Origin of the sequence: Acidovorax sp. SUPP2539 (assembly GCF_030158975.1) — a bacterium.
Classification (GTDB): Bacteria; Pseudomonadota; Gammaproteobacteria; order Burkholderiales; family Burkholderiaceae_C; genus Paracidovorax.
Window position 1 is genome coordinate 1570296 of sequence record NZ_BQXJ01000001.1, and the last position, 57671, is coordinate 1627966.

The 57671-nt window shown below is 66.6% G+C and carries 39 protein-coding genes, 2 tRNA genes and 1 riboswitch (2 of these 42 cut by a window edge); of the genes, 10 read left to right on the plus strand and 31 right to left on the minus strand.

Going from position 1 to position 57671, the window contains the following annotated elements:
- Positions 1-415 carry the 3' end of a tripartite tricarboxylate transporter permease gene (locus AVTE2539_RS07240; protein WP_284403549.1) on the plus strand. It extends 1097 nt beyond the left edge of the window, so 415 of the gene's 1512 nt are visible here — the last part of the coding sequence; its start codon lies beyond the left edge, outside the window; it ends in the stop codon at positions 413-415.
- Here AVTE2539_RS07240 and AVTE2539_RS07245 read toward each other — a convergent pair.
- The 3 genes from AVTE2539_RS07245 to AVTE2539_RS07255 all read right to left on the minus strand — a co-directional run bounded on the left by AVTE2539_RS07245 (position 405) and on the right by AVTE2539_RS07255 (position 4176).
- Complete coding sequence (locus AVTE2539_RS07245) at positions 405-1595, minus strand: PepSY-associated TM helix domain-containing protein (protein ID WP_502868877.1); 1191 nt, start codon at positions 1593-1595, stop codon at positions 405-407. The genes AVTE2539_RS07240 and AVTE2539_RS07245 overlap by 11 nt on opposite strands.
- A gap of 34 nt (positions 1596-1629) precedes the next feature.
- Complete coding sequence (locus AVTE2539_RS07250; protein WP_284409266.1) at positions 1630-3840, minus strand: TonB-dependent receptor; 2211 nt, start codon at positions 3838-3840, stop codon at positions 1630-1632.
- A gap of 114 nt (positions 3841-3954) precedes the next feature.
- Positions 3955-4176 (minus strand): hypothetical protein, encoded by a 222-nt coding sequence (locus tag AVTE2539_RS07255; RefSeq protein WP_272563976.1) that lies wholly within the window; start codon positions 4174-4176, stop codon positions 3955-3957.
- A gap of 306 nt (positions 4177-4482) precedes the next feature.
- Between AVTE2539_RS07255 and AVTE2539_RS07260 the strand changes: the two genes are divergently transcribed.
- Positions 4483-6618: a D-(-)-3-hydroxybutyrate oligomer hydrolase gene (locus AVTE2539_RS07260; protein ID WP_284409269.1), complete on the plus strand. Its 2136-nt coding sequence runs from the start codon at positions 4483-4485 to the stop codon at positions 6616-6618.
- A 130-nt stretch (positions 6619-6748) separates the two neighbouring features.
- On the opposite strand, the gene cysC is transcribed toward AVTE2539_RS07260, so the two are convergent.
- Positions 6749-7321, minus strand: a complete 573-nt coding sequence (gene cysC, locus AVTE2539_RS07265; protein WP_284409271.1) for an adenylyl-sulfate kinase — start codon at positions 7319-7321, stop codon at positions 6749-6751.
- Positions 7322-7347: 26 nt separating this feature from the next.
- A complete protein-coding gene (gene hemH / locus AVTE2539_RS07270; RefSeq protein WP_284409273.1) occupies positions 7348-8430 on the minus strand; it encodes a ferrochelatase in 1083 nt (360 codons plus the stop codon).
- A 72-nt stretch (positions 8431-8502) separates the two neighbouring features.
- Here hemH and AVTE2539_RS07275 point away from each other — a divergent pair, with 72 nt between their 5' ends.
- A complete protein-coding gene (locus AVTE2539_RS07275) occupies positions 8503-9195 on the plus strand; it encodes an HAD family hydrolase (RefSeq protein WP_284409275.1) in 693 nt (230 codons plus the stop codon).
- Between the two features lie 274 nt (positions 9196-9469).
- Here AVTE2539_RS07275 and AVTE2539_RS07280 read toward each other — a convergent pair whose 3' ends face one another.
- Positions 9470-10414, minus strand: a complete 945-nt coding sequence (locus AVTE2539_RS07280; RefSeq protein ID WP_284409277.1) for a hypothetical protein — start codon at positions 10412-10414, stop codon at positions 9470-9472.
- Between the two features lie 182 nt (positions 10415-10596).
- Between AVTE2539_RS07280 and AVTE2539_RS07285 the strand changes: the two genes are divergently transcribed.
- Entirely contained in the window at positions 10597-12036 is a 1440-nt protein-coding gene (locus AVTE2539_RS07285) for an NHL repeat-containing protein (RefSeq protein WP_284409279.1), read from the plus strand.
- A gap of 5 nt (positions 12037-12041) precedes the next feature.
- Here AVTE2539_RS07285 and AVTE2539_RS07290 read toward each other — a convergent pair whose 3' ends face one another.
- Both AVTE2539_RS07290 and AVTE2539_RS07295 read right to left on the minus strand, forming a co-directional pair.
- Positions 12042-12851 (minus strand): alpha/beta fold hydrolase, encoded by an 810-nt coding sequence (locus AVTE2539_RS07290; protein WP_284409280.1) that lies wholly within the window; start codon positions 12849-12851, stop codon positions 12042-12044.
- Positions 12851-14161, minus strand: a complete 1311-nt coding sequence (locus tag AVTE2539_RS07295) for an O-acetylhomoserine aminocarboxypropyltransferase (protein ID WP_284409282.1) — start codon at positions 14159-14161, stop codon at positions 12851-12853. The genes AVTE2539_RS07290 and AVTE2539_RS07295 overlap by 1 nt, the downstream gene beginning before the upstream one ends.
- A 98-nt stretch (positions 14162-14259) precedes the next feature.
- Here AVTE2539_RS07295 and AVTE2539_RS07300 point away from each other — a divergent pair, with 98 nt between their 5' ends.
- The gene (locus AVTE2539_RS07300) at positions 14260-14715 is read left to right on the plus strand and encodes a CBS domain-containing protein (RefSeq protein ID WP_272563967.1); all 456 of its coding nucleotides are present in this window, start codon (positions 14260-14262) and stop codon (positions 14713-14715) included.
- A gap of 130 nt (positions 14716-14845) precedes the next feature.
- Entirely contained in the window at positions 14846-15943 is a 1098-nt protein-coding gene (gene aroC / locus AVTE2539_RS07305) for a chorismate synthase (protein ID WP_284409284.1), read from the plus strand.
- A 27-nt stretch (positions 15944-15970) separates the two neighbouring features.
- On the opposite strand, the gene AVTE2539_RS07310 is transcribed toward aroC, so the two are convergent.
- The 4 genes from AVTE2539_RS07310 to AVTE2539_RS07325 form a co-directional block, all read right to left on the minus strand.
- On the minus strand, positions 15971-18334 hold the full coding sequence (locus AVTE2539_RS07310) for a hypothetical protein (protein WP_284409286.1): 2364 nt from the start codon (positions 18332-18334) through the stop codon (positions 15971-15973).
- Positions 18335-18545: 211 nt separating this feature from the next.
- A complete protein-coding gene (gene nrdR / locus AVTE2539_RS07315; RefSeq protein WP_272563964.1) occupies positions 18546-18995 on the minus strand; it encodes a transcriptional regulator NrdR in 450 nt (149 codons plus the stop codon).
- Between the two features lie 122 nt (positions 18996-19117).
- Positions 19118-20362, minus strand: a complete 1245-nt coding sequence (gene glyA / locus AVTE2539_RS07320; RefSeq protein WP_272563963.1) for a serine hydroxymethyltransferase — start codon at positions 20360-20362, stop codon at positions 19118-19120.
- 34 nt (positions 20363-20396) lie between these two features.
- Positions 20397-20546: riboswitch (ZMP/ZTP riboswitch) on the minus strand.
- A gap of 68 nt (positions 20547-20614) precedes the next feature.
- The gene (locus AVTE2539_RS07325; protein WP_284409288.1) at positions 20615-21484 is read right to left on the minus strand and encodes a lytic transglycosylase domain-containing protein; all 870 of its coding nucleotides are present in this window, start codon (positions 21482-21484) and stop codon (positions 20615-20617) included.
- 755 nt (positions 21485-22239) lie between these two features.
- Between AVTE2539_RS07325 and AVTE2539_RS07330 the strand changes: the two genes are divergently transcribed.
- Positions 22240-25953 carry a DUF748 domain-containing protein gene (locus AVTE2539_RS07330; RefSeq protein ID WP_502868891.1) on the plus strand — a complete coding sequence of 1238 codons (3714 nt, stop codon included), beginning with the start codon at positions 22240-22242 and terminating at the stop codon, positions 25951-25953.
- 263 nt (positions 25954-26216) lie between these two features.
- The gene (locus AVTE2539_RS07335) at positions 26217-28943 is read left to right on the plus strand and encodes a DUF349 domain-containing protein (RefSeq protein WP_284409292.1); all 2727 of its coding nucleotides are present in this window, start codon (positions 26217-26219) and stop codon (positions 28941-28943) included.
- A 223-nt stretch (positions 28944-29166) separates the two neighbouring features.
- Here AVTE2539_RS07335 and AVTE2539_RS07340 read toward each other — a convergent pair.
- A tRNA-Leu gene (locus tag AVTE2539_RS07340) sits at positions 29167-29251 on the minus strand.
- A 165-nt stretch (positions 29252-29416) separates the two neighbouring features.
- Positions 29417-29501, minus strand: a tRNA-Leu gene (locus tag AVTE2539_RS07345).
- A 19-nt stretch (positions 29502-29520) separates the two neighbouring features.
- On the opposite strand from AVTE2539_RS07345, the gene rnr reads away from it, so the two are divergent.
- Positions 29521-31818, plus strand: coding sequence for a ribonuclease R (gene rnr, locus AVTE2539_RS07350; RefSeq protein ID WP_284401796.1), 2298 nt, complete (start codon positions 29521-29523; stop codon positions 31816-31818).
- A gap of 46 nt (positions 31819-31864) precedes the next feature.
- Complete coding sequence (locus tag AVTE2539_RS07355) at positions 31865-32620, plus strand: SDR family oxidoreductase (protein WP_272563958.1); 756 nt, start codon at positions 31865-31867, stop codon at positions 32618-32620.
- Between the two features lie 48 nt (positions 32621-32668).
- Here AVTE2539_RS07355 and AVTE2539_RS07360 read toward each other — a convergent pair whose 3' ends face one another.
- From AVTE2539_RS07360 to AVTE2539_RS07440, 17 genes are all read right to left on the minus strand, one after another.
- Positions 32669-32884, minus strand: a complete 216-nt coding sequence (locus AVTE2539_RS07360) for a hypothetical protein (protein ID WP_284401799.1) — start codon at positions 32882-32884, stop codon at positions 32669-32671.
- A 126-nt stretch (positions 32885-33010) separates the two neighbouring features.
- Positions 33011-34462: a glycogen synthase GlgA gene (glgA, locus tag AVTE2539_RS07365; RefSeq protein ID WP_349817200.1), complete on the minus strand. Its 1452-nt coding sequence runs from the start codon at positions 34460-34462 to the stop codon at positions 33011-33013.
- Entirely contained in the window at positions 34459-39438 is a 4980-nt protein-coding gene (locus AVTE2539_RS07370) for a malto-oligosyltrehalose synthase (protein WP_284409294.1), read from the minus strand. Before AVTE2539_RS07370 ends, glgA begins: the two co-directional genes overlap by 4 nt.
- On the minus strand, positions 39435-41252 hold the full coding sequence (gene treZ / locus AVTE2539_RS07375; protein ID WP_284409296.1) for a malto-oligosyltrehalose trehalohydrolase: 1818 nt from the start codon (positions 41250-41252) through the stop codon (positions 39435-39437). Before treZ ends, AVTE2539_RS07370 begins: the two co-directional genes overlap by 4 nt.
- Positions 41249-43399 (minus strand): glycogen debranching protein GlgX, encoded by a 2151-nt coding sequence (gene glgX / locus AVTE2539_RS07380; RefSeq protein WP_284409298.1) that lies wholly within the window; start codon positions 43397-43399, stop codon positions 41249-41251. The genes treZ and glgX overlap by 4 nt, the downstream gene beginning before the upstream one ends.
- A gap of 11 nt (positions 43400-43410) precedes the next feature.
- Positions 43411-44715, minus strand: coding sequence for a glucose-1-phosphate adenylyltransferase (gene glgC, locus AVTE2539_RS07385; RefSeq protein WP_284401806.1), 1305 nt, complete (start codon positions 44713-44715; stop codon positions 43411-43413).
- A gap of 540 nt (positions 44716-45255) precedes the next feature.
- Positions 45256-45789 carry a MarR family winged helix-turn-helix transcriptional regulator gene (locus AVTE2539_RS07390; protein ID WP_284409300.1) on the minus strand — a complete coding sequence of 178 codons (534 nt, stop codon included), beginning with the start codon at positions 45787-45789 and terminating at the stop codon, positions 45256-45258.
- A 306-nt stretch (positions 45790-46095) separates the two neighbouring features.
- Complete coding sequence (locus tag AVTE2539_RS07395; protein ID WP_284409302.1) at positions 46096-46482, minus strand: response regulator; 387 nt, start codon at positions 46480-46482, stop codon at positions 46096-46098.
- A 70-nt stretch (positions 46483-46552) separates the two neighbouring features.
- Positions 46553-48775 (minus strand): ATP-binding protein, encoded by a 2223-nt coding sequence (locus AVTE2539_RS07400; RefSeq protein WP_284409304.1) that lies wholly within the window; start codon positions 48773-48775, stop codon positions 46553-46555.
- Positions 48772-49431 carry a biliverdin-producing heme oxygenase gene (locus tag AVTE2539_RS07405; RefSeq protein ID WP_284409306.1) on the minus strand — a complete coding sequence of 220 codons (660 nt, stop codon included), beginning with the start codon at positions 49429-49431 and terminating at the stop codon, positions 48772-48774. Before AVTE2539_RS07405 ends, AVTE2539_RS07400 begins: the two co-directional genes overlap by 4 nt.
- 221 nt (positions 49432-49652) lie before the next feature.
- The gene (locus AVTE2539_RS07410; RefSeq protein WP_284409308.1) at positions 49653-52325 is read right to left on the minus strand and encodes an ATP-binding protein; all 2673 of its coding nucleotides are present in this window, start codon (positions 52323-52325) and stop codon (positions 49653-49655) included.
- 8 nt (positions 52326-52333) lie between these two features.
- A complete protein-coding gene (locus tag AVTE2539_RS07415) occupies positions 52334-54313 on the minus strand; it encodes a hybrid sensor histidine kinase/response regulator (RefSeq protein WP_284409478.1) in 1980 nt (659 codons plus the stop codon).
- A 4-nt stretch (positions 54314-54317) separates the two neighbouring features.
- A complete protein-coding gene (locus AVTE2539_RS07420) occupies positions 54318-55307 on the minus strand; it encodes an ATP-binding protein (protein WP_284409310.1) in 990 nt (329 codons plus the stop codon).
- A 20-nt stretch (positions 55308-55327) separates the two neighbouring features.
- On the minus strand, positions 55328-56383 hold the full coding sequence (locus tag AVTE2539_RS07425) for an ATP-binding SpoIIE family protein phosphatase (RefSeq protein ID WP_284409312.1): 1056 nt from the start codon (positions 56381-56383) through the stop codon (positions 55328-55330).
- Positions 56374-56778 (minus strand): anti-sigma regulatory factor, encoded by a 405-nt coding sequence (locus AVTE2539_RS07430; RefSeq protein ID WP_272563946.1) that lies wholly within the window; start codon positions 56776-56778, stop codon positions 56374-56376. The genes AVTE2539_RS07425 and AVTE2539_RS07430 overlap by 10 nt, the downstream gene beginning before the upstream one ends.
- Positions 56768-57142 (minus strand): STAS domain-containing protein, encoded by a 375-nt coding sequence (locus AVTE2539_RS07435; protein ID WP_284409314.1) that lies wholly within the window; start codon positions 57140-57142, stop codon positions 56768-56770. The genes AVTE2539_RS07430 and AVTE2539_RS07435 overlap by 11 nt, the downstream gene beginning before the upstream one ends.
- A gap of 13 nt (positions 57143-57155) precedes the next feature.
- A protein-coding gene (locus AVTE2539_RS07440; protein ID WP_284409316.1) for an STAS domain-containing protein crosses the window boundary here: on the minus strand, positions 57156-57671 show its 3' portion. Its footprint extends 327 nt past the window's final position; 516 of the gene's 843 nt are visible here — the last part of the coding sequence; its start codon lies off the right edge, out of view; it ends in the stop codon at positions 57156-57158.

A 57671-nucleotide genomic window follows, 5' to 3' on the forward strand; every position in this document is an offset into this window, starting at 1 on the left:
CATCGGCAACGTGATGCTGCTGGTGCTGAACCTGCCCATGGTGGGCCTGTGGGTCAAGCTGCTCAAGATTCCGAAGCCCCAGTTGTATGCGGGCATCCTGATCTTCGCCACGGTGGGGGCCTACGGCATGCGCCAGAGCGCGTTCGACCTGTTCCTGCTGTATGGCATCGGCGTGCTGGGCGTGCTGATGCGCCGGTTCGATTTCCCCACCGCACCGGTCGTCGTGGGCATGATCCTCGGGCCCCTGGCCGAAGCGCAGATGCGCAATGCGATCTCGATCGGCGAGGGCAGCTGGTCGATCTTCGTCACGCGGCCCATGTCGCTCACGCTGATGGTCATCGTGGTGGCGGTGCTGGTCGTGCCCCGCCTGATGCGCGGGTGGGCCGCGCGGCGCCTGGCCCTGGCTACCGCTTGATCGGTGCGCGTGCCGTCGTCAGCGGGGAGGCCAGGGCGGCTTCTCCGCTGGCGGTTTTTCCGGGGGAAGTGGTCGCCGGGCTGGCGGCCCTGCGGCCCAGCCAGAGGTAGAGCCCGCTGCCCAGCACGATGATGGTGGCGATGTCCAGCAGCGCCCAGAGGATCTTCATCGGCATGCCGCCGTAGTCGCCGAAGTGCAGCGGCTGCGACACCAGCAGGGCCACGAGGTACCAGGGCAGTTTGGGCGCGGCGGTCACCTCCGCCGTCTTGGCATCCACCAGCACCGGCTGCAGCAGCCGCGACGTGAGCGGCTCGTTGCCGCGCAGGAAGAACGTGTGGTGGTGCGGGCTGGAAAACGACGTGCCCGGAAACGCGATGAACGACAGCTTGGTGCCCGGTGCGCGGGCCAGGGCCGCGTCCAGCGATTTCTGCACCGAGGCGCGCTCGGCCACGGGCGTGATCGGCTGGCCGTTGTAGGGCGCCAGCAGCGCGCTCAGTTCGTCGTACTGCCAGTATTTGACGAGCAGATCGGCCCAGGTGTTGATCATGCCGGTGCCGCCCACCATGAAGGCCCACACCAGCGTGACGATGCCCAGCAGGTTGTGCAGGTCGAGCCACTTCACGCGCGTCGAGCGTTCGCGCCGCACCTCGCCGAAGCGCAGCTTGCGCATGAAGGGTGCGTACAGCACCACGCCCGTGACGATGGCCACCAGCAGCAGCAAACCCATGAAGCCCAGGAACAGCTTGCCCGCCAGGCCCGCGAACAGGTCCACGTGCAGCTTGAACATCACGTACATGAACCCCTCGTCGAAGCGCGGCTGCGCCAGCAGGGCGCCGGTGCGCGCATCCACCGCCACCGAGCGGAAATCCTCGGTGGGGGCGGGCGTGGGCGTGAGGGTGGCGAACCACAGGTCGGTGCTGTCCTCGGGCTGCGAGGCGAACTGCACCACGCGGTCCGGGTGCTGCGCGCGCGCCACGTCCAGCACGCGGTCCAGGCTGACGTGCGGCGTGCCGGCGGGCATGGGCGGGGCTTCCACCTCGGTGCCCAGCAGGTGCCCGATCTCGTGGTGGAAGATCAGCGGCAGGCCTGTGAGGCACAGCAGCAGCATGAACACGGTGCAGACCAGGCTGCTCCACTTGTGCAGCCAGGTCCAGGTCTTGAGGGAGCGTGCAGTCAGCATGGTCGGGGCAATGGATGGGTGCGTCGCGGCGCGATCAGAAATCCACGCTGGCGCTCAGCGTGAACGTGCGGGGCGCGGCCACCACGAGGTAGCCGGAGCCCGGGTAGCCGCCGGCGGAGGCCCAGTAGTTGCGGTCGGTGGCGTTGTCCACACGGGCGCGCAGGGTGACCAGGCGGCCGCTCCACTCGGTGGCGTAGCGCACGCCCAGATCCAGGCGCGTCCAGGCGGGCACGCGCAGGGTGTTGGCGTCGTTGGCATAGGTGGCGCCGGTGCGCACCACGCGCGCGTCCAGGGCCAGGCCCTGCGCGCCTGGCACGTCCCATTCCGCGCCCAGGTTCGCCTGCAGGCGCGGCACGCCGATCACGCGGTTGCCATTGAGCGCGGCATTGCCGGTCTCGCGCTGCTTGGCATCCAGCCACGTCATGCCGCCGAGCACGCGCAGGCCGCGCGTGGCCTCGCCGTACACGTTGAGTTCCACGCCCTGGTGGCGGTCCTTGCCGGACGATGCGAACACGTTGGCCGCGTTGACGATGGCGCGCGGCTTGGTCGTGCTGAACAGCGCCAGCGAGCCGCCGATCCGGCCAGCGTCGTACTTGAGGCCGATCTCCTTTTGCTTGGCGACGTAGGGCGACAGCTGCTCGCCGCGGTTGACCACCGGCGTGCCGTTGGCCGTGGCGGGCGCGGTTTCGCCCTTGCTCAGGCTCTCGACATAGTTGGCGTACAGCGACAGCTGCTTGCTGGCCTTGAACACGGCGCTCGCCAGGGGGCTGGTGCGGCTTTGCTCGTAGCGGTTGGTCAGGGCGGAGGTGCCGTAGGCATAGTCGGCCACGTCGAGCTTCTGGTGGCGCAGGCCCAGCGTGACGAGGACGGTGTCCTGCACGAAGGACATCGTGTCGCCCACTGCGAAGCTGGTCATGCGGGTGCGGCCGGTCAGGTTGGGGCTGGCGAGCGTGCCGCCATAGCCCGCATTCGCGCTGAAGGCGGGCTGTGCGTAGGGCGTGTAGGCATACAGGCTGCCCGGGCGGGTGTTCAAAAAGTCGAATGCGTAGGCGTTGTCTTTCTCGGCATCGAAGTACGAGGCCGAGGCCACCCACTCATGGCCCACGCTGCCCGTGCGGGCCTTGCCGCGCACGCCCAACTCGCCCGTGTTCACCCGGTCCTTGCGGGTGTTGTCGAAGCGGTAGGTGCTGCCTTCGCCGGTGGCCGAGTTGCTCACGCTGAGGTTGGCCAGCGAGTTGGACTCTTCGCTGCGGCGCAGGCCCCAGGCGCCCCACGCGGTCACATCGGGGCTGATGTCCACTTCGCCCCGGAAGGTGCCGAACAGGTCGCGCTCGTTGGAGTATGTCCAGGGCTGCGAGAAGTTGGCCGAGGCGTCCGGCGCGGCGGGAATGAAGTTGGCGTTCGCGCCGTTGAGGGTGACGTTGGTGCGCGTTCCTTTGAGCTTGTTGTCTTGCCAGCCGATGTCGCCCGACAGGCGCACGTCGCGGCTGCGCCAGTCGAGGCCCACGGAGACCAGGCCCAGCTGGCTCTTTTCATGGTCCACGGCGGTGTCGCCGTCGCGGTAGGCGGCATTCAGGCGGATGCCGGTGCTGTTGTCGGGGCCGAAGCGGCGCGCGATGTCGGTGGACACCTGGCCGTACCCGCCCGAGCCCGTGCCCACGGTCACGCGCGACAGCGGTTCGTTGGGCGCGCGCTTGGGCAGCAGGTTGATCGCGCCGCCGATGCCGCCGCCGTTGGGTGCCGCGCCGTTCAGGAACGCCGAGGCGCCACGCAGCAGCTCCACGCGCTCGAAGAGCTCGGTCGCGATGTACTGGCGCGGCAGCAGGCTGTACAGGCCGTTGTAGGCCACGTCGTCCGAGTCCAGCAGAAAGCCGCGGATGAAATACGTTTCCTGGAAGTTGCCGAAGCCGCGCGCCAGCCGCACGCCGGCATCGTTTTGCAGCACCTCGCCCACGCTGCGCGCCTGCCGGTCCTGGATCAGTTCGTTGGTGTAGCTGGTGATGCTGAAAGGCGTCTCCATCGCATCGCGCGTGCCCAGGATGCCGGCCCGCCCGCCGCGGGCGACCTGGCCGCCGGGGTAGGCGGGCGACAGGCCTTGTGCCGATGCATCCGCGCTGGCGCCCACCGTCACCGTGGGCAGGGTGGGGGCATCCGCAGGGGTGGCCGTGGTCTGGGCATTGGCCTGAAGGCCGAACGTGGCGAGGGCCATTGCGACGGCCAGGGCGATGGGGGTGTGCTGGTTCATGGGCATGGGAGGGGCAAGGTCAGGAAGGGCGTGAATGAATGAAAGGGGCGGCGCGGCCTGGACAAGTCCGTCCAGGAGCCAAGTGCATCGGGCCACGGAAAATCGGGACCGGGCTCAAGCCGAGGGCGGGCGGCGGCGAAGGCCGAACCAGGCCATGGTGGCCACCGGCACCCCCAGCGCCACCCAGGACCAGACGTCTCCCCAGCCATCGCTGACCAGGGCGCTCAGCAGGCCGGTGGCGGTGAGCACCCCCAGAGCGATGGGCCAGCCCCACAGCGGAAAGAAGCCGCCAGGGGTCGGGCGGAGGTCGGACGGTGGTTCGATCGGTGGTGGCATGGGCGCAATCGGGAGGGGCGGTGGCGACGGCAGGGGCCGCCACGCAGGGCCAGCGAGGCGCAGCGAGCGCCCCGGGGAGAGGCTCTCCCCGGGGCTCCCCACCAGGGCGCTGTTTTTCAAGGCGGCATGTTAAATGATATTGCGAATGGTTCGCATTGTTTTTGGGCGAGATTCCTCACCGTGGCATGATCCGCACTTGAAAACATTGCAACGCCTTGTGGATGCCGCCATTGGCAACGCCCCGCACGGCCATTGCATACTCTCCACGACAATTTCATTCCGTTTCCCCGCTGCAGGAGATTTCCGATGCGACCGCTCATTCCCCGCGCCATTGCCCTCGCTGCCCTGACCGCCGCCCTCCTGGTTGCCTGCGGTGGCGGTGGTGGCAACACCGTGGACTTCGATTTCAACGTGCGCCCGTCCTACCTGGCCAGCCTGCGCCAGGCGACCTACGACGGCGTGGACGACGATCTGCTGACCGCCGGCCTGGGCCGCACCGGCCTGGCGGACCCCGATGCCCCCGGCTACGAAGGCGCCCAGCCCACGGCCGCGGAGATGCGCCGCAACGCCATCTATACCAATTACCGCGCGCTGCTGGACATGACGGCCGCAGGCGGCTACGGCACGCTCTACGGACCCAACGTGGATGCGCAGGGCCGCGTGACGGCGGGCGAGGGCAAGATCGCCGGCACCGAGACCATCGCCTACTACGACGACGGCTCGGGCCGGCAGAACGTCACGCTGATGGTGCAGGTGCCCGACACCTTCAACCCCGCCAAGCCTTGCATCATCACCGCCACGGCCTCGGGCTCGCGCGGCATCTACGGCGGCATGTCCACCGGCGAGTGGGGCCTCAAGCGTGGCTGTGCCGTGGCCTACACCGACAAGGGCACGGGCGCGGCCCCGCACGACCTGCAGGCCGACACTGTGCCGCTGATCGACGGCACGCGCACCTCGGCCACCTCGGCCGGCACCAGCGCCGCGTTCAACGCCGGGCTGTCGGCCGCCGACCTGGCCGCGTTCAACACTGCCACGCCCAACCGCTTCGCGTTCAAGCACGCCCACTCGGGGCAGAACCCCGAGAAAGACTGGGGCCTGGCCACGCTGCGCGCGGTGGAGATGGGCTTTTACGTCATCAACGAACGCTTCGGCGATCTGTCCCCGGGCGGGCAGCGGCTGCGCACCTTCAAGCCGTCCAACACCATCGTCATCGCCTCCAGCCTCTCCAACGGCGGGGCCGCAGCCATCGCCGCGGCCGAGCAGGACACGCAGGGCCTGATCGGCGGCGTGGCCGTGTCGGAGCCCGCGGTGGAACTGCCGGCCAACCCCGGCGTCACCGTGCGCCGCGGCACCACCGACGTGGCCGTGAACAGCCGCACCCTCATCGACTACACCACCTACGCGCAGCTGTACCAGGCCTGCGCCGCGCTGGCGCCCTCCATCAGCGACAGCCCGTACGCCAGCACGTTCGCAGTGGGCTTCGCCAGCCCGTCGCTGCCGATCGCCTCCAACCGCTGCGAGGCGCTGCGCGCGCAGGGGCTCATCACCGGCGGCAGCACCGTGGCCCTGGCCGAACAGGCGCTGGCCCGGCTGCGGGCCTACGGCTGGGAGGCGGAGTCGGTGGCGCAGTACCCGTCCCTCGCCGGCTTCGAGGTCGTGCCCGCCGTGGCGGTCACCTTCGCCAACGCGCTCTCGCGTTCGAGCGTGAAGGACAACCTGTGCGGCTACAGCTTCGCGGCGACCACGGCGCAAGGTGCTGTGACGCCGCTGGCGCCCGCCGCGCTGGCCGACATGTTCGCCACCGGCAACGGCGTGCCACCCTCGGCGGGCGTGCAGCTCGTCAACAACCGCAGCCTGGGCGGCGCCACGCGCGACGTGCTGTCGCAGAGCGCCACCGGCGCGCGCGACTGGAACCTGAGCGGCGCGCTGTGCCTGCGCAATCTTGTGACGGGCACCGACGACGCGGCGCAGCGGCTGCAGGCCGGCGTGGACGAAACCCGCCGCAGCGGCAACCTGCGCGGCAAGCCCGCCATCATCGTGCACGGCCGCTCGGACGCGCTGCTGCCCGTCAACCACACCTCCCGTCCCTATGCGGCGCTGAACCGCCGGGTGGAAGGCGCCTCCAGCCGCCTGCGCTACATCGAGGTGACGAACGCACAGCATTTCGACAGCTTCATCGGCCTGACCGGCGTGCTGCCGGGCTACGACACGCGCTACATCCCGCTGCACGTGTACCTGAACCGTGCGCTCGACGCCATGTACGACCACCTTGCCAACGGCACCGCCTTGCCCGCCAGCCAGGTGGTGCGCACGGTGCCACGCGGCGGCCAGCCGGGCAGCGCGCCCGCGATCACGGCGGCCAACGTGCCGGCCATCGCCGCCACGCCGGTGAACGGCAATGCCATCACCGTGACCAGCGGCGCGATCAGCGTGCCGGAGTGAGTGGGGCCGCACTGCGGCCCGTGGCGGGTGACCCGTGTCGCACGCGGCAGCAGGTTTGCTATTGAATTGATAGCATGATGCCGGCGATTTGATTGCGCTGCAGGCCTGTCAGGCTGTGTTGCCGGGCGCTTCAGCGCTCGGCGGATCGCGCCGGCCCCTGCGCGGTGGGGGACGGGCCATGCGCCGCCCACAGCGCCTCGACGCAGGCCTGTACCGAGGCCCCCGCCGTGTCGATCTCGAAGTCCGCATCCCGGGGCTCGTCGTAGGCCCCGCCCACGCCCGTGAACCCCGGCAACTGGCCGGCACGGGCCCGCGCATACAGGCCCTTGGGGTCCCGGGCCTCGCACACGGCCAGGGGCGTGCGGACCCACACCAGGCGGCAGCGGTCCTCGCCCACGATCTGGCGCATCCGCCGGCGGTCGCTCTCCTGGGGCGAGATCAGGGCGGCGACCACCCACAGCCCGGCCTCGTTGAACAGGCGCGCCACCTCGGCCGTGCGGCGGATGTTCTCGCTGCGGTCGGCAGCGCTGAACCCGAGCGAGGCGTTCAGGCCGCCGCGCAGCACATCGCCGTCCAGCACCGTGCAGGCGATGCCGCAGGCCTGGAGCCGGCTGGCGAAAGCCTGCGCCAGCGTCGTCTTGCCCGCGCCCGACAGGCCGGTGAACCACAGCGTGCGGGTGGCGGAAGGGTTGGAAATCTGCATGGCGGGCCGTCCGTGCTCGGCGTGCCTCAGTGCCGGTCCCAGCCCTGCAGGTGCTGCTGGGCGATCTGGCTGAGGCCGGTGATCCAGGCGTTGTCGTCGTTCATGCAGGGGATGTAGCGGAACGCCTGGCCGCCCGCGTGCAGGAATGCCTCGCGCGCTTCCTGGTTGATTTCCTCCAGGGTTTCCAGGCAGTCGCAGGGAAAGCCCGGGCACATCACGTCCACGCTGCGCGTGCCGGACTGGGCCATCTGGATCAGCGTGGGCTCGGTGTAGGGTTCCAGCCAGCGGGCCTTGCCGAACCGCGACTGGAAGGTCACCCGGTACTGCTCGGGCGAGAGGCCCAGGGCCTGCGCCACCAGCGTGGCGGTGGTCAGGCATTCCTGCTGATAGGGGTCGCCCAGCTGCACGTTGCGCGCCGGAATGCCGTGAAAGCTCATCACCAGTTGCTCGGCCCGGCCGCCCTCGCGCTTCCAGTGCGCGCGCACGCTCTGCGCCAGGGCCTGGATGTAGCCCGGGTGCGCGTGATAGCTGTTCACGAAGCGAAACTCCAGCAGCCGCCGCTGCCTGCGCGTCCAGGCCTGCACGTCGTCCACCACGCTGGCCGTGGTGGTGGACGAATACTGCGGATACAGCGGCAGCACCAGCACGCGCTCGACGCCTTCGGCCTGCAGTGCATCGAGCTGCGAGGCGATCGACGGCTGCCCATAGCGCATCGCATGGCGCACGCGCACGCCCAGGCCCGCCTCGCCCAGCCAGCCGCGCAGCAGCGTGGCCTGCTTGGCCGTCCACACGGCCAGCGGGGAGCCTTCCGGCATCCACACGCTCGCGTACTTGGCGGCGGATTTGGCGGGGCGGATGCGCAGGATGATCCCGTACAGGATGGGCAGCCAGGCCACGCGGGGAATCTCGACCACGCGCGGATCGCCCAGGAACTGCGCCAGGTAGCGGCGCAGCGCCGGCGCGGTGGGCGCCTCGGGGGTGCCCAGGTTGCACAGCAGCACGGCGGCGCGGGACAGGCCGGCGGCGGATTGCGCGGCGGCAGGGGGGAGGGGGGGCAGGGCGCCGGACAGGGGGGCCGGCGACGAGGGCGCGGAGGTGGGGGAGGGCATGCCCGCATTGTGGCAAAGGCCACGCACCCTTTTGGCGGGCCGCGCGCGAAACCCCTGCGCTATCCTCCCCGCATGCTCGACACCCAACGCATCCGCGCCGTCACCCTCGACCTGGACGACACGCTCTGGCCCATCTGGCCCACCATCGCCCGCGCCCGCGCTGTTCTGTGCACTTGGCTGCAGGACAAGGCTCCCGCCGCGGCCGCGCTCTTGGCCGACCCCGAAGCTGCGGCCGTGCTGCGCAGCGAAGTCGTCCAGGCCCATCCGCACCTGTCGCACGACTTGAGCGCATTGGCCCGAGAAAACATTCGAACTGCGCTGCGACGTTGCGGAGAGGACACGGGCCTGACTAGTGGCGCCTTCGATGCCTTCTTCGCGGAGCGCCAGCGCGTGCAGCTGTACGACGACGCCATCGCGGCGCTGGAATTCCTGGCCGTGCGCTATCCCATCGCGGCCCTGTCCAACGGCAATGCCAACCTGGACCTGATCGGCATCGGCGCCTATTTCCAGGCCCGCATCAGCGCACGCGAGTTCGGCATCGCCAAGCCCGATCCGCGCATCTTCCATGCGGCCGCCGAGGCCCTGGGCGTGCCGGCCGGCAGCGTGCTGCACGTGGGCGACGATGCCACGCTGGACGCGCACGGCGCGCTGGGCGCGGGCATGCAGGCGGTGTGGATCAACCGCGCCGAGGCGGCTTGGCCGCACGACGGCGAGCCGCACGCCACGGTGCCCGATCTCACCGAGCTGTGCCGGCTGCTGGCGTGACGGCCGCGCGCTCGGCCTTGGGCGCATGAACGCCCGGGCCCTGGCGGCAAGGGTGTGGATCAGCCGCTAACCTACCAATGCGGAGCCGATGCAAGGCCGCGCAGGGTGGGGCGTGTAGGCCCGATGGCTTTTCCGTGCAGGCATCCGCACGGGGGTGATTGCTGCAGTGCTATTAAATAAATAGCTGCAAGGGCAATGACTACTAGGGCATGGAGCACATTTCACTCGAAATGGCAGTGCGCAGCATGAAAGCGCCTGTGCGGCGGGCGGAACACTACGCCGGGTCCAAACGGGCGAGGTACGCCGCGACCAAATCATCATGATCGGCAGTGGCCCCGCCACCGAACCAGAAGGCCCGGGCGGCGCCGAGGGGCTGGTGGACGGGCGCGAGCGCGCGGGCGACCGTTCGAAACGGCCTCAACGCATCGGTTTCGTCGGGCGCGCCCCAGATCGGGCGATCGCCGGCCGTGATCGAGAGAAGGTGGGTGGATCGCTCAATCTTGATGTCGGGGTCGAGGGTCAACTCGGACAGTGCGGGTTCGATCCGATCCCAATATTCGCGGCCGATGAATGTTCGCCAGCCCACATCGGCAATACCGGCGTCTTCTCCCGCCTTCCACCGATGCGGTGAACCTTCCCTGCGAAGCGCGGGCTCCACCATGTCGGCGTCGGTGCTGAACGCGGCCCGATGGCGCTCCGGATCGGCGCTCAGCAGGAACCTGAGGCTGCTTTTATGGGGCGGGAGAAATCGTCCCATGCCCATCGTGCCGCTGATGGTGGGCAGTTCCATCAAGGTCGCGCTGACTTCCTCCGCGAAGTCGTGCCAATGGGGCGAGTCTTGCGGTATCGCGGTCTCCAGAAAGAAACGGTCGCTGCGCTGCTCGATGCCGAAGAACGGCAAGCCGGGGTGCGGGAAGTCGGCGAGCGCGTGGCCGTAGCGGCGCAGGCCCTCGCCATACGGGGTTCCGCCGTCCCGGGCGAGATAGGCGCGGCCGTCGTTCAGGATGCGCTGCGTCGCCGGGCGGATCTTGCCCTTGTAGCCGGGAAAGTGGTACGAGGTTTCGTTCGCCGACGTGCCGAAGCGCGCTTCGAACTGGGCGTAGAGCTTGCGAAGGTGCGGGGCGATGGTCGGGGCGTGGATCGTGCCCTCCACGATCGCGATCGACCGGAAAGCGGGCACGGCCACCGGTTCGTTTTCCCACATCAGAAACTCACGCATCGGTTGCCTCCCTCCCCATTTTTCCGTACCAGCGGGTGCTGCTCGGAATGGCGAAATCTATCGCAGATCTTTCGGCGGGTGTTACCCAATCCCACAAAGCGCAGACCCGCCGAGTGGGGTTTCAGCCAACGACCATGCAAAATCCCCCGCAAGGGTTTTTCCAATCAACGGAGGGGTTTTGCATGCATCGACTCGATACGGGGCGTATTTTTCAACGACCGACACACAATGTCTGGCTGGCGAGTTGCCTGGTGGGATTCGGGTTGACGGCCTGTGGCGGCGGATCGGGATCCACCACGGTCACTCTGTCCGATGCCCTGAAGGTCGACACCACGTACGGCGAAGCCGGGGTGGCCACTTTCCCGCTCGGCACGCCATCCTTCGCCAGCCTGGGCGTGCAGCCGGATGGCAGGTTGCTGATTGCAGGCAGTAGGGTCGCGGTCCCCGACGCCCCTTCGGGTTTCGGATCACTGCTCGCCACGCAGACCTTTGTCGTCCGAATGAGCGCCGACGGAAACGTCGACAGGGGCTTCGGCCAAAACGGCGAAGCACGGTTTTCCGTCAAGGGGTACGAGTCGATCAGCGATGTTCGACTCCAGGCCGACGGCAGAATCCTGGTGGCGGTTCAGGCACACGAACCGTGTTTCTCACCGTCCTACCAGACCCGGTGCCTGACGGCGTCCGGGGAGCCCGGCACATGGCACAACACCGTGGTCGGCCTCACCGCGAACGGGGCGGTCGACGGCACGTTCGGCACCCAGGGCATCGCGGAGGGCTTCCTCTCCACCAATTTCACTAACCTCGCGCTGGCGATCCAGCCCGATCAGAAACCCGTTCTGCTGACGTCCAACGACCGCCCCATCCTGCAAGTGTTCGGCCGCTCTTTGCGCCGCCTGTCTGCGGACGGAATCCCCGATGCCGCGTTCAATCAACCGACGGCATCGCAGCCGCCTGCGCCCTGCGAGGCCAGCGGCGCGGCGGTGCTGGCGCTGCGCAACGGCAGCATCATCACCGCAGGCCAACTGGGTGGCCGGCTCTACGCAGACCCCCGATCCGACCCCGGGCTTTGCGTCGCGGTGCACGCGGGCGCGACGCAAGCGCAGACCTCCGGTGGCTGGACGTCCTTCGGGGCGGATTTGGAGGAATACAGGCTCGCGTCCCATCCCGATGGCGGATTTGTCGTCGCTGCCAGAACCTGCGCGGGCAGCGACTGCCATCTCAGCGTCGCCAAGTTCAGTGCCAATGGCGCGCTCGACACGTCCTTTGGCGACAAAGGCATCGAGCGCGTGGCGCTTCCTGCCAACTATCGCCTCAAATCCTTCTTCGTCCAGAGCGACGAAAACATGAAGGCCTTCGGCGCCATCGAGGAAGCCGCGGCAGCGGGCACCACTGCACGCCGGTTCCGTGCGGTGTGGACAAGCCTGACCGGCAACGGTGCACTGGCCAACAATGACACCAACGTGGCGACTTCCATTCAGGACCCGCCGACCAGCGCAGAGCCGCGCGAGGTGCTCCGGGACGGCGCGGGGCGCTGGCTCGTGATCAGCTCGGAGGAAGACAGTGCGCGCAACGTGGTGCTGAAGGTCGTGCGCACGCTGGGCACGTCCACCGGCCGTTCGTAAAACCGCTAGGCCGCGAGGAAGTCCCGGATCGCGAACAACGTGGCGTCCGGCGCCTCCGTCATCTGGTGATGGCCGACCGGCAGGTTGGCCACCTGCACCGCCTTGCCGGCCGCGCGCGCCGCCGCGATCAGGCCTTGCGCCGCCTTCGGGTTGGTCATCTGGTCGTGCGCGCCCAGGGCGAACAGCACCGGGCAGGTGATCTGCGCGATGGCCGCCTCGCCGCCTGCATAGCGGTCACAGGCCAGAAAGCCGCGGTGGAACACGTTCACGGCCGGGTTGCTGCGCAGCACGCGGCGACCCAGGGCCATGCCCGCGCCATAGGCCCAGAAGCCCGCGCCCGAGGGCGAGGCCAGCGTGCTGCGCGAGAACACGTTCACCATGCGCAGCGCCTTCTCAGGCGTGTTCAGGGCCGACTCGATGAGGGCGGGGGACACCTTCATCGGGTAGGCGGTGCCCACCAGCACCAGGTGCGTGATGCGGTCCTGCAGTCGGGCGGCGGCCTCCAGCGCGATCAGCGATCCCCAACTGTGGCCCACCAGTGCGGCGCGGGCCACGCCCGCCGCATCCAGCAGCGCGGCGATGAAGCCGGCCGCCTGCTCGACGCTTTCGGGCGCATCGCCCTCGCTGCGGCAGTGGCCCGGCAGGTCCAGGGCCAGCACGTTCCAGCCGTGGTTGGCGAAGTAGCGGCTTTGCAGCGCCCACACGCTGTGGTCGTTGAGCACGCCGTGGATGAAGACGACGGTCGGCTTGGCCGCGTCGAACGCCTTGCCGCCGGTATAGCAATAGGTGCCGTGGCCGTTGACGGTGATGCGCATCACGCACCTGCCTTTTCTGCGGCTTTCAGCGCGCGCTGCAGATCGTCGATGAGGTCGTCCGCGTCCTCCAGGCCGATCGACAGGCGGATCGTGCCCTGCGAGATGCCGGCCTGGGCGAGCGCCTCGTCGCTCATGCGAAAGTGCGTGGTGCTGGCCGGGTGGATCACCAGGCTGCGGCAGTCGCCCACGTTGGCCAGGTGGCTGAAGACCTTCAGCGTCTCGATGAACTTCTTGCCCTGCGCGCGGTTGCCCTTCAGGTCGAAGCTGAACACCGATCCCGCGCCGCGCGGCAGCAGCTTTTGCGCCAGCGCGTGGCTGGGGTGCGAATCGAGCATCGGGTGCCCCACGCGCGAGACGAAGGGGTGGCTGGCCAGGAACTCCACCACCTTCTGCGTATTGCGCATGTGGCGCTCCATGCGCAGCGGCAGCGTCTCGATGCCCTGCAGGATCAGCCAGGCCGTGTGCGGGCTCATGCACGCGCCGAAGTCGCGCAGGCCCTCGCGCCGCGCGCGCAGCAGGAAGGCGCCCACGGTGCTTTCCTCGGTGAACACCATGTTGTGAAAGCCGTCGTAGGGCTGGGTCAGCTCGGCGAAGCGCCCCGCGGTGCGCGGGCCCTCCCAGTCGAAGCTGCCGCCGTCCACCACGATCCCGCCGATCACGGTCCCGTGGCCCGACAGGAACTTGGTGGCCGAGTGGTACACCAGGTCCGCACCGTGCTCGAAGGGCCGCATGAGCCACGGCGAGGTGAGGGTGGAGTCCACCAGCAGCGGCACGCCGGCCTCGTGCGCGACGGCGCTCACCGTGGGAATGTCCAGCACGTCCAGGCCCGGGTTGCCCACGGTCTCGCCGAAGAACAGGCGGGTGTTGGGCCGCGCCGCGGCGCGCCAGCCGTCGATGTCGCCCGGGGCGACGAAGGTGGTCTCAATGCCGAAGCGTGCCAGCGTGTAGTGCAGCAGGTTCTGCGATCCGCCATACAGCGCGGTGCTGGCCACGATGTGGCCGCCCGCGCCCATCAGCGTGCAGATCGCCAGGTGCAGCGCGGCCTGGCCGCTGGCCACCGCGATGGCGCCCACGCCGCCTTCCAGGGCGGCCACGCGCTGCTCCAGCACGGCGTTGGTGGGGTTGCTGATGCGGCTGTACACGTGGCCCGGGCGTTCCAGGTTGAACAGCGCGGCCGCGTGGTCGCTCGACTCGAACACGAACGACGTCGTGAGGTGGATGGGAACGGCGCGCGCCCCGGTGGCCGGGTCGGGCGAGGCGCCCGCGTGCAGCGCCAGTGTGTCGAAGCCAGGGTCTGAGTAACCGGGCATCCGTGTCTCCTCTGTAGGGGGGTAAGCGCCGCATTGTGGGCTATATTGCGCAGGATTCAGCCAGCAGCGCCTTGGCGCGCACCACGGAGACCTCCCCCATGAAAGTCAGCGACATCCTTCGCGTCAAAGGCAACACCCTCTACACCGTCAACGCCGACGAGCCGCTGTCCCAGGCCGCTGAAATCATGTCCGAAAAGGACATCGGCTCGCTCGTGGTCATGGACCTGGGTGACCTGGTGGGCATGCTCACCTTCCGCGAAGTGATCCAGGCCGTGGTGAAGAACGGCGGTTCGGTCGGCACCCTGCTCGTGCGCACGGCCATGGACGACGCCCCGCTCACCTGCACGCTCGAGACCGACATGGACGAGGTGCGCCGCATGATGCTCAACCGCCACGCCCGCTACATGCCGGTGATGGACAAGAAGATGCTCATGGGCGTGATCAGCTTCTACGACGTCGCCAAGGCCGTCGTGGATGCCCAGAACTTCGAGAACAAGATGCTCAAGGCCTACATCCGCGACTGGCCCGAGGAAGACGCCCGCCCGGCGGTCTGATCGCTCCCTTCAAGCCAAACAGGCCCCATGCCGGGGTATCGATTGCCTGGATTGCTATGTTTTCAATAGCATTCGACGCGGGGTGGGATGGATCGGGCCGGGTCGCAAGGCTCGGTGATAATCGCGCCCCATGAGCGGCAACACACTCGGCACCCTATTCGCAGTCACCAACTTCGGTGAATCCCACGGCCCGGCCATCGGCTGCGTGATCGACGGCTGCCCCCCCGGCATGCCCCTGTCCGAGGCAGACATCCAGGCCGACCTGGACCGCCGCCGTCCCGGCACCAGTCGCCACGTCACCCAGCGCAACGAGGCCGACACGGTCGAGATCCTCTCCGGCGTGTACGACGGCAAGACCACCGGCACGCCCATCGCCCTGCTGATCCGCAACACCGACCAGCGCAGCAAGGACTACTCCAACATCGCCGAGAGCTTTCGCCCCGGCCACGCCGACTACACCTACTGGCACAAATTCGGCATCCGCGACCCGCGCGGCGGCGGGCGTTCGTCGGCGCGGCTCACCGCCCCCACGGTGGCGGCCGGCGCGGTCGCCAAGAAGTGGCTGTCCGAAAAATACGGCGTTCGCTTTCGCGCCTGCATGACGCAGATCGGCGAGCTGGCCATTCCGTTCGAAAGCTGGGACCACGTGCCCCAGAACCCGTTCTTCGCGCCAGTCGCCGATGTGTCCGCGTACGAGGACTACATGGACGCGCTGCGCAAGTCGGGCGATTCGTGCGGCGCGCGCATCCGCGTGCAGGCCACGGGTGTGCCGGTCGGGCTGGGCGAGCCGCTGTACGACAAGCTGGATGCCGACATCGCCCACGCGATGATGGGCTTGAACGCCGTCAAGGGCGTGGAGATCGGCGCGGGCTTTGCCAGCGTGGCGCAGCGCGGCACCACGCACGGCGATTCGCTCACGCCCCGGGGCTTTGCCAGCAACAACGCCGGCGGTGTGCTGGGCGGCATCAGCACAGGGCAGGACATCGAGGTGTCGCTGGCCATCAAGCCCACCAGTTCCATCATCAGCCCGCGCGAATCCATCGACGTGCACGGCCAGAGCACCGAGGTCATCACCAAGGGCCGGCACGACCCCTGCGTGGGCATCCGCGCCGCACCCATCGCCGAGGCCCTGCTGGCGCTGGTCGTGATGGACCATGCCCTGCGCCATCGCGGGCAGTGCGGCGACGTCGAGCCGCCGGTGCCGCCGATCCAGGCATCGTTTCTCTGAGCCCGGGGCCCTCGGGCCGCCCGCGCCTCAGCGCGCGGCTGAGGCAGGCACGGGGGGCGCCACAGGCACCGAAGCCGCCGGTGCACCGGGGGTTGCCGTGGCCGGTGCGCTGCCCGTGGCGGCAACGGGGGCGGTGACAGGGACCGGTGCCGGCGCATGCTCCAGCCGGTACCAGCGCCAAGCGGCCACCGCCAGCACGGTGACGACCAACAATCCCCCCGCCGCCAGCCACACTGGCCGGCGCGACTCGGCGAACGGGTCGTCCAGCAACCGTCGCGCATTGGCCGGTACCCGGGCCGTCTGCGACAGCGAGCCTCCCAGCCGCGTGTTGATACGCATGCGGCCGTTGATGGCCCAGCCGCTCGCGTCCAGGATCGGCCCCAGGCTGCGCTGGCGCAGCTTGAGCCACGCGATCAGCATGCTCGGCCCGGAAATGGCCAGCACGATGCCGATGAGCGCCAGCGGAATCCACACCCCCAGGTCCACGAACTTGCCGAAGATGCCCACCAGCACCGCGCTGATGCTGCCCAGCGCCACGCCGATCGCCGCCACCGTGCCCACGTCGGTGCGGCGCCCGGGCTCCACCACGGTGGAGGCGGCGGGCGTGGTGCCGCCAGCCTTGAGCGGCGTGTTGGCCAATTGCCCGGCCGTGGCGCCCAGGGACTTTTCCACCCGCGCATCGCTGGCCGAGGCCCGCTTGGCCACCTGCTCCTCGATCATCCGCAGGAATTTCTTGTAGGGCGAGAAGAACGCCTGCGCGATGCTGGTGGGGTTCTCGATCAGCTTGGTGATGGTGGCGTCCCAGTCGTGGCCCTGCCGGTCGTAGAAGACGCCGTTGCGCCCCACGAACAGAAAATCCACGTCGCCCGCCGTGAACGCCGCCACGATGGTCATCTTCTGTCCCTTGCGCGTGCAGTCGCAGTAGGCCAGGTAGGTCTTGGCCAGCCCGGCGAGCTTGGCGTGCTTGCCCGCATCGGCCACCTGCACGGTCAGGTCGCAGCTGCGCGCGTCCAGGTACAGCGTTCCGGCCTTGAAGATCGCGCCCTCGCGCTGGTAGAACGCCGAGAACGAGACGAAGTTGTTCAGCAGCACGAGCAGGTCGCGCCGAAAGCGCAGCAGCTTCTCGAGGTCCAGCATCTGCGTGTTGTGCGCCTTCTCGGCCTCGTCCTGCTCGATCAGGGCCATCACGCGCTCGCGCACGCCGCTCTCGTGCAACTGGCGGAGGGCATCGTCCTTGAGCGCATCCAGCCTGGTGGCCGGCTTGTCGGCCAGCCATTGCTGGCAGGGGGCCAGGGCCTTTTGCACCTGCTCCCATTCTTTTTCGGCCAGCGCCTCGGCCGGGCGGCCGAGCAGCGGCTCCACCGCTTGCTCCCGGAAGGTCTGCAGGGCCTGCGCCCAGGCGGGATTGGTGCCGCGCGCCAGGGGCAGGGCGCCATGGGGCGTGATGGGCGCCAGGGGCAGGGCGGCCACCGCGGGGGACGATGCATCCAGATCGACCCCCGCCATCGCGGCGTATTCCTCCTGTGTGGGGTTGAGTGCCGCCGCCGCGCGCGGATCGTAGGCGGCGAGCCGGGACCGCGCGAAGAAATCGTCGATCTTGTGCCGCACCGCGTTCATCGCCTGCGTGGCGGCGAGCGTGCGATTGCCGAGCGCCAGTCCGGCGGTGCGGTCATTGGCCTGGGCCGACCAGGCGTGCCATTTCGCCACCTCGGCAAAGAAGGCCTCGGCATGCGCGCGGTCCACCCCTTTCAGGGCCTCCTGGGCGACGCCTTTCACGGGTTTCTGCTCGATGGGCACGCTGCCGTGCGTGGCGATGATCTGCTCCATGGCCTCCCGCGCCGGGGTGTCGTCCTGCGCCGTGTCCGGCGTGATTGCGCCATCGCCGTTGAAGCGCATGGCGCTCAGCTGTTCGCTGCGTTCCAGCACCTGGGCCAGCGTGATGGTGGTGGCCTCGGGCTGGTCGGCCAGCGCGAGGATGCGCCGGGCCTGCGCCACCAGCGCGGCGCCCTCGTCCGTGGTGGTGTCGATTGCCTCCAGATCCAGCGCATCGGCCGGCCGCGCCAGCAGGTCGGGGTCGCCCAGCCGGGCACAGGCCCAGTCGCAGGCCGCCAGCAGTTCCGGCGGGCGGATGCGCCCGTCCTTGTCGGTGTCGATCAGGTCCAGCGTGCGTGGGTCGAACTCGATGCCGCGCGTGGGGCAGGCCAGGGCTACCCAGAGCTTCTGGTCCAGCTCGGCCAGGTGGGCGATGTCGGCGCCGGTGCGGATGGTGACCTGGTCCACGCCACCGGCGCGAAAGAATTGCCAGGTGTGGCGGTGGGCAGGCCCGCTGTTGGTTTGGGCAGCGGATGCGGGCGAAGTGGGATGGTTGGAAATCGGCGGCTGGGATTCCATGGAGCGAGGGCGGCGGACGCGGATCGTAGCGAGGACGCCGGGCACGCAGACCGCTCCGGCGGACGAAGCGGCCCAGTTTAGAACGCAGAGGCGTCCACGTGGCCGCCCGCATTGTCAGACAGCGCGCCGTTTTCGTTTGCTATGAAATCGGTAGCTGCCACCGCATGGTAGTCATGCGGTGAGGGCTCGAAAGACCCCAGGCCATCGATTCTTACTTGCGCACTTCGTCCACGAGCGCGCGGAAGTCGTCAATGTCCTCGAAGCTGCGGTACACGCTGGCAAAGCGGATGTAGGCCACCTTGTCGAGCTTCTTGAGTTCGCGCATCACCCACTCGCCGATCTGGCTGGAAGGCACCTCGCGCTGCCCCAGGTTGAGCAGCGTTTCCTCGATGCGCTCAATGGCGCTGTCGATCTGCACCGTGCTGACCGGGCGCTTGCGCAGCGCCAGGTTGAACGAGGCCAGCAGTTTGGCCCGTTCGTATTCGATGCGCCGACCGTCCTTCTTCACGATGGACGGAAAGTTCACTTCCGGCCGCTCGTAAGTGGTGAAGCGCTTGTCGCATGCGCCGCACTGGCGGCGGCGGCGCACGAAATCCCCGTCCTCGGCCACACGCGTTTCCACCACCTGCGTTTCGGGGTGGCTGCAGAAGGGGCACTTCATCGGAAGGCCCCTCCATCATGCCGGCGGAAAAGGGCCGCCGAGCGGGCCGAGGCTGGCGCCAGCGCCCGTTCTGCCCCGGTTGGGCCAGGGCAGGCGGCGCTGAGCGGAGAGCGGGGCATGAATCAGCCGTAGACGGGAAAGCGCGAGGTCAGCGCGTGCACCTTGGCCCGCACCGCGGCCAGGTTGGCCTCGTCGCGCGGGTTGTCCAGCACGTCGGCCAGCAGATGGGCCGTGAGGCGCGTTTCCTCTTCCTTGAAACCCCGTGTCGTGATGGCCGGCGTGCCCACGCGGATGCCGCTGGTCACCATCGGCTTCTCAGGGTCGTTGGGAATCGAGTTCTTGTTGATGGTGATGTGGGCGTTGCCCAGGGCGGCTTCGGCTTCCTTGCCGGTGATGCCCTTGGCGCGCAGGTCCACCAGCATCACGTGGCTTTCGGTGCGGCCGCTCACGATGCGCAGGCCACGCTCGATCAGCGTCTCGGCGAACACCTTGGCGTTCTTGGCGACCTGTTCCTGGTAGGCCTTGAAGCCCGGCTCCAGCGCTTCCTTGAAGGCCACGGCCTTGGCGGCGATCACGTGTTCCAGCGGGCCACCTTGCAGGCCGGGGAAGATGGCGCTGTTGATGGCCTTCTCGTGCTCGGACTTCATCAGGATGATGCCGCCGCGCGGGCCGCGCAGGCTCTTGTGCGTGGTGGAGGTGACCACGTCGGCATGGGGCACGGGGTTGGGGTACTGGCCCGCGACCACGAGACCGGCGTAGTGGGCGATGTCCACCCAGAAGATCGCGCCGATTTCCTTGGCGATCTTTGCGAAGCGCTCGAAGTCGATGCGCAAGGAATAGGCCGATGCGCCGGCGATGATCAGCTTGGGCTTGTGCTCGCGGGCCTTGGCTTCGAGCGCGTCGTAGTCGATCTCTTCCTTGTCGTTGAGGCCGTACGAAACGATGTTGAACCACTTGCCGCTCATGTTCAGCGGCATGCCGTGCGTCAAGTGGCCGCCTTCGGCCAGGCTCATGCCGAGGATGGTGTCGCCGGGCTTGAGGAAGGCCAGCAGCACGGCCTGGTTGGCCTGCGAGCCGGAGTTGGGCTGCACGTTGGCGGCTTCGGCGCCGAAGAGCTTCTTCACGCGGTCGATGGCCAGTTGCTCGACCACGTCCACGTTCTCGCAGCCGCCGTAGTAGCGCTTGCCGGGATAGCCTTCGGCGTACTTGTTGGTGAGCTGCGAGCCCTGGGCGGCCATGACGGCGGGGGAGGCGTAGTTTTCGCTGGCGATCAGCTCGATGTGCTGTTCCTGGCGAACGTTTTCGGCCTGGATGGCGGCCCAGATTTCAGGGTCGGCCTGGCTGACGAGGATATTGCGTTGGTACATGTTGGCAGTCCTATGAACTGGTGTCCCTTGAAACAAGGGCTGCCCAGGCGAACGGCGGAACACAGCAGGCCTTTCAGCCCGTGCGGCACGCTCCCCAGTGGTTCACAGGGGGTGAACCCCTGTCGGTTTCCACGTCAGCGGCGGCAGTGGAGTGCCGCGCCTATCGCCAGTTGCGTACCCCGCGAGTGTAGCTGACCGCACCGGGCCTGGAGCCCGAGGATGAATCGATGCCCCAAGTCGGGCACCGTCGGTTCAAAGGGCGGAGAGAAGCGCGACCTTGTCGGCGCTGGCCTTGGGGGCTTCCGCTTCGGCGGCCGCCTTGGCAGGAACGGTCTGTGCCGGCGCCTGCGTGGAGAGCATCGGCGGGGCGGCCGGCGTGGCAGGAGCCGGCGGTTGCAAGGGCACCGACCGGCCGCTGGCCACCTGGCGCAGGCGGAAGTGCTCGGCCAGCACCTTGGCGGCGTACCCGCCATCGTCGGGCAGATTGGCCGCGCCGACGTAGTAGCGCAAGCCGCCTTCGAGGGACCCGGCGCGGGTGATGCATTCCTGCAGCACCTTCACGCCCACGCGCAGGTTGCTCACCGGATCGAAGGCCGCGAAGTGGCCGCCGAAATTCTGGTACTTGTCGGTGTGCACGTTCGTCATGACCTGCATCAGGCCCTGGGCGCCCACCGCGCTCTGGGCGAAGGGGTTGAAGCTCGACTCCACGGCCATGATCGACAGGATCAACGTAGGGTCCAGCTTGGTCTTGCCGCCGATTTCGTAGGCCTCGGCCACCAGCACTGCCAAAGGCTCCGGCGCCACGCGGTACTTCTTGCTCAGCCAATAGGTGACGGCTGCCTGCTCCTTGGGGAGTTCCTTCGGATTGCTCGCCGTGGCGCGCTCGCTGGCTTCCGGCTCGATGGGCGTGCCCATGACCGCGACCTGGCGGGCTTGCAGCCAGCTCATCAGCTTTTCCTCTCCGGTCTGGCGCAGGTCGGGACGTGCGGTCAAAGTGATGACGGCAAAAGCGACAGCCAGGCCGAGGAGGGCGAAGCTGCTGTGGGTGATTTCAAGAAAACCGTCGATCACATCGGATGCGAACGTTCGCACTCCGGCGACCACTGTTCCTAACGCTGTCATGTAGCTTTTCCTTTCTGAGTCGAGGCCTGAGCAAGGTGGCCCACAAGGGGCCAGGCCGTGCCAGGCATCTCGCCTGGATTGGTACGCCATCAGGTTCGCATTGCCTCCGGAGAGCGTTCAATGACCGAACTGACTTAGCCGGGATCGGCAGCGGATGGAAGATCGTCAACCCCGTTTTTCAGGGCTCGCGGATTCTAGGAGGGCTCTTAATACAGAGTCAATACTAACAAAACTGATCTTTAGATCAATTGGATCTTAAAAATCTGGTAGGAAACACAGGTTTATAGGGTGCATCGGCACCCTTGCATGAGGCATCGTTACCGCTTCTGCAGCCCCACGGTGATGAATGCAATCGAGGCATGGATAGCGATTGAAAATCCAGCTTGTGGTGGCCCGTCAACTTGGCTAAAGTGGCTTTGCCTGAGTGATTCAGGCATCGCCGGACGAAGCGGAGCCGCCCTCCAGACGCATGCAGTGCACTGAAGGTGACTGGTCAAACTTCCAAGGCAGACCCCGGAGGCAATACCTTGCCTCCTGCCCCGTGGACGTTCAAACTCCAGGGTGCAAATGATGGCAAAAGACCGTTGTGTCAGCCGTCAAGCCCGGTGCGGATCGACAGATTCCACCGGGCTTTCTTTTTTGCGACTGGTTACATGTTGCGCCGACCGATTTCTGCTCGAATCCCATGATCTGTGCAATGGAAACCGGACTCTGACGTGCCTCTGCAAGCGCTTTCGATCATCAAAAACCTGTGGATGCGCCGCGTGGCGTGGGCGGTGCTGGCCTGGCTGGGATTCTGGGCACTGGCCTGGGCCGTGGTTCCGCCCGCGCTGCGCCATGTGTTGCACACCACGGTGTCCGAGCAGTTGGGGCGAGAACTGTCTGTCGGGAAGATCGATTTCAAGCCATGGACCCTGGAACTGGAACTGCGGGATCTGAGGATGGCGGCAGAGACTTCGGGCAAGGAGCCCCAGGTAGAAATTCAGCGCCTCTATATAGATGCAGAACTGCAGTCCCTTTGGCGTCTGGCGCCGGTGATCGACGCGCTGGAGATCGATGGACCAACATTGCGCCTGGCACGCACGTCGGCTGGGCAGACCGACTTCGATGACCTGCTGAAAAAGCTTTCTGCACCATCCTCGGCGACGGCTGCGCCCGATGCGCAGCCCCAGCGGTTTTCGCTCTACAACATCGTGGTGAAGGATGGCGCGGTGGATTTCGGCGATGCGCCGCAAAAACGGGTCCACACCGTGCGTGGATTTTCCCTGAGCGTGCCGTTTCTGAGCAACCTGCCGGCAGACCGCACCGTGAAGGTCGCGCCCCATCTGGCCTTTCAACTCAATGGCACGGCGTTCACGACCGGGGCTCAGAGCACACCTTTTCTGGACAGCCGGGACACCGAAGCCACGCTGCAGTTCAAGGGGCTGGATCTGCAGCCGTTCCTGGCCTACCTTCCTTCCGGCATGCCGGTGCGCATCGAGCAAGGCACGCTGGACGCCGATCTGCGGCTGACGTTCCAGAAACAGTCCGAACCCGCTCTCTCGGTGAGCGGCGTCGTGCAGGTCCATGGTGCACGCGTGAGCGATCGACAGGGTGGCCCACTGCTGTCGTTCGACATGGCCACCGCCCAGGTAGCGGCGCTGCAGCCCTTCCAGCGGAAGGTGCATGTGGCCTCGCTGGAGTGGCGCGGGCCGCACGCGACGGTGCGGCGTGACCGGGAAGGGCGCATGGCCGTGCTGGGCGGCGCGGCACAAGGCCAGGGTGCCACGAAGGCGGGGACCACTGCGGCTCCCGATGCGCCGTGGGATATGGTTGTGGATCGGGTGGCCATCAACGGGGGGCAGGTGGACTGGCTGGACGAGGGTACGGCGGTGCCCGCCCGTATCTCGGCACGCGACCTGCGGGTGCGCGCGACCCAGCTGGCCTTGCCACTCACCCGGCCAATGCAGTTCACCGCGGATGCCCGGCTGTCATCGGAAGCGGGGAGCGACGCCGCGACCTTGTCGCTTCAAGGGGAGGTGCTGGCGCAATCGGGCCGCGTGGCCGTGTCCGCCCGCGGCTGGCCGCTGTCCATGGCCCGGCCGTACCTGGCCAACCTGGTCCAGCCCCAACTGGACGGAACGCTGGATTCCGATGGGGGCGTGGCCTGGAACGGCTCCTCATGGGCGGCAAAGATCGCCAAGCTGTCGGTGGATCGCGCCGAATGGGCCTGTGCTCCGGCTGGGCGGGACTGCCCAGCGGGGGCCGCCACGGTCTCGGGCCTGCGCAACAACGCGGCCTGGGCTGAAATCGGCCGCGTCGAGGTCGAGGATGCGTTGATCCGGATGCCGCAGCGCACCGTTGCCATCGCGCGGGTGGTGACATTGCAGCCCAAAGTGCGCCTGGAGCGCACTGGGGACGGGCGCTGGATGGTGGAGCGCTGGCTGACGACGGTGCCCGACACCGCAGGGAAAGGCCGTGTGCCAGTCGCCGCCGCAACGCGGACGAATGCCGCCCCCGGCTGGAGCGTGCAACTGGCCGAAGTGTCGGTGGACGGTGGAGCGCTGGCGTTCAACGATGCGGCCAAGGCACAGCCTGTGGCGGTACTGCTCGACACCTTCCAGATGCGGGCCAAGGGCCTGGCATGGCCGGTGAATGCCGGCGCACCTCCAGTGTCGTTGTCGCTGTCGGCACGACTGGGGGCCGGGCGGACGGATCCCGGCAACCTGGCCTATGAAGGAACGGTGCAGATGACGCCCCTGCTGGCACAGGGCAAGGTGCAGGCGTCCCGCCTGCCACTGCATCTCTTCAAGCCGTATGTGGACAACCCGTTGGCGGTCGATGTGGTGCGTGCCCTCGGCAGCTTCAATGGCGAGGTGTGTTACGCCCCGCAAGCCGACGGACCGGCCGTCGGCGTGCGGGGCAATGCCGCACTGGACGACGTGCGGGTGAGGGCCCTTGCCGTTCGCCCAGCCGCGACTGGACCGGCCGACGGTGCTGCACCCATCCGTGGGGAAGAACTGCTGAACTGGAAGTCGCTGGCCCTGCAGGGGGTGGATTTCACCCTGGCGCCGGGAAAGCCAACCGCGCTCGACGTCAAGGAAACGGCGTTGAGCGACTTTTTTGCCCGCATCATCGTTCAGCCGAATGGGCGCATCAATCTGCAGGACCTTGCTCAGCCTGCCCAGGGGCCACCCGGTGTATCGGCAACAGCGGAGGCTTCCCCCGACATCACCGCAGCGGCGGGCTCGACGCCGCCCCAGGCGGCCAAGCCGTCAATGGCGCCGGTCATGCGTTTCGGCCCCGTGGTGCTCACTGGCGGTTCGGTGCGTTTTACCGACTCGTTCGTTCGGCCCAACTATTCAGCGGACTTGAGCGAATTGAATGGGCGCCTGGGGGCTTTTGCCTCCGCGCCCCCCGCCGAGGGCGGTGAGCCCGCCATGGCCGACCTTCAACTGCGTGGACGTGCGCAGGGCTCCGCCTCGCTCGACATCACGGGGCGCCTGAATCCGCTGGCCAAGCCCTTGGCATTGGACATCCAGGGGCGGATGCGCGATCTGGAACTGCCGCCGCTATCGCCCTACAGCATCAAGTACGCGGGCCATGGCATCGAGCGGGGCAAGCTGAGCATGGACGTCAACTATCGTGTTCTGCCGGATGGTCAATTGACGGCCAGCAACAAGCTCGTGCTGAACCAGTTGCGTTTTGGCGAGCCGGTGGAGGGTGCTCCGGCCAGTTTGCCGGTGCGTCTGGCTGTTGCCTTGCTGGCCGACCGCAATGGTGTGATCGACGTGGAACTGCCGATCAATGGCTCGCTGAACGACCCCCAGTTCCGCCTGGGACCGGTGATTTTTCGCGCGGTGGGCAACTTGGTGATGAAGGCGATCACTTCGCCGTTTTCATTGCTGGCCGGATGGATGGGGGGCAGTTCTGAGCTGGATCGCGTCAACTTCGCCCCGGGCAGCGCGGCCCTGAACGATGAAGCCCGAAAGACGCTCGACAAGATCGGACAGGCACTCTCGGAACGACCGGGACTGAACATGACCGTCGCCGGGCACGCTCAGCGAGAGGCCGAACAAGAGGGCTGGAAACGGGCCGCGCTGCAGTCCCGGGTGGCGGCACAAGCGCGCCGCATGGCTGCTCGGGGCGATCAAGCGCCCTCGGAACCCCAGGCGCTGGCGCCGGGCTCGCCGCAGTACGCTGACTCGCTCAAGGATGTGTATCGCGGCACCGACATGGCCAAGCCCCGCAATCTGGTCGGCATGGCGAAGGATTTGTCCGTGCTAGAAATGGAAGCCTTGTTATTGGCGGACATGGCAATTCCCGATGAGGCGATGAGAGAACTGGCACAGGCACGGGCAGTGGCGGTCCGTGACTACCTGGCGGGGCGGCAAGTCGCGCTGGGGCGATTGTTCGTCGGCGCACCGAAAATCGATTCAGAGAGTGCTAACGGGGCGCCCCACGCCGAACTCACTTTGTCCACTCGCTGACAGGGCGCATCCGGTGGAAACAAGCTTTTTCAGCCATCCATGGCAGTGGGCTACATTGCCGTATTGCAGTCGCAGCGCGGCACCCCATATTCAACGCTCAAGTGTCTGAACCATGGCCCTGTGTGCCCGCTGAGTCCGAATAAAAACGCCCCATGTAGGGGACTTGCTAAAACCGGGCGAAAATAGCGCCCTTGTCGGCGGCGTCATCTGCGCTGCCTGTAGGCGCTGGCTCCCTCGGCCACGGCCTTTTACCCCCTGAATCCATGTTTCCCTTTTCTTCTCGCAACAAAATGTCTGACGCACCCGAAGTGAACCCGGCCCCGGCCAAGCACACCGAGCCGCATCCTTTGGATGCGCTGACGGGCGGCGCGTTTTCCGCCGCGACCTCGGGAGAGAGGGCATCGCGCATCCGCGAATGGCTGCAGACCCAGCCGTCGCCGGAGCAGTTGCAGGAGGTGTTCAAGGAACTGAGTGGGCGCGACAAGGGCGCGGCCCGTGCCGTTCGCGAGCGCCTCGATGAAATCCGGCGTGCCAAAGGCCAGGAGGCAATCGCTGCGGAGTGGGCCGAAAAGGCGCAGGGTTTGCTGGCTGCCGCCAAGCTGAACATCGCCGACGCGCTGGCTTGGCAGCGCGATGCGGCCAAGGCGGGTGCCCCTTTGTCGCGGGAACCTTTGGCGTCGCTCAAGGTGCAATTGGCAGAGCGCATGAAGGTCATCGAAGATCTGCAGCACCGTGTGCAGGTGCAGCGTGAGGCCGCGGTGTTGCTGGCCCAGCGCATCGAGGTGCTTTCCACCAAGCCCTGGCGTGATGCCCAGGCCGCATTGGAGGCGCTGCGCACCGACGTGGGCCGCTGGCAGCAACAGGCTCAGGAATTGACGGACGACCCATCCTGGGTCAGCGTGGAAGCGCGTTTCCCGCCGCTGCTCGATGCCTCGCGCACCCAGCTTCTCGTGGTGTGGGATGCATTCCAGCCGGCAGTCGCTCAGGCGGTGGCGGCGGCGGAAGATCCTGCGGCAGCCTTGCCTCCGGTTCCCGTGTGGGCGGATGAGCTCCGCGTGGCCCGTGGTCAACCATCGGAAGCCGCCGCGGCGCAGCCGGCCGCGCGGCCACCTGCACGCTCCAAGGTGGATCCTGAAGTGCGAGACAAGGCCGTGCAGGCTGTGCGCGACGCATTGGTCAAACTGGAGCGTGAGACGGCGGAAGGCCACGGCAAAGCCAGCGCGGGCGCTGCGGCTGCGTTGCGCAGCGTGCTGAAAACCCATGGCAAGCACATCGACGCGGCATTGGAGCAGCAGGTGCACACGGCTTTGGTCGCGGCGGGTGAACTCGAAGGCTGGCAGCGCTGGAGCGCGGACCAGGTTCGCGAAGACTTGGTGGCCCGTGCGGAAGGGTTGCTGCAACGTCCCGAAGGCCAGGCTTTGGGCGGCCGCAAGATGCAGGAAACGCTGCGCCAGTTGCGCGAGCAGTGGAAACAGGCCGACCAAGGGGGGCCGGCCAACCATGCGCTGTGGAAAAAATTCGACGAGGCTTGCAATGCCGCCCACAAGGTGGTCGAGGCGTGGCTGGAAAAGGTGCGTGCCGATGCGGCTGAACACAAAGCCCAGCGTGTGGCCTTGCTGGACGAGGTGAAAGCTTGGACGGTGGCCCAGGCAACGGCCGGACAGCCCGACTGGAAGGCGGTCAACCGTGCGCTCCACCAGTTCGGTGATCGGTGGCGCGATGGCGGTCATGTCAGCGAAAAGGTGTTCGCCGAACTGCAGCCCCAATGGAAAGAAGCCATGGCCGCCGCCGCCGCGCCGCTGGAAACTGCGCAGAAGGACAGCCTGGCACGTCGGCACGCGCTGATCGACGAGGCAATCGCCTTGGGGGCTGCGCCGACACTGCGGGTCGACGCGGTGAAGGCACTGCAGCAGCGCTGGCAGGCCGAGGCGCAGTCCGTGCCACTGGACCGCAAGCACGAACAGAAATTGTGGGATGCCTTCCGCAAGCCGATTGACGAAGCGTTCAATCGCAAATCCGCTGATCGGGACAAGATGGCTGGCGAGATCAGCGCTCGGGACCGCGTCGTGTTGGAAGCCTCCAAGGCGTTGGAGGAAGCGAATGCCAGCGGCGATGCGCAAAAGATCCGTGGCGCAATGGTCGCTCTGGAGGCTGCGCTGCGCGGACAGGCATTGGCCAATGAAGCAGCAGCATCCGCTGCGCAGAACAGGCCAGCTACTGCGTCGGACAACGTGACTTCCGCACCCGCAGAGGGGGGCGCGGCTTTGGAAGGGGAGGGCGCCGATACAGATCAGGCTCCACCGCCTGCCGCGGCGCCGAAGCCTGCACCGCGTCCCGTGGTGGCTGTGCGTGGCGACGATCGCCCGGGTATGAAGAAGGATGCGCCTGCACTGCCGGGCCGTCCAGCACGGCCGGGAGACCGCAAAGACGGACGCGGTCCGCGCGATGCCTCCGGCCTGGGCCGGGGTGGCGATGCGCGGGGCGACCGGTTCGGGGATCGGGGTGATCGGTTTGGTGACCGTTCGGAAGCTCGCGGTCCTCGCCTGGGCGACAGCGCTTTCCGTGCCCAGCGCGAGGCTCTCGAACATGCGCAACTCACACTGCGCAAACTGGCTGCGCAAGCGCATGGCGAGGCACTCACCCAGCTGATTGCAGCTTGGCAAAAACGGGACGCAGCCCAGTTGCCCAGCGTGCAGGAACTGGGAGTGCAAGCGTCCGTCCGCACGGCATGGACCCAGGCGGTTTCTGCCGCGCCCCAAGGGGATGCATCGGAGGCTTTGCTGAGGCTGGAAATGGCGGCCGAAGTGCCGACCCCTGCGGAGCAGTTGCAGGCCCGCCGTGCACTCCAACTGCAGTTGCTCACCCGCCGAAATGATCCCACGCCCGTCCAGACGTGGGGGCAGGATGTGGCTCGGGTGCTTGCAAGTGCAACCGACGAAACCAGCGCCCGCAGGTTGCAGAACGCGTTGAAGACCCTGCTGCGTAAATAAGCGCGAAGTACAGCAAGGCCGTTTGGCCGAACCGGCCTTGCTGTTCTACCAAACCACCGATGGAGGACTGCGGGTTGTTGGTTGGCAGAAAGCTCCAGCCTCCGGTTGCGCAGCCACGCCGATGGCGGAGCGGCCTATCACGGAATGAGCCGAGCCATGACGTCCGGTTCATGGCGCATCGGGCAAAAAAAAGCCGCTGTTTTCACAGCGGCTTTTTTGAATTTGGTGCCCAGGAGAGGACTCGAACCTCCACGATGTTACTCGCTAGTACCTGAAACTAGTGCGTCTACCAATTCCGCCACCTGGGCATTTCAGGAAAGACTCTAATTATAGAGTCTTTTTTGAAGGCTCTGGCTGAGTTGCAAAATTTATTGTTGAGACCATGCCATGCGCCGGGAATGCGGACAATAAAAAAAGCCGCTTCAAAAGAAGCGGCTTTTTTGGCCGACAACCCTGCAGGTTGTCGTTAAACTTGGTGCCCAGGAGAGGACTCGAACCTCCACGATGTTACTCGCTAGTACCTGAAACTAGTGCGTCTACCAATTCCGCCACCTGGGCATTTCAGGAAAGACTCAGATTGTATATCAAAAAAACGACCCCTGGCGCACCTGCTGCGCGCAATGAAGACGAGATCGAAGGCAGTGTGCAGGGGCATCGCGACGGGCATGGATTTGTGCAGCGAGACGACGGCGAATCCGATATCTATATTCCCCCCAACGAGATGCGGGCCGTGCTCCACAAGGATCGCGTGCGTGTCCGGATCGTTCGCCAGGATCGCCGGGGCCGTCCGGAAGGGCGCGTGGTTGAAATCGTCGAGCGGCCCGACCAGCCCATCATCGGGCGATTGCTTCAAGAGAGCGGTGTCTGGCTCGTGGCCCCGGAAGACAAGCGGTATGGTCAGGATGTCTTGATCCCCAAAGGAGCCACCGGAGCGGCCAAGCCAGGGCAGGTGGTTGTGGTTCAGCTGACCGAGCCTCCAGCCCTGTTCGGGCAACCGGTCGGTCGAATCACCGAGGTGCTGGGAGAGGTGGACGACCCGGGAATGGAGATCGAGATCGCGGTGCGCAAATACGGTGTGCCGCACGAATTTTCGGCCGATGCTTTGGCGCAGGCCAAGGCACTGCCCGATAAGGTCCGCGCGCAGGACAAGCGCAGCCGGGTGGATCTCACGGACGTGCCGCTGGTCACCATCGATGGCGAAGACGCGCGTGATTTCGACGATGCCGTCTACTGCGAGCCCGCCAAGGTCGGGCGTGCCAAGGGGTGGCGACTGCTGGTGGCCATCGCGGATGTGAGCCACTATGTGGAGACCGGCAGTGCGATCGATATCGACGCCTATGACCGGGCGACGAGCGTGTATTTCCCCCGGCGCGTGATTCCCATGCTGCCCGAGAAACTATCCAACGGTTTGTGTTCGCTGAACCCCGAGGTCGAGCGCCTGTGCATGGTGTGCGACATGCTCATCACAGCCAAGGGCGATGTGCATGCGTACCAGTTCTACCCCGCGGTGATGTTCAGCCACGCCCGCTTCACTTACACCGAGGTGGCCGCCATCCTGGCCAACACCCGTGGACCGGAGGCGACGAAGCGCAAGCCCCGCGTCAAAGACCTGCTCAATCTGCACGATGTCTACAGGGCCCTGTTGGCTGCGCGGCATGTGCGCGGTGCTGTGGATTTCGAAACGACCGAGACGCAGATTATTTGCGACGATAACGGCCGCATCGAGAAGATCGTTCCACGCACCCGCAACGACGCGCACCGCCTCATCGAAGAAGCCATGCTGGCCGCCAACGTCTGCAGTGCCGATTTCATCGCGCAAGGTGGCCAGCCTGGCTTGTTTCGGGTGCATGAAGGACCGACGCCGGAGAAGCAGGAGATCCTGCGCAATTACCTCAAGGCCATGGGGGTGGGTATGTCCATTGGCGACGATCCGAAGCCTGGCGACTTCCAGGCCATCGCTGACGCCACCAAGGACCGTCCGGACGCTCAGCAGATCCATACGATGCTGCTGCGATCGATGCAGCAAGCCATTTACACGCCGATCAACAGCGGCCATTTCGGGCTTGCATTCGAGGCCTACACCCACTTCACCAGCCCGATACGCCGTTACCCCGATCTGCTGGTTCACCGGGTGATCAAGGCCATCCTCGGTAAAACCAAATACCGGTTGCCGGCATTGCCCACGCCTGGCGAAGCCCATGCCAAGCTGGCCAAGCGTCTGGCTGCGCGCGTTGCTGCGCCCACCATGCAACCACGCAAGGAAGCACCGGTGAGTACCCGTGAAACACAGGCCTGGGAAGCGGCAGGGCTGCACTGCAGCGCCAATGAACGCCGGGCGGACGAGGCCAGCCGGGATGTCGAGGCCTGGCTCAAATGCAAGTACATGCGTGAGCACCTGGGCGAGGAGTACAGCGGCGTGGTCAGCGCGGCCACCAGCTTCGGCATTTTCGTGACGTTGGACGCCATGTATGTCGAAGGCCTCGTACATATCACCGAGCTGGGAGGTGAATATTTCAAGTTCGATGAGGCCCGCCAGGAATTGCGCGGCGAACGCACCGGAATACGTTATGCGATCGGCTCGCGCGTACGGGTGCAGGTGAGCCGTGTGGATCTCGATGGCCGCAAGATCGATTTCCGGCTCATGCGGGAAGGTGAAGACCTTGCGCCCCCTCGGCCAACGAAGGGCAAGGCAACCGCGGGCGCAGGCTCCTCCGACAACCGCGCTGCGCATGCGGCCAGCCCCTCGAACAGAAAATCCCCTGGCAAATCCGCCACCCGGGCGTCGACCGACGAGCGCTCCTCGCGCAAGCAGTCGCCCAAGGCGACTGGCAAGCGTGCCGGACCGCCCGCCAAGGGCCGCAAATCCCGCAGATGAACGTTATGCGCAGCTACGTTGAAAAAAGTCGCATGAGGAATGGTCGATGAGTGATGTATCCAAAGTAGCCATCGTGACCGGCGGCGGGTCGGGCATTGGCAAAGCCGCTGCGTTGGCCTTGCTGAAGGACGGATGGCGTGTGGTCCTGGCTGGGCGCCGGGAATCGTTGCTGCATGCGGTGATTGCCGAAGCCAGTGCCGGGGGGCAAGCCTTGGCGGTTCCGACCGACGTTGCGGACCCCGTTGCAGTTCGGGCCTTGTTCGACCGAGCGGTGGAGGCCTTCGGACGAGTGGACTTGCTGTTCAATAATGCTGGCGTTGGCGCGCCGGCTGTGCCCATTGACGAGCTGCCGCTGGAGCAATGGCACAGGGTGGTCGGCACCAATCTCAACGGCATGTTCTATTGCCTGCAGCAGGCCTTTCGTGTGATGAAGGCGCAGCAGCCGCCAGGCGGTCGCATCATCAACAACGGTTCCATCTCCGCGCATGCTCCCCGCCCCCATTCGATCGCCTACACGGCCACGAAACACGCAGTTTCCGGACTCACCAAAACCGCGTCTTTGGACGGCCGCAAATACGACATTGCAGTGGGCCAGATCGATGTGGGCAATGCGGGGACAGAGCTTGCCCAGCGCATGACGCAGGGGGTGCAGCAGGCCAACGGGCAGATAGCGGCTGAGCCGCTGATGGACGTCCATATCGTGGGCCAGTCGGTGCTCTACATGGCCAATCTGCCTCTGGAGGCCAATGTCATGTTCCACACGGTGATGGCCACCAAGATGCCATTCGCGGGGCGAGGGTAGAACCTTCTGACCGATGGGATGAGGCCGCAATTTGCGGCCTCTCCTTCGTTAAGCAACCGAAGGCGAAAGATTGCTTATGGTGAAGTCGGAGCAGCGAAGGGGTGTGTGGTTCATGGGTGAAGCAGTGCCTACCCTTTCCATGCCCAAGGAAATAGCGCTTTGCCCGGCTGAAGACTTGGTCGCATCGGCAGATGAAAAGGCCACGTTCTGTTCAGGACTGCGCTCTTGGTATGTGGACAGGAAGGGCCAGGATTTACGGGTCATTTCTATCTCCTAGAAAAGTGCAGGCGCCGGGTTGGCGATGCCTTGTTGCCAATCGCTCAACAAGTATTTCCGCAGCCTCTGCCGCTTTTTGTAGGACAGAACAGAACGATGATCTCGGCCTGGCGCTCAGGGCTGAAGCAATTCACCGTACAGATCGGAATAGACCCTGGCCGATGCGTCCCAACCGAAGGTTTGCCGCATTCCGGCGCGTTGAAGCGATTCCCAGGTGACGGGTGATTGCCATGCCGCGATGGCCCGCTGCACCGCTTTGTCAAACATTTCCTGGGTGGCGGCCGGCATGATGAATCCGGTGCCTGCCGACTGAGGTGAATCAGCGTCCACGACGGAGTCCGCAAGTCCACCCGTGTTCGTCACGATCGGTGGGGTTCCGTAGATCTGGCTGTACATCTGGTTCAGTCCGCATGGCTCGAATCGCGAGGGCATGAGGAAACAGTCCGCGCCCGCCTCGATCTGGTGGGCCAACGATTCATCAAAGCCCAGCGTCACGCTGATGTGCTCAGGATGCAGGGCCGCCAGATGCGTAAAGCGGGACTGGATCGCAGCATCGCCATTGCCCAAGACGACAAGCTGTGCCCCTTGCTGCACCAGACGCTTCGCGCCCTCCACCACGAGATCGACGCCTTTTTGCTGGGTGAGCCGTCCGACCAGACCGAACAGCATGCGGTTTTCCGCAGTATCCAGCCCGCATCGCTGGCGCAACGCGGTTTTGTTCAGCGCCTTGCCCGACGGGCTTTCCAAACTGTATGGCGCAGCGATGAGAGGATCGCTCGCCGGGTTCCATGTGTTCGTGTCGACGCCATTGAGAATGCCGTGCAAGGCGTCCGCACGCTCCTGCAGCACTCCGTCCAAACCGAATCCAAGTTCGGGGCCCTGGATTTCGCGTGCGTATGTGGGGCTGACAGTGGTGATGGCGTCTGCAAAATTCAGGCCGGCTTTGAGCATCGACATGCGGCCCCAGAATTCGACACCCGCGATGCCCCGATGCTCCGGCGGAATCTCCAGCGCATCGCACGCCTGCATCGGAAAGACACCTTGGAATGCCAGGTTGTGCACGGTGATGATGCTGCGTGCCACTGGGGCGCCGTCGGCCGTGGCGCGCGCTTGCGCCAGATAGAACGGCGCCAGCCCGGTGGGCCAATCGTTGGCATGCACGATATCGGCCTGCCATCCACAGGGCGTGGCCTGTGTTCCCATCATGGCCGCGACACGGCTGAGCAGGCCAAAGCGCAGCGCGTTGTCATCGTGATCCGTGCCGTTGGGTGCGCCGTAGGGCGTGCCAGCGCGTGCATAGAGTTGAGGGCACGAAAGCAGGTAGAGGATGAAGCCGTCTTCCTGGCGCAGTTGCAGCAATTGCGCTGCCGGCCAGGCACCCTGCGGCGCAATGGCAAACAAGCCGACGATCTGGCCAGTGATGGCCATATCGCCGTAGGCCGGCATGAGCAAGGCAACATCGTGCCCCAGGGCTGACAACGCACGGGGCAGGGCGGCACTGACATCGCCCAGCCCACCGGTTTTGACCAGTGGGGCGCATTCAGGCGTGACGAAGAGGACTTTCATTCGACGTCCTCGGGCACCAACACCACGAATGGCAAGGTACCGCCCTCTGGTTGCAACTCACCCATCAGCATGTCCAGTTCCAGGCCTTCATCCTTGTCGGCTACCAGGGACACTCCCGTCATCCAGTTTTTCCACCTTGGAATTTTGTCCAAGGCAGGATGTACCGCGGCAAGCGCGACGCGGGTTCCACGCCAACCCATCGCGGTCAGCCCGTACAGCAACCGCGAGCAGACAACCACAATGGCTTTGCCTTCCCGGATGCGTGCAAACGCGACGGCATGTTCGGCGCTCGGCCCCTCCAGGGGCAGAGGAAGGTAGGTGGCGTTCAGGAACAGTTCCGGCATTTTCTGCCGCAACTGCAGCAGCCGCCATGTGACCAGTTGCTTGACCAGCGGCGCCGGAGATGCGCCCAGCATCTCTCGCCATGCATCGGTCTTGGGATACCCCTGGGCGTAGTGCGAGCGCACTGTTTCCAGTGAACGCTCCAGTTCCGTGAAGTCGACGGGTCTGCGGTTGTCCGGGTCCACGAGGCTGAAGTTCCACTGCTCGCAGCCTTGGTAGATGTCGGGCACTCCGGGGACCGTCAGCTTCAGCGCGAGCTGGCACAGGCTGTTGCGAAATCCGTAGGGGGCGATGGACTGGACAAATTTCTCCAGTTCGCGCACGAAACGATCCGTGGAGAGCACGCCGTCGATGTAGCGGTCAACGGCTGCCTCATAGGCCTCGTTGGGAAACAGCCAGTTGGTCGCCTGCTTGGCCTCGCGCATGGCTTTGACCATGTACTGCTTGGCGCGGTCTCGCAAGCCGATCCGCTCCTCCGCATCGGCGCCTTCTGCCGGCCAGATGCCGACCAGGGCTTGATAGAGCGCCCAGAGATCATGGGGGCTGGGAACCACCGCACCGTCGATCTCCGTCGTGAAACGGGTCCCGAGTTCGCGCAGTTGAATCGCCGTGTCTTCCCACAGCGCCGGAATCTCGGACAGCACGTTCAGGCGGGCGCGCAGATCTTCCGAACGCTTGCTGTCATGCGTGGAGGTCGCCAGCAGCCCATGCGGCAATCGCCGCGATCGTTGCAGGTTGGCCTGATGAAATGCGGCGCCGGACAATCCGAAACGCCGCGGCTCCGAGCCCACATCGTTCAGCGACACCAGGCGCACATAGCGGTAGAACGCCGTATCCTCTACGGACTTTGCCATCACCGGCGCCGTGAACTGTTGCCAGCGGCGCAGGAACGCGCCCCGCAACGCGGGCAGGTGCTGACCTTCCGTGCCGACAAAGACACCTTGCAGGTACGCGAGCACACCGCCCTCGGCGGTGCCCATGCGGCGACGTGCCGCCGCAATGGCCCATTCGATGTGTTGCCGATCCGTGTCGGACAGCCCCGTGCCGTCGGGCGCGATGTAGGTGCGGTAGACGGGGAAGACGGCCGCCACCTCCGTCAGCGCGATGCGCAGCTGGTTGCGCGTGAAATCGCAGGTCTTGCGATCGGTGCGGCTGATGCGGTAGAGCGTGTCGGCCAGCCACCCCAGGTCACTGAACAGCGAGGTTTCGATGATGTGCTTCTTGCACTCGTGCACCGCCTCTTCGAATTCCTTGCGATCGCCGGTGAAGGCGGAGTACGCATCGTCGAAGGCCGCTTGAGAGGCCGGCTCGACGAATAGCCCGTTGACCAGGCTGCTGAACCGGTACCCTGTGGCTCCATGCACGGGCCAATCCTGCGGCAGCGGCTCATGGTCCGCCAGGATCTTTTCTACGATGAGGTATAGCGCACGGGGCTCCCGTCCCGCAGCGCGCGCCAGCGACGCATAGCGCTTTTGCAGCCGGTCGAAGTACTGGGCGGGGTCGGCCAATCCATCCGGATGGTCGATGCGCAATCCGGAGATCTTTCCCTCGGCCAGCCAGCGAAAGATGCAGGTGTGGGTCGACTCGAAGACGGCTGGGTCTTCCATGCGGACGGCAGCCAGGGAGTTGACGTCGAAGAATCGGCGGTAGTTGATGTCGTCGCCTGCCACACGCCAGTCCGCCAAGCGGTACGCCTGATCGTGCAGCAACTGGTCCAGCGCATCGAAGCTTTCCGGACTGTCCTTCTGGCCGTTCCACTGCGTCAGAAGCGCTTCGATCCACTGCCGCACCCAGGGGTGCTCCCCCGCCAATTCCGCAAGCCGCCGCTGATGCAGCGGTGTGTCCCGTTGGCGCATGGTGCGCTCGTTCTCGTCACTGGTATTGCGCGAAGGCAGATTGCCGAACGCATCCACCAGCGATTGCATCTGCGCCAGGCTGTCGCCATCGCGTTCGCCGCCCGAAACCGGGGCGGGCACGGCTGCAAAAATGCGCGCGTAATGCTGTGGGTCGATGGGAAGTTCGTGGTCCCAGTAGCGGATGCTGAACCGCCCCCCTTGAGGGTCGAATGCCACCTGAAGTTCGCCGGATTCGAGAACGCGGCCGTAATGGCCGCCCAGCATGGGTAGAAGCACCCGCCCGTGCATTTCTGGCGCGGTCGGCTCCCACTCGATGTCGAAGGTGGCTGCATGGGCGGAGGCTCGCCCATGCTCCAGCACGTCCTGCCACCAGGGGTTATTGGAATCCAGCACCCCCATGTGGTTGGGCACGATGTCGAGCACCTGGCTGAGCCCGTGCGACTGCAGCGCTTCGCACAGGGCGGTGTGCGTGGCCTCCGACCCGACCTCGGGATTCAGACGGGTCGGGTCCACCACGTTGTAGCCATGTGTGCTGCCCGGCGCGGCTTTCAGATACGGCGAGCTGTAGAGGTGGCTGATCCCCAGTGCATGGAGATAGGGCACGGCCCGGGTGACCTGCTCGAAGGTATTGCCTTCGTGGAATTGCACCCGGTACGTCGCCAGGGGAATATCGGCGGTGTCGAGTGGCGGCAGTGCCTCGCTGAAGGGCAGGGCTGCGCCGCCGCGCTCGGCGCGCATCGCGGCCGCAATGTCCGCAAAGCAGGGATGGGTCGCCAGCTTTTCCAGTGGCACGCTCAGGCGCCGGCGCCAGTTGGGCTGCATGGCCTCGGTGGAGCCCGGCACATTGACCTGCTCCAGTTGGCCTGTCACGTCTTCCAGTTGCACTGCCGCCAGCCAGCAGGGTGTTCTGGCGAGATAGCGATGCACTGCGGCCACGAAGTCCGCGTTGGCTTCGGGCACCGATTGCGGGTCCGCAGTGGCACCGCTCGGAAGCAGCCCTTCCTCGTTGAGCGCGATGAGCAATCTCACGCGGTCCTGGGCGCGCTCCATCAAGGCGCGGGCGTGGGCGTCCTGGGCGGACAGCCAGCCCAGGCGCGACTGCACCTCGATATCTTCGGCCGCCCAAAACCCACGCAGTGTGGGCAGGTCATGCGTGCTGACCACTGCCAGGGCCTGGTGAGGCCAATGGGCCGGCGTGCGGAACGCGCCGCCATCGGCACGTTCGAAAATCAAAGGACGATAGGACAACAGCGTTTTGTGCGCCATGGCCTCCCGCATCTGCGGCGCGACATTGCCCAGGTCTTCGCCGATCACCATGCACTGGTGGCGATGGCTTTCGATGGACATGATGGCCAGCAAGGCGTCCAGAGGGTAGTAAACGTACGCACCGCCGTCCGCACTGGTCCAGAACAGGCGCATGAGTGCCATGACATGGTCCATCCGCAAGGCGCCGGCCGGGCGCATCACGCTCGTCAGCAATCGGCGCATGGGCAGGAAATGCGCCGCCGCCAACGCACAGGGATTCATCGGAGGAAGGCCCCAATCCTGTCCCTGGTGGTTGAGCGGGTCCGGCGGAGCGCCGACGTTCATGCCGCGCGCGTACAGGCCCTGGCCGGTCCAGGTCTCCGAGCCCCCGTCGTTCGCTCCGACCGCCAAGTCGCAATACAGACCCAGCGTCATCATCGAACGGGCCCGTTGGCTCACCCGATCGAGTTGTGCATGTGCCAGCCACTGCAGCCAGAAGCGGTACTGCACTTGATCCGCATGGTCCTGGGCAAAGGCTTTCACCTCGGCGCCCTGGGGGTCGCGCATCGCTTCGGGCCATGCAGGCCAACCCCAGACACTGGGGTCGATGGCGTTCAAATGGCACTGGATGGCCTCGTACAGCGCGTGTTGCCCGAGGATGTCGGCTTGACCCCTCATGAAGTCGCGGAAAGCCGCCGCTCGCGGCGAGTCGGTGCTCGATTCGCTGCGCTGGAACTCGTCCCACAGCAGCCCCAGCACCTCTTGCTTGGCGGCTGCGACTTCGGCATAGCGCACCTCGCTCGAAGCCCGCAACGCCCCCAGCCGCTGCTGGAAAGCGGCGTCCGAGAACAGTGTCTGCGCAGCCGAACTGCGCATGAATTCAGGCACCGCCGCCACATCGATGACGAGCGTGTTCAGCGCCATCCGGCTTGACGGGCTATAGGGGCTTGCAGCCTCTGGCTGATCCGCGCGCAAGGCATGCAACGGGCTCAATCCGACGAAAGCCGCGCCTTGCCCGGCAGCAATGGACACGAGGTCCGCCAGATCGGTGAAATCGCCAATCCCCCAGTTTCGTTCCGAGCGCAGGGCGTACAGCTGGGCACTCAGGCCCCACCAGCGTTCGCCTTGCCGCAGGGGCTCCGGGGACCAGCAATGCTCGGGCGCCACGATGACCAGCCGTTCGGCCGATGCCCCCGGTGAATGGAGGGCGTAGTAGCCCATGGACAGCGAAGCGGGTACCTCGGCGACGGTGCCCACGCCCTCGCACACCAGCGTGCGTTCCGCCGTCTCAGCGGTGAACAGGCGCCAGGGCCCTTCGTTGTGAAGCGGCACGGTGGCCGCGCTGCCCTCCAATACCAGCACAGGGGAGGGCACGGCGCTGGTATCTGCATGGTCTCCCATGGCGGCCAGCGCCCGCTCGATGACGGAGGTCGGCACGTCCCGGTGCTCGCCCCAGAAGCTGGTGTAGTTCAGTGCAATGCCGGCCAAGTGGGCGCGATGGCGCAGGGCTTCGCCGGGGGTAGGGTCCGTCATGCGTTGGGCTCCAGAAAACACCAGCGGGCGGACCAAGGTGCCCATTGGGTCGTGTCATAGCTCCAGCGGTGTGAAAACCGCGGGGTTCCCTGCGGGCCGTCGGGTATTGGCGCCTCGACGGGCATTTCGCTCAGGTTGATATCCATCTGCCATTGCGCGCCATCGTCGTAATGCCACCGCACCTGCAGGCCGCGGGCGCCCACCACCCGGGCCACGTGGCCCCGTGGTGCCAGCCGGTGCTGGCGTGGGTTGAGCCACTGCCTGCGCGCCGCGAGCGCCTCGCGCAGCAAGGCTTGCCGTGCCAGGCCTTGCGGGCTGTCGGCTTGCTGCCAGTCGAGGCGGCTGTGTGCGAACGTGACCGCATCGCAAGGATCCGGAAGCGTGCCGCCCGGCGGGACTTCGTGGCCGAATTCGCGCAACCGGCCCTGGCGCACGGCATCGCGCAGTTCCCCTTCCCAATCGGCAAAGTAGAGAAACGGTGTCTGGGCGCCGAATTCATCGCCCATGAAGATCAGCGGCGTCGCTGGGCCCAGCAAAGTCAGCAGCATGGCCAGTTCGGAAGCGGGCGCTGGAACCAATTGCGCCAGCCTTTCGCCGAACGCGCGATTGCCGACCTGATCGTGGTTACCGAAGAACTGAACCATGGTGGAAAGGGGCTCGGGCGCTGCAGCCACCACCTGGTGCCTGCGGCCTTGTCCGTCGCGATCGCTGGGGGCAAACACATAGCCGTTCGTCAGCGCGCGGGCCAACAAGGCGGTTGGCGCAGTGCCGTAGTCGCCGTAATAGCCCTGCGTTTCGCCAGTCAGCAGCACATGCAGTGCATGGTGAAAATCGTCATTCCATTGCGCGTCATAGCGAGAGGGCTGGGGATTGGGGGCCAGATGCTCCGGCTGGTTCTTCTCGTTTTCGAGGACGAGGTGTACATGCCGGCCAGCGCATGCAGTTCGCACGCGCTGCGAAAGTTCTGCGAGAAAGTCGGGCTCGCTGTCGTCGATGATGGCGTGCACCGCGTCCAGGCGGAGTCCGTCGAACCGGAATTCCTCGATCCAGTACATCGCGTTGTGGATGAAGAATTCACGCACGGGCCCGCTCTGGGCGCCGTCGAAGTTGATGGCGGAGCCCCAAGGGCTGGTGTGCTTTTCAGAAAAGAACTGCGGTGCGTAGAGGCCGAGGTAGTTTCCGTCCGGTCCGAAGTGGTTGTAAACCACGTCGAGCATCACCATGAGGCCCAGTGCATGCGCCCCATCGATGAAGCGCTTGAGGTCATCGGGGGTTCCGTAGTCAGGGTGCGGAGCGAAGGGCAGCACGCCGTCATACCCCCAGCCGAACCGGCCCCCGAAGCATGCCAGAGGCATCAATTCCACTGCGGTGATGCCCAGGTCTTTCAGGCGCGGCAACTGCTGCAACGCGGCTTGCAGGGTGCCTTCGGGCGTGAACGTGCCCACATGCAATTCATACAGGACCACCTCGCTCCAGGGCCGCCCTTGCCAGTCCACCTGCCAGTCGAAGTCCTTGGCATCGGTGATCTCGCTGGCACCATGCGGGCCGTGGGGATTGCTGCGCGAAGCCGGGTCTGGCATCAGGGGGCCACCGTCCACCTGCCACTGATAGCGGGTGGCGCGAGAGGCTGTTTGCAACTCCACGTGCCACCAGCCATTCGGGCGGGACTGCGCCGGGAGCGGAACCATGGGCAATGCTGGCGCCGTGCCATGGTGCAAAACCACTTCGCGGGCGTTGGGCGCCCACAGGCTGAATCCGGCGCCGCCGTCGGCTGTGAGCCGGGTGCCAAACGGCATGTCATGCCGGTACCTCATGACAGGTCGGCGCGTGAGGGTGTTGTCAGAACGGCCATGGAATGCGGCTGCAGCGTCCACTGCCCACCTGCAGGGATGTCTGCCGCGTCGGCTGGTGGCACCGCTGCTGTGCGGGTGTCCACTCGCACGGTCCAGACGCGGCCATGCTCGTCCTGAGGCAGGGTGAAGACCGCATCGGCAGGGGTCGCATTGAACAGCAACATCACCGACTCGCTGTCGCCGTGGCCCTCCATCAGCGCTGCTACGCAGCGCACCTGGGGGTCTTCCCATTCCTCCTGGGTCATTGAAAGGCCCCAGACGCTGTGCCAGTTCAGGGCCACGCAAGCAGGGTGTCCGGTGGTGCCTGCCGGGTGCACGGCAGGACGCAACACAGGCAATGCATGCCGTAGTGCCAGCAGGGTCCGGGTGAATCCCATCAGCTCCGCCTCGCTCGTAGCCTGGTTCCAGTCGTACCAGGACAGGGCGCTGTCCTGGCAATAGCCGTTGTTGTTGCCGTGCTGGGTGCGAGCCATCTCGTCGCCGCCCAACAGCAAGGGCGTGCCGTGCGAGACGAACAGAGTGGCGATGAAATTGCGCATCTGGCGCGCGCGCAGGGCCTGGATTGCGGGATCGTCCGAGGGGCCTTCGGCACCGCAGTTCCAACTGCGGTTGTGGTTTTCACCGTCGCGGTTGTCTTCCTTGTTCGCGTCGTTGTGCTTCTCGTTGTAGCTCACCAGGTCGGCCAGACTGAAGCCGTCATGCACCGTCACGATGTTCACGCTGTCCACCGGCGGTCGCTTGCGTGCGGCGAGCATGTCGGCGCTACCGCACAGGCAGGCGGCGAACGAGGGCAGGCTGCTGTCGGCGTTGCGCCAATAATCGCGCACGGCGTCGCGGTAGCGGCCATTCCATTCCATCCATCCCACCGGGAATCCGCCCACCTGGTAGCCGTCCGGGCCCAAGTCCCACGGCTCGGCAATGAGCTTGACACCCGACAGCACGGGGTCTTGCGCCACGGCTGCGAAAAAGGCGGCACGGTGCGTGAAAGCGCCCGTGGGGTCACGGCCCAATGCACAGGCCAGGTCGAAGCGGAAACCATCCACGTGCATTTCCGTCACCCAGTAACGCAGGCTGTCGAGCACCAGGCGCAACGCGGCCGGGCTGCTCGTATCCACCGTATTGCCGGTGCCGGTGTAGTCCACGTAGTAGCGCGCGTCTTCCGGAGACAGCCGGTAATAGGCGGCGTTGTCGATGCCCTTGAAGCTGATGGTCGGCCCCAAGTGATTGCCTTCTCCCGTGTGGTTGTAGACCACGTCCAAAATCACCTCCAGCCCGGCGGCGTGCAGCGCCTTCACCATGGCCTTGAATTCGTCCACGCCGCCGTCTGACTTGGAGGCGCTGTAGCGTGGCTCCGGCGCGAAGAACGCAACGGTGTTGTAGCCCCAGTAGTTGGTGAGGTCGTTGTCCACCAGCCGCTTGTCGTCCAGAAATGCCTGGACAGGCAACAGCTCCACGCTGGTGATTCCCAGCTCGCGCAGGTGGGCAATGGCGGCATCGCTGGCCAGCCCGGCATACGTGCCTCGCAGGGGCTCGGGCACGCCGGGCATGGTCTGGGTAAAGCCCTTCACATGGACTTCGTAGAACACGGTGTCTTTGGCAGAAACGCGGGGTGGGGCATCGTCACCCCAGTCGAAACGCGATTTGACGACGCGGCATTTGGGCGCCACCGCACCGTTGTCCACGGTGCTGGGCTGCAGGTCTTCTTCTTCCTGATCCAGTTCGTAGCCGAATTGCTCCGCATGGCCGAGCACCGGCCGATCGAGGGCGAGCGCGTACGGGTCCAGCAACAGTTTCGCGGGGTTGAAGCGATGGCCGTTGCCAGGCTCGTAGGGGCCGTGCACCCGCAGTCCGTACTTCTGACCGACCTTCAACCCCTTCACCAATCCGTGCCACGTGTCCCGGCTCAGGCAGGGAAGCGTGATGCGCGCCGTTTCCTGATTGTCCTCCGAGAACAGGCAGATCTCCACCTTTTCGGCCGATGGCGCATAGACGGCGAAGTTCACGCCGTGCCGGCTCGCCGTGGCCCCCTGCGGCCAGTGGCGGCCCGGCTCGACGGTATAACGGACTTTCTTGTGGCGGGATGCAACGGGAGCGGAAGGCGTATTCATCAGGTCGGGTTTCATGCAGCTACTTTGCGGTCGCTTTCGGGGGCCATGGGGGCTGGTGGCCGGGCACGGCCGATGCTGGGGGTGTTGGTGCCGGAATCCTGCTGGGTCGTGAAGAACTTGCGTGGGACCACCACGATGCCGCTTTCGGTGACATGGAAGCGCTTGCGGTCTTCCTCCAGATTGAAGCCGATGCGTTCATGGGCGGGCACGTCGTTGTCCTGGTCGATGATGGCGCGCCGGATCTGGGCGCCGCGGCCAATGCGGGTGCGCTCCATCACGATGCAATGCTCCAGACGGGCATCGCGCTCGACGACGACCGAACGGCGCAGCATGGCATGGTCGAGGGAGGCCCCGTCCACGATGCTGCCCGAGCCCACTACCGACCGGTGGATCACGCCATTTTCGATCTGGGCGGATTCCGCCTGGTCGGGGCTGGCGTAGATCGGCCACTGGCGGTTGGTCATGCGAAAGCGCGGCGTCGCGCCCAGCGTGTCGAAGTGGGCGTCGAAGTACGAATCGATGGTGCCCACATCGCGCCAGTAGCCGTGCTCTTCGTAGGGCTCGGTCCCGGGGATGGTGTTGGTGTCGAAGTCATAGGCCATCAGGCGGTGCGACTCCAGCATGGTCGGCAGGATGTGCTTGCCGAAATCGCTGTGACCGGTCTCGTGCGCTTTCTTGAGTGCGTCGAGCAGCACGTCCGCATTGAAGAGGTAGTTGCCCATGGAGGCCAGCGCATGGGTGGAACTGCCGGGCATGGGGTGCGTGGATTTCGGCTTCTCGACGAACTGCGTGATGCGGTGGTTCTCGTCCGTTTCCACGATGCCGAATTGGTCGCACTGCGACAGCTTCACCGGCAGAGTGGCCACGCTGACATCGGCGTTGTTGGCCACATGGAAGTCGATCATCTGGCGCACGTCCATGCGATAGATGTGATCCGCTCCGAACACCGCGACGATGTCGGGCCGGAAGCTCTCAATGAGGTGGATGTTCTGGTAGACCGAATCGGCCGTGCCTTGGAACCATTCGGGGCCGTTGCGCATCTGGGGCGGTACCACCGTCACGAAATGCTCGGGAATGAAGCGGGCCATGGTCCACGACTGGCGGATGTGCTCGATGAGCGACTGCGACTTGTACTGCACCAGCAGGTAGATGGAAAAGATTTCCGAGTTCACCAGGTTGGACAGGACGAAGTCCACGATGCGGTGCTTGCCGTTGAACGGCACGGCCGGCTTGCAGCGCTCCGCGGTTAGCGGATGAAGGCGGGAGCCTTCACCGCCGGCCATGACGATGGCGAGGACATTTTTGGTGCGTGACATGGTGGGAACTCCCAGATGGATCAAACGTGGAAAGGTGAGGTGGAGACAATCAGGGTGGGCTGCGGAGATCGACATCGGAACGCGGGGATGCTGGGCAGCCCGGTGGCTGCCGGCACATACGCCATGCGGATCGATCCGGGCCATCCTCCTCTTGCATCCCTTTTCACGCGCGACGGAGCCCGGCTCGGAGCCTTGCCTGGAAGGCAAGGGGCTCCGGAGGCCGGGTCATGGAGGGAGTTGGGGTGCATGCAGGTGGTCCTGGACGCATCTTCTGTTGCGATGCAACAAGAGGTTGCAGGAAGTTCCTACCTGCCTATGTAGGCACTTGCCTACATGGTTCTGCGGTCTCGCCACGGTGCTTGGTCCGGGCGCCGGCACGGCTGCGAATTGTCACGGCCACCATCGCAGCGGGCACCCCTGCTGGTGTCACATGCCGCCTAAGCGGCTACGCGCCGGGGACGCCAGCGTACAGCCGAATCTCGCGTACGGCGAATGGCGTGCTGGCCGTGGCCTTCTGGATATTTGCTATTTAATTGATAGCTATATGCCGTTGATATTGTTGCGGTGGTGGCCGATGGGGGCACGGGTCGCCTGCCGCTGGGCTGCCCGCGCCTGCTCCTCGCTGGCCGACTGCGCGCCGGGGCTGACGCGCTGCAGCAACTCCAGCAGCAGCGCCCATTCGGCCGGCGAGTACAGCTGGCGCATGCCTGCTTCCATCTCCAGCGAAATGGCATGCGCCTGCCGGGCAATGGACAGGCCCTCGGCCGTGAGGCGGATGGCCTGTGCCCGGCGATCGGTGGGATTGCGCTCGCGCACCAGCAGGCCCCGGCTCTGCAGTCGGCTCACCACCAGGGTGAGGTTGGGCGCACTCAGGTTGAGCGCCTGCGCCAGCTGCCGTTGGGACAATCCTTCGCCGGGCATGAGCAGCATCAACAGGGAAAATTCGACGGTGCGCAGTTGCATGGGCTCGCCGATGGCCTGGAAAAAGGCGCGGTTGGCCGCTACCCGTGCCTGTGCCAGGGCGTAGCCGAGCAGGTGTTGGACGGTGGATGGATCGACGGGAGATTCATGCATGGAGGGTTTCCGGGCGGTCGAGTGTAAGAGTCCTCGCAATCCCTGCCAGTCCAGCACAAGACACCTGAACGGATTGCTCTGACACTCGGGGCAGCCCTGGCCTCGTGGGCCAAAGCCGCTGTTTTATGGGTAAAGGCGAAGTGCTTGGCGGCGGCTGGAGCCCCTGAAGCCCGTACATTCCCCGACATTCACGTGCACTCGCCATGGAGCGAGGCATTATCGCCACGCGCATGCCGGCCGACGGGTGGTTGGCTTGTCGCAGCATGGCCGCGTGTGCCCGGGTGGAGCGGGGTCGTCAGCTATCCGTCAGCGCTCGGCGTCGCCTTGCTGGTCCAGCTGGGCTGCGCAGGCAGCGATCAGGGCGTCGAACGCATCGAAGGCCAGCGGTTTGGCCAGCACGTGATCGAAACCGATCAACTGCGCCCGGTCCGAAACGCCCAATCCCGTGATGGCGATCGCGATGCAGGGCCGGCCGGCCGCTGCAGCGCGCAACTGCGGAACGAGCTGGGTGCCGAGCATGTCGGGCAGTTGCTGGTCCACGAGGAACAGCGAGGCGGGGCGCTGCGCCATGTGCCGCAGCGCTTCGCTGCCGCTGTGGGCGACGCGCACCGTGTAGCCCTGCAGATCGAGCAGGTCGCTCAGCAGTTCGGAGGCATCGCGGTTGTCGTCAATGATGAGAATGTCTGCAGGCATGCGGGGCTTCGCTGACGGTACAGTGTTTTTTTTAAAGACCATCGAACGATCAAGCCCAATAGTCTTCTTCTTAAGCCTCTATTGTGCCCGGCCTCTGCACCGGCAACTGGACCGAAAAGACAACATGGGGTGCGCGGTATTCGTATCCGATGCTGCCCCCGTGCCCCTGGACGATCTGGTGGGCGATGTACAGCCCCAGTCCCATCCCCGACCGATTGCGCGCGTTGCCGACCGAAGAAGCCTTGAACGGGCTGAACAGATTGCGGGCGATGTCTTCCGGAATGGGGGCGGCGACATTGCGCACGGCGATCTCGTGCCATTCACCGGTGGCGCTGGCATGCACCTCGATGGGATGTCCGCTCTGGCCATGGTGCCGCGCGTTGCCGATCAGATTGACGACCACCTGGGCAATGCGATCGGCATCGACCTGGGCTTTCAGGGCAGCGGGGATGGTGCCCACGATCTCGGTGCCGGGGTGCGCCGTGCGGGCCTCGTCGATGAGGTCGTTCAGCAGGGCGACCAGATCCACGTCCGTGCGCTGCAGATCCAGTCCCAGGCCGCTCTGCAGGCGCGACATGTCCATCACCTGGCTCACCAGCCGCTGCATGCGGCTGCTGGAGGATTGGATGCGCTGGCCGATCCTGCCGGCCCGCCCGCCGTCGGTGCCACCCTGTTCGAGCACGCGCGCAGCCATGCTGATGGAGTGCAGGGGGTCTCGCAGATCGTGGCCCAGCACGGCCATCAGCTGGTTGCGCGTGCGGTTGATCTCGGCGGTGCGCGCGTTCTGCACGCGCACGAGTTCGTCCATCAACTGCCGGGCGGCGTCCAGTTCCAGCGTGCTCCAATGCTCGGCGGTGGACCGGACGGTTTCCTTCCACAGATCGAACGAGCCGCGCGGGGTGAGTCGCGGGCCCAGGGGGCCGTGGCGGATGTCCTTGTCCGGCTTGCCGCCCCAGTGGATGGTCTCGATCTGCTCCTTGCGAAGAAAGATCAACCAGCCGTTGCGGTCCCGGTCGAAAGGAATGCCCAGCACGCCGCACCAGGGCGACGTCACGGCGGCCAGGTCGGGTGCAAGCTGCGGCAGCGACTGGGTCTGGAACAGGCGCTGCCGGTCCTGGACCGGCTCGGCGGCCAGCCATTGCACGATGGCGCTGCCCGCCGCCTCCGACACCTCGCCGAAAACGGTCAGCTTCGCGCCATGGGCCACCAGCGCCGCATCGGCCTGCAAGATGGCGGCCATCTCGGCCGTGTGCTGGGTCAGGGCGGTGAATTCGTCGTCCGCGTGCAGCAACTCTTCGATGAGGTGGGTGCGCGCACCGGCCAGTTGCTGCAAGCGCTCCGCTTGGGAGCGCGAGAGCGTGCTCTGAATGTTGGCCGACAGCACCTGGGCGATCACGTCGCAGGCCATGCGCACGCTGTAAGGCACCTGGCGCGGACCCATGTGGTGGCAGGCGATCAGGCCCCAGAGCTGTTCGTTGATCACGATGGACACGCTCATCGAGGCACCCACGCCCATGTTGGACAGGTATTCGATGTGGATCGGCGACACGCTGCGCAGGATGCTGCCGCTCAGGTCCAGCGGGGGCGCGTCGGCCTCCTGCAGCAGGGGCACCGCGGCCGAGCGCACGTCGGCGATCAGCCGAAGGGTGTTGGCCACGTAGAGCCGGCGTGCCTGCGCTGGAATGTCGCTGGCCGGATAGCGCCGGCCCAGGTAAGGGTCGAGCGTATCGACACACGATTCGGCCGCCACTTCGCCGCTGCTGTCGTGGCGAAAGCGATAGGCCATCACCCGGTCGAAGCCGGTCAGGGCCCGCAGTTCTTCGGTGGCCAGCTGCAGCAGTTCATCGATGGCCCGGGGCCGGCGCAGCTTTTCCATCGCGCGGTGGGCCTGCACGGCAAAGCCTGCCAGCTCGCTGTGGGTCTGGTGGCGCAGTTCGAATTCGGCGACCAGCATCGCGCTGCCGACATGCAGCACCACGTCGAACTGGCGGTCTTCCACCTGCAACTCGCTGGGCATGGGCACATCCCGCTCGCCCCGCAGCGCCTGCAGGCCGTCCTGCAGGAGCGCGGCAATCAGCGGGCACACGGTGCCCGGGTTTTCGGGCAGGGGCTCGCCCACGGTCACGCCGCAGTGCAGAAGGGCCTGCACGTTGGCGCCGACATGGCGGACCACGCCTTCGCGGTCCACCGCGATCAGGGTGCCATGGCTCTGGATGCTGCCCGGCACGTGGATGGGCTCGCGGTCGCAGTTGTCCAGCGTGGTGGTGGTGCCGGGTGTGAATGACTGGATCATGCGAGCACCCCCTGGCCCTGCAACTGTTGCCGCAGGCCATCGAAGCCGGCGCGTGCGCCGGCGCACGCCGCCTGGATATCGAAACGGCTCTGCACGTGGGTGTCGAGCAGCCTGGTGAAATGTTTCCAGCGCAAACCCGTGCCGGCACCCAGGCCCTGTAAGTAGCGCAGCGGATGCGGCGCCAGCCGGGGCGCCAGGCGCTGGTACAGGAACTGGCCGCCCAATTGCGAGCCTTCCACCACATAGGCCAGGCCCCAGCAGACGGCGGCATGGCCTGGCGCCCCGAAAGCGGAAAACGCCTGCGCCGCCATCTCCTGCGTGCAGCCGCTGGTATCACCGAAGCCGTCTTTGGCGTGCGGCGGCGCGGCGTGCGTTGCCAGCCAATCCGCGTGCAAGGCGTGCAGGCGGGCGGGGCGCGCAAAGTCGAAACCGGGCACCAGCGACTCCAGGGCGGCCAAGTGCGGCTGCAGCGCCGTGAGCCAGGCGCTCAGCGCCAGGGTGTGGTGGCGGTAGTCTTCCAGGCTGGCATCGGCTCTGCCGAGCGGCAGGCTGGCATCCAGCTGCGCGTGCGATTCCTTCGTGGTTCGTCGCAGCGCCGAAAGACAGTCGGTCTCCGGCACCGGGGTGCCGGAAGGGAGAGGGGATCGCTGTGACACGGAAGAAGGGCAGGGGATCGGGATGGGCAGAAAAGACTGCAGCAAGATTCTAGGGGCTGGATCTGCCCATGGCAGCGGGCAGGTTAACCGTCTGTTTTGTGCCTGCAACACCTGTGCTTGCAGAGGGCGGGGCCGGTACGGCCCGAGGCCGCTGCTGCGGCGGCAGCGATGGCGAACCCCGTGTCTGTCGGCTGCAGTGGGATGGCTCAACGGGCAGGACCTCAGGGCGGGGCGATGAGCCCTTGCACCCGGCGCGCGAGCGCATCCAGCGTGAAGGGCTTGGTGAGCACCTGCATGCCCCGCTCCAGGTGGCCGTTGCCCACGGCCGCGTTCTCGGCATAGCCGGTGATGAACAGGATTTTCAGGTCCGGCCGGTAGACCCGGCCACTGTCGGCCATCTGCCGCCCGTTCATTCCACCGGGCAGGCCCACGTCGGTGATTAGCAGGTCGAGGTGGGTGCTCGATTGCAGCACCAGCAGCCCCGATGCCCCGTCCTGCGCCTCGATGGTGTCGTAGCCCATCTCCTGCAGCACCTCCACCACCAGCGATCGCACGCTCGGCTCATCGTCCACCACCAGCACGGTGCCCGAGCCCTGGCCTCCCGCGATCGACGGCGCCGAGGGCAGGTCGATGTCCTGGGCCGGCGCCTCGTGCCGCGGCAGGTAGATGCACATGGTCGTGCCCATGCCGGGCTCGGAGTAGGCGCGCACCTGGCCGCCGGACTGCCGCGCGAATCCATAGACCATCGACAGCCCCAGGCCCGTGCCCATGCCGATCGGCTTGGTGGTGAAGAAGGGCTCGAACACCCGGTGGATGATCTCGGGCGCCATGCCGGTGCCGGTGTCGGTCACGCACAGCGACACGTACTGGCCCGGGGGCAGGTCGCGGTCCAGGGAGGCACGCTCGTCCATCCACTTGTTGGCCGTCTCGATGGTGAGCCGGCCGCCGCCCGGCATGGCGTCGCGCGAGTTGATGCACAGGTTGAGCAGGGCGCTTTCCAGCTGGTGGGGGTCCACGTGCGTGGTCCACAGGCCGACGGCGCCCACCACCTCCAGCTCGTTTTCAGGCCCGATGGTGCGCCGGATCAGCTCTTCCATGCCCTTCACGAGCCGGTTCACGTCCGTGGGCTTGGGGTCCAGTGTCTGCCGGCGCGAGAAGGCCAGCATGCGGTGGGTGAGCGAGGCCGCCCGCTTGGCGGCGCCCTGACCGACGCTCACGTAGCGCTCCAGGTCGTCGTAGCGGCCCTGGCCCACGCGGCGGTGAAGCAGTTCGAGGCTGCCCGTGATCGTGGCCAGCAGGTTGTTGAAATCGTGCGCGAGCCCGCCCGTGAGCTGCCCCACGGCCTCCATCTTCTGCGACTGGCGCAGCGCCTCCTGCGCGGCTTCGCGCTCGCGCGATTCGGTGGTGAGTCGCGCGAGCGCGTTCTCGACCTCCTGGGTGCGCTCGACCACGCGCGCTTCCAGGTGGCTGTTCAGCGCGCGAAGCTCCTGTTCGGCCGCCACCTTTTCCGTCACGTCGTAGCCCTCGGCGAACACGCCGGTGACCTCGCCCTGGCCGTCGGTGGTGGGTTGGTAGATGAAATCCAGGTAGCGCTCGGCCAGCGGCATGCCGGGCTTTTGCTGGATGAGGACCTTGAGGCCCTGGGCCAGGTACGGCTGCCCGGTGCGGTAGACCTCGTCCAGCAGTTCGTACAGCCCCTGGCCTTCCAGCTCGGGCAGGCCTTCGCGCACCGTCTTGCCTTCCACGCTGCGGTGCCCGATCAACTGCACATAGGAGTCGTTGACGAACTCGAACACATGCTCCGGGCCGCGCAGCACGCACATGAAGCCGGGCGCCTTCTGGAACAGGCTGCGCAGGCGATCGCGTTCCGCCGTGCTTTCCTCCAGCACCCCGGCGCTGGCCAGACGCGAGGCGATCTGACCGGCCAGCAGTTGCACGAACGCCATGGCCTCACCGTCGTGCATGGGCCGATGGGGGTTCGCCCCGCAGACCATGAACCCCGCCGACCGCGCGCCGCCCTGGGCCGGCAGCGCCACGACGAACGCCGCCCGCGCCGGCGTATCCCAGTCGCCGGTGGGCACGTCGTCCACCGCATCCAGCGGCACGGCGAAGGCCACGTCGCCAGCTTGCAGGCGGTGGACCTGCCAGGGCTCCCGGGAGTTCATATCCAGCACGGTGGGCGCCAGCCGATGGCCCTGTTCGATGCCTGCGTTGCAGCTCAGACGGGCCACGCCCGAGGGTTCGTACAGGTAGACGAGTGAAAACGGCAGGTCCCGCTGGGCCTGGCCCATCCGCTCGCAGGCGGTGTCGAGCACGGCCCGGCGGCTGTTGACCGCCGACAGCGCCGCGCCCAGTTCGCGCAGCAGGCGCAGGCGCCGCTCGTTGAGCACGCGGCCCGTGTCTTCCGATACCGCGCAGAACAGGCCGAAGACCTGGCCGTCGTCGCCGTGCAAGGGGCTGTACGAAAACGTGTGGTACGTCTCCTCCAGGTAGCCCGCGCGGTCCAGCAGCAGCATGAGCGAGTCGTCCCAGGTGGACTCGGCCCGCTCGTACACGGCGTGCATGCGGCCCTTCACCTGGTCCCAGATCTCCGCCCAGACCTCGGCGGTCGGGCGCGCGAGCGCTCGCGGGTGCTTGGCCCCCAGCGTGGGGCGATAGGCGTCGTTGTAGAAGAAAGCGATGTCCGGACCCCAGCCCAGCCACATCTCGAAGCGCGAAGTGAGCAGGATGCGCAGCGCCACTTTCAGCGGTTCGGGCCAGAACGCCGGCGATCCGAGCGGGGTGGCCTCCCAGTCGTGGGCGCGCATGAGTTGCGCCATCTCGCTGTCCCCGACGAAGATGTGCGCGAAGCGGTCGCTGTCGGCGGTGGTGGCGGTGGCAGGGGAGGGGGTCATGCAAAAAGTCAGCGTGAATCGGCCAGTCGGTTGATGGTGGCCATCAGGGCATGGGGCTGCAAGGGCTTGCCCAGGTGCGCGTCGAATCCCGCTTCCAGGGCCCGCTGCGCGTCCTGCGCGCGGGAGAAGGCGGTCAGCGCGATGGCAATCGGCTGGACCTTGCCGCTGGGCAGGGGCAGCGAGCGCAGGCTGCGGACCAGGTCGTAGCCGTCGCGCCCGGGCAGGCCGATGTCGCAGACCAGCACGTCGGGCCAGCGTTCGGCCAGGGCCTGCATGGCCGCGTCGTAGTCGCCGGCTTCGCGCAGGCGCGCGCCGCCATCGGTGAGCACCACGGTGAGCATTTCGCGCGCATCGGGGTGGTCTTCCACGATGAGGATGTCCAGGCCTGCCAGGGGCCGGTCGTTCATCGGCGGATCGGCCGGGGCATCGTCGCCCCGGGGCGCGGCGCGTGCCGTGTCACCCCCTTTGTGGTCCACCGGCAGCATCACCTGCATGGTGGTGCCCTGGTCGAGCCCGGCGCTCACAGCGGTCGCGCGGCCGCCGTGCAGTTCGGCCAGCTGCTTGACGATGGACAGCCCCAGGCCCAGGCCGCCGTGGCGGCGGTTGTCGGGCGAGTCGCTCTGCGTGAACCGGTCGAACAGGTGGTCGATGAATTCGCTGGCGATGCCGCGCCCGTAGTCCCGCACGGACAGGGTGAGCTGGCCCTTCTCGCGCCGCAGCGACACGTCGATGCGCGCGCCGTCGTTGGAGAACTTGATGGCATTGGTCAGCAGGTTCCAGAAGATCTGCTGAAAGCGCGTCGGGTCCAGCCAGGCGGGGGCATTGGCGTCCTGCACGGCCAGCACCACGTCCAGGCGCTTTTCGGCGATCGAGGCCTGCAGCGCGTCGATGGAGGAGCGCACCGATTCGACGGGGTCGATCCATTCCCGCTCCAGGTGCAGCTTGCCGCTGTTGATGCGCGACACGTCGAGGATGTCCGAGATGATGCGCGCCTGCGCCTTCACGTTGCGGTGGATGGAGTCCAGGCCCTTGAGCAGTTCGGGCGTGCCGCCGCGGCGCTTGAGGATGTGCACCCATCCGGCGATCGCGTTCAGCGGTGTGCGCAGTTCGTGCGACAGCACCGCGATGAAATCGTCCTTGGTGCGGCTCAGCCGCTCGGCAGTGGCGCGGGCCGCCTGCTCGCGCTCCAGCACGTCCTGGCGGCGGGAGTCGAGCTCCATGCGCTCGGAGATGTCGGCCGCGATCGCCATGCGCAGGCCAGGCTCCACGTGGGCCGAGATGCTCCACTCCAGGTACACCCAGGCGCCGTCCGGCCGTTGCAGCGGAAACTCGCCCTGCCAGGGGTCGCCACGCTCGCCCCCCACGGTTTTTTCGGTGATGAAGTCCAGCCAGCCGGGCGGCGCGAAGTCGCTGATGGGGTGGCCCAGCAGTTCGTCGCGCGAGCGGTCCAGCAGCCGCATCATGGCGGGGTTGACGTCGGTGAAGCGGCCGTCGGGCTGGATCAGGCCGATGCCCGCCAGCGCCTGGCTGTAGATGGCGCGAAAGCGGCGGTCGCTGCGGCGCAGGCCGTCTTCGGCCATGCGCGCACGGATCAGCGCCTGCAGCGTGCCCACCAGCAGCGCCGGCTCCACCGGGTGCGTGAGGTAGGCGTCGGCCCCCGCGTTCAAGCCGGTCACCCGGTCTTCGCTGTGCACGTGGGCGGCGGACAGGTGCGTGACCGGCAGCAGCACCGTGGCTTCCTGCTGGCGGATGATCCGGCAGACCTCGAAGCCGTCGATGTCGGGCAGGTGCACGTCCAGCACCACCGCCGACACGCCGGTGGCCGCCAGGCGGATGGCCTCGGTGCCGTTGTCGGCCTCCACGGTCTGAAAGCCGGCGGCGCGGATGACCCGGACGGTGGAGTAGCGCGTGACCGGGTTGTCGTCCACCACCAGCACCGTGTGCGCGGCGCGGTCGATGGTCGTGTGGATGGCGCTGACGTCCTGCATGCCGTTACCCATGGGGACCGCCCTCGGTGGTTGCGGGAGCCCCCGTGGCCGCGGCTTCGTTGCCCGGCAGCCGCAGCGGCAGCGTCAGCGAGAACACCGAGCCGCTGCCCAGCGCGCTCTCCAGCGTGACCGTGCCGCCCAGCAACTCGGCCAACTGGCGGCTCACGGCCAGCCCGAGGCCAGTGCCGCGCAGGCGTTTTTGCAGCGACGAGCCGATCTGCGTGTAGTCGTCGAACACGCTCGAATGGAATTCGGGCGCGATGCCGATGCCCGTGTCCGTCACGGAAAAGCGCACGCGGTCGCCTTCCACGGCGTGGGCCGATACCCGCACTTCGCCCCGGGGCGTGAACTTGAGCGCATTGGAGATGAAGTTGCGCAGGATCTGCGACAGCTTGCGGTCGTCCGTGTACAGCGGCGCGATGCCCTGGGGCTCGTCGAAGAACAGGTTGACGTCCGGGTTGGTCAGCACCGGCCGGAACATCCCGCGCAGGGCCTGGAACAGGTCCAGCATGTCGAACCAGGCCGGCGAGATTTCGACCCGGCCGGCCTCGATCTTGGCCAGGTCGAGCAGGTCGTCCACCATGTCGGCGAACTCGCTTGCGGTGCTCTGGATGAACCCCACCTGGCGGGCCTGCTCGGTGTTGAGCGGCCCGTCCACGTGGTCGGCCAGCAGCCGGGCGATGCTGCGGATGGAGTTGATGGGTGTGCGGAACTCGTGGCTCATGTAGGCCAGGAAACGGCTCTTCATCTCCGTGGCCTTTTGCAGCTGCTCGGCCTGCGCGTCCAGTTCGGAGTACAGCGCGACCACGCCGCGGTTGGTTTCCTCCAGCTCGGCGCTCAGCTCCTGGACTTCCCGCTGGCTTTCGGCCAGGGCGGCGCGCAGCGCCTCGATGGATTCCTGGGGCGTAGCAATGGGGGCCGGCGTCGGCGTCGGTGCCGGCGTGGCGGGTGCCTGGAAAGTGCGGTCGGAAATGAGGTCGGAGGTGCCGTCCATGGTGTCTTTCGTGCTTCGGGTCACTCGATGCACTGCACCACCACCACGGTCGCGTCGTCGCGCGCCCGGTGGTGATCGCGCAGCAGCACGGCGGCCACCAGGGTGGGATCGCTGCCCAGCAGGCGCTGGATGCTGGCGGGATGCCAGCGGGTTTCGATGCCGTCGCTGTGCACCACCAGCAGCGCATAGGGCGGCAGCTCGGTGGTGGTCTCCTGCGGCCGGCGCATGGTCAGGCCCACCGTGCCGTGCTGCGTGACGACTGAGCGGTCCGACAGGCCCGTGACCACGCGGGCCACCACGTTGCCCACGCCCGAGCTGCGCACGGTGGCCGCCGTGGCATCCAGCCGCAAGCTGCACACGGCGGCGCCCCGCGTGGACTGCAGCTCGGCATGCATGCTTTCGATCTGCTCGCGCAGGTCGCCGAACGGGGCTTGCAGGAACAGATCCACCGCCGCGCCGGACGCCTTGGCGGCCTCGCTGCCATGGCCCAGGCCATCGGCCACGAGCAGCGCGGCCCGGGGGCCGTCCAGGGCCGCGGCCCAGGCATCGCCGCACATGGTCTCGCCCGCCAGCGGCAACCGGATGGCCCCCACCCGCAGGGTCTGGGGCAGGGCGGCTGGCGCATCGCCCGCCTCCCGGTGCTGGCGCACGCGGGCCACGCACACCGTGCCCTGCGGCACGGACGAGTGGATATCGAAATCGTCCGCCAGCCGCCGGACCGCACCCAGCCCGGCGCCCTGCGTGCCACCGGTGGAGTAGCCGTCGCGCATGGACAGCGGCAGATCCTCTATGCCGGGCCCGTGGTCGATGGCGATCACCTCCACCAGGTCGAGCGCCGGCACGGCCGCGATCAGCAAGCGGCCCTCGTGGGCGTGCAGGTGCAGGTTGTTGGCCAGCTCGGTCACCACGATGGACAGGCGCCCGCTGTCGGTGTCGCCCCATTCCATCTCGGCACTCGCGTGGGCGGCGAAGCGCCGTGCTTCGCCCACGCAGCTGGTGTCGCCCATCGCGAAGGCCGTGTGCGTCCATCCCATCAACAACTGGGGTGGGGTGCCCGTGGGGGCGGCTACTTCCATTTGGTGATGCTCACGCGGGTGCCTTCGCCAGGGGCCGTGTGAATGTCGAACTCATTGACCAGGCGCCGGCTGCCTGGCAGTCCCAGGCCCATGCCGCCGCCCGAGGTCCAGCCATCGGTCAGGGCGAGCTTCAGGTCGGAGATGCCCGGCCCCTCGTCTTCGAAATGCAGTTGCAGGCCATGGCGGCCCTGCCGCTCCAGGGTTTCCCAGCGCATGCGGCCGCCGCCACCGTGCACCAGGGTGTTGCGCGACAGCTCGCTGGCCGCCGTGATGAGCTTCGTCTGGTCCACCAGCGAAAACTTCAGCTGCGTGCACAGGACGCGGACCGTCTGCCGGCAGGCGACGATGTGCTGCTCCGACGCGATCGGCAACGTACCGGCGGGATCAGCGGACAAGGGATGGCTCCTGGCGGATGCGCTCCAGCAATTGCATTCCGCGCTCCACGTTGAGTGCGGTGCGCACGCCTTCCAGGGACAGCCCCAGTTCCACCAGGGTGATGGCCACGGCGGGCTGCATGCCCACCACCACCGTGTGGGCCGAGAGAATGCGCGCGATGCCGGAGATGCTGCTCAGCATGCGCCCGACGAACGAGTCCACGATCTCCAGGCCCGAGATGTCGATCATGACGCCGGTGGCGCCCGTCTTGGCGATGCGGTCGGCCAGGTCGTCCTGCAACTGCATGGCGGTGCGGTCCTGCATGTCCACCTGGATGGTGACCAGCAGGGTTTCGCCCATGCGAAGAATGGGAATGCGGTCCATGGGGTGCTCCGGATCAGGCGGCGCGCGTGATGCGCCAGCCGGTTTTCTGCAGCGCCAGCGACAGCGCGTCCGCCAGATTGGCGCGCGTGTAGATGCCTTGCAGGTCGATGCCCAGGTGCACGATGGTCTGTGCGATCTGCGGGCGGATGCCGCTGATGATGCAGTCCGCGCCCATGAGCCGGATGGCCGCCACGGTCTTGAGCAGATGCTGCGCCACCAGCGTGTCCACGGTGGGCACCCCGGTGATGTCGATGATGGCGAGTTCCGACTCGGTCTCCAGGATGCGCTGCAGTAGCGTTTCCATGACCACCTGCGTACGGTTGCTGTCCAGCACGCCGATCATGGGAACGGCCAGCACGCCGTCCCAGAGCTTCACCACGGGGGTGGACAGCTCCAGCAGCTCTTCCTGCTGGCGACGGATGATGTCCTCGCGCGCCTGCTGGAAGGTGTTGGCCGTGCGCTGGGCCAGTTGGTCGACCAGCGCCGTGGCGGACCACAGGGCCGGAACCAGGTCGGCGGCGGCGGGCAC

Excerpts from the sequence above, each read along its gene's own strand:
- treZ (WP_284409296.1), bottom strand. The coding sequence starts at position 41,252 with ATGAGGTACCGGCATGACATGCCGTTTGGCACCCGGCTCACAGCCGAC.
- AVTE2539_RS07280 (WP_284409277.1), bottom strand. The coding sequence starts at position 10,414 with ATGCGTGAGTTTCTGATGTGGGAAAACGAACCGGTGGCCGTGCCCGCT.
- AVTE2539_RS07360 (WP_284401799.1), bottom strand. The coding sequence starts at position 32,884 with ATGACCCGTAAATCCTGGCCCTTCCTGTCCACATACCAAGAGCGCAGT.
- cysC (WP_284409271.1), bottom strand. The coding sequence starts at position 7,321 with ATGCAGATTTCCAACCCTTCCGCCACCCGCACGCTGTGGTTCACCGGC.
- glyA (WP_272563963.1), bottom strand. The coding sequence starts at position 20,362 with ATGTACCAACGCAATATCCTCGTCAGCCAGGCCGACCCTGAAATCTGG.
- AVTE2539_RS07285 (WP_284409279.1), top strand. The coding sequence starts at position 10,597 with ATGCATCGACTCGATACGGGGCGTATTTTTCAACGACCGACACACAAT.
- AVTE2539_RS07435 (WP_284409314.1), bottom strand. The coding sequence starts at position 57,142 with ATGGACCGCATTCCCATTCTTCGCATGGGCGAAACCCTGCTGGTCACC.
- AVTE2539_RS07295 (WP_284409282.1), bottom strand. The coding sequence starts at position 14,161 with ATGCCCGGTTACTCAGACCCTGGCTTCGACACACTGGCGCTGCACGCG.
- AVTE2539_RS07355 (WP_272563958.1), top strand. The coding sequence starts at position 31,865 with ATGAGTGATGTATCCAAAGTAGCCATCGTGACCGGCGGCGGGTCGGGC.
- AVTE2539_RS07300 (WP_272563967.1), top strand. The coding sequence starts at position 14,260 with ATGAAAGTCAGCGACATCCTTCGCGTCAAAGGCAACACCCTCTACACC.
- AVTE2539_RS07370 (WP_284409294.1), bottom strand. The coding sequence starts at position 39,438 with ATGACGGACCCTACCCCCGGCGAAGCCCTGCGCCATCGCGCCCACTTG.
- AVTE2539_RS07325 (WP_284409288.1), bottom strand. The coding sequence starts at position 21,484 with ATGACAGCGTTAGGAACAGTGGTCGCCGGAGTGCGAACGTTCGCATCC.
- hemH (WP_284409273.1), bottom strand. The coding sequence starts at position 8,430 with ATGCCCTCCCCCACCTCCGCGCCCTCGTCGCCGGCCCCCCTGTCCGGC.
- AVTE2539_RS07290 (WP_284409280.1), bottom strand. The coding sequence starts at position 12,851 with ATGCGCATCACCGTCAACGGCCACGGCACCTATTGCTATACCGGCGGC.
- AVTE2539_RS07395 (WP_284409302.1), bottom strand. The coding sequence starts at position 46,482 with ATGCCTGCAGACATTCTCATCATTGACGACAACCGCGATGCCTCCGAA.
- AVTE2539_RS07420 (WP_284409310.1), bottom strand. The coding sequence starts at position 55,307 with ATGGACGGCACCTCCGACCTCATTTCCGACCGCACTTTCCAGGCACCC.
- AVTE2539_RS07390 (WP_284409300.1), bottom strand. The coding sequence starts at position 45,789 with ATGCATGAATCTCCCGTCGATCCATCCACCGTCCAACACCTGCTCGGC.
- AVTE2539_RS07260 (WP_284409269.1), top strand. The coding sequence starts at position 4,483 with ATGCGACCGCTCATTCCCCGCGCCATTGCCCTCGCTGCCCTGACCGCC.
- AVTE2539_RS07330 (WP_502868891.1), top strand. The coding sequence starts at position 22,240 with ATGCGCCGCGTGGCGTGGGCGGTGCTGGCCTGGCTGGGATTCTGGGCA.
- AVTE2539_RS07275 (WP_284409275.1), top strand. The coding sequence starts at position 8,503 with ATGCTCGACACCCAACGCATCCGCGCCGTCACCCTCGACCTGGACGAC.
- nrdR (WP_272563964.1), bottom strand. The coding sequence starts at position 18,995 with ATGAAGTGCCCCTTCTGCAGCCACCCCGAAACGCAGGTGGTGGAAACG.
- AVTE2539_RS07335 (WP_284409292.1), top strand. The coding sequence starts at position 26,217 with ATGTTTCCCTTTTCTTCTCGCAACAAAATGTCTGACGCACCCGAAGTG.
- AVTE2539_RS07255 (WP_272563976.1), bottom strand. The coding sequence starts at position 4,176 with ATGCCACCACCGATCGAACCACCGTCCGACCTCCGCCCGACCCCTGGC.
- AVTE2539_RS07310 (WP_284409286.1), bottom strand. The coding sequence starts at position 18,334 with ATGGAATCCCAGCCGCCGATTTCCAACCATCCCACTTCGCCCGCATCC.
- glgA (WP_349817200.1), bottom strand. The coding sequence starts at position 34,462 with ATGAAAGTCCTCTTCGTCACGCCTGAATGCGCCCCACTGGTCAAAACC.
- AVTE2539_RS07250 (WP_284409266.1), bottom strand. The coding sequence starts at position 3,840 with ATGAACCAGCACACCCCCATCGCCCTGGCCGTCGCAATGGCCCTCGCC.
- AVTE2539_RS07400 (WP_284409304.1), bottom strand. The coding sequence starts at position 48,775 with ATGATCCAGTCATTCACACCCGGCACCACCACCACGCTGGACAACTGC.
- AVTE2539_RS07410 (WP_284409308.1), bottom strand. The coding sequence starts at position 52,325 with ATGACCCCCTCCCCTGCCACCGCCACCACCGCCGACAGCGACCGCTTC.
- glgX (WP_284409298.1), bottom strand. The coding sequence starts at position 43,399 with ATGAATACGCCTTCCGCTCCCGTTGCATCCCGCCACAAGAAAGTCCGT.
- glgC (WP_284401806.1), bottom strand. The coding sequence starts at position 44,715 with ATGTCACGCACCAAAAATGTCCTCGCCATCGTCATGGCCGGCGGTGAA.
- AVTE2539_RS07425 (WP_284409312.1), bottom strand. The coding sequence starts at position 56,383 with ATGGAAGTAGCCGCCCCCACGGGCACCCCACCCCAGTTGTTGATGGGA.
- AVTE2539_RS07245 (WP_502868877.1), bottom strand. The coding sequence starts at position 1,595 with ATGCTGACTGCACGCTCCCTCAAGACCTGGACCTGGCTGCACAAGTGG.
- aroC (WP_284409284.1), top strand. The coding sequence starts at position 14,846 with ATGAGCGGCAACACACTCGGCACCCTATTCGCAGTCACCAACTTCGGT.
- AVTE2539_RS07415 (WP_284409478.1), bottom strand. The coding sequence starts at position 54,313 with ATGCAGGACGTCAGCGCCATCCACACGACCATCGACCGCGCCGCGCAC.